Raw genomic sequence first — 57,671 nt, forward strand, 5'->3', positions numbered from 1 at the left:
AAATAATAATTGGCAATCATCTGTGCGCTGACAACCGCTTGCGTTAGCCCTAAATGCTGATGGCCAAAATTTAAAAATATTCGATCAACCTTATCGATGACAGGTAAAGAGTCCGCTGTTGAGGGGCGAAAACCCATCCACGACATATTATTGCTGGCATCTAATGAAGTCTTTAGCATGGGCTGCGCTTGTTGCAGAAGCATTTGCGCCCGCTGCATATTGGCGGGTGCTTCTAATCCTGCATACTCTACAGTGCCTGCCAAGCGCAGACCTGCTCGCATCGGCGTCATGATAAATCGTCTGTCCATACTTGATACAGGAATCCGTAAGCGCGCGCTTTCTTGCGGTAGCATGAGGTGATAACCACGCTCGGTATCTAGTGGTACGTTGACGCCTGTTAGCTGTTTGGCAAGGAGTTTTGAATGGGCCCCTGCTGCTAGCATGACTTTGGTAACGCTCATGTCACCTTGACTGGTGGTTAGATGAATACCAGTGTCACTAACGATTGCATCAAGTACGCGGCAGTGTTCAATTACTCGGCCGCCCAACTGTCTAAAGGTGTGACTCAGCTGATTGATGACCGCGGTCAAATCGGTAATATGGCCTGTATCTGGAAAAAATAATGCCGCCAATTGATTGTCTTGCAAGGCAGGCTCATGTTCTTGTAGTGCATCTTTACTCAATAATTCGTTAGCCACGCCTATATCGTTTAGGCGCTGACCATGTTTGGTTAATAGCTCTATGCTATTCGGATTTTCTACAGTTAGTAATGAGCCGTTTACTTGTACCCATTCATTGAGCTGCCATTCTGTAGCAAAGTCTTGCCACGCTTGAAGACTGTTTTTATTCAAGCTCAATAATGCTTGATGAATACGCTCAAATGGCTCAGGACGCATATTCAGTAACAGCTGTGTAGCCCAAGGTAGAAGGCGTGGTAAATAATGCCAATCTAAGCGCAGCGGCCCTGTTGGATTCAATAACATGGCTGGAATATGGCGAAGCATACTAGCATCAGCAATAGGAAAGACTTGTTCGGTTGCGATATGTCCTGCATTACCGATGGAGGCGCCTTGACCAATCTCATTGGCTTCCAGCAATACTACTTTTACCCCTCGGGCTTGCAAGGTGACTGCCGTGACAAGCCCGATGATGCCGCCACCGATAATATGCAAGTCGAATTGTGAGGTAGTCATAGGTGCTCTCTATAGTGCTTAAATCAACGCGGCTCGAATGTTTATTTGCCCAAAAACGGTTTGCCTAGAAACTGCTGTACTTAAATTTTGATATGCTTAAATGCGATACGTTGATAAATAAATGTGGACATAGACCTATTAAGACGAAATGCCCCATTTAAAAGGGTCGTCTGCTTGGATTATCAAGGTGGTTTCCGCGCAGACATACGCATGACCACAAATGGTTGGGATAATGGCCTTTTCGGGGTAGATGCTATCGTCAGCCTCAGCCTCATTATCTTGCTCAGAGGCATATCGATAACTGCCTGTGAATACGCTATCGACCACGCCTTGCTGCTGCCATAGCTGCTCAGGTGCTAAGCGGTTATCTGCGGCGAGGCAAGCAAGTTTGGCGCTGGTGCCAGTGCCACAAGGCGAGCGGTCATACGCTGCACCGGGACATAACACAAAGTTTTTGCTATCGATGTGAGCATCCATGCTGTCTGCAAACAATTCAATATGGTCAATTTCGCTACCGTTTTCGCCAGTGATATTGGCCGCGATTAAGGCCTGTTTTATTTGCATGCAGACATCGGTCAACTTTTTAACATTGCTCGCCTGAATGTCTTGTCCGTGATCACTCACCAAAAAGAACCAATTACCACCCCATGCGATATCACCATGGACAACACCCAACTCAGGCACTTCTACGGCAACTTGTTTTTTATAACGATAAGAAGGCACGTTTTGTACACTACAACTGCCATCATCATGCAAGGTTGTTTGAACCAAACCCACTGGAGTCTCAAGCCAATGCGTGCCTGCTGAGATTTTTTGTTGATACGCAAGCGATGCGATGACACCGATAGTGCCATGTCCGCACATTCCCAAATAGCCTGCATTATTAAAGAAAATAACGCCTGCTGTGGCTTTAGGATTGGTAGCAGGTAATAGTAGGGCACCGACCAATACATCATTACCGCGGGGCTCTAAAATGATGCTTTGACGTAAATGGTCAAAACTCTGTTTGAAGTCATACAGTTTTTCTTGAATGGTTTCACCGACGAGCGTAGGAAACCCAGCGTAGACTAGGCGAGTAGGCTCACCACCCGTATGCGAGTCAATAATTTTGAAATTAAATAGGGGCGCATCCATGACCGACATCCTCATTCATCCGTGAAAAATCACATTGCATTGTTGTGTACTGTTGCGTAATAAACCTTATCGCTCATACTCTATTAGCGTGGTCTGTTTATAGATTGAACTTTTTTGATGGGTGCGTCTTGCTGTTTTTTGATGAAAAAATGCGCATTCCTGCATAGTTGGTCGGTGTACACTAGAAGATATTGTGCAGAGCAATAATGAGAGAAAAATGCAGCCTGATCATCAAAGAGTGAGTAATCGATGAGAAAAATGAGGATGCGCTCTAGATAAAATCAACATGAAATTGATGTGACAAGGAGGACATGGAATGACAGATGTATTGGAAGAGACAGGACTTGCCACGTTGACAACGTCATTGCGCCATCGCATGGCCTCTTATTATCCAGAGAGTAGAGAGGCGTTTATTGGTAATGTCTCATTATTGCTACCTTTGCTTGATATGCTAAAAAACGTGGTGTTTTTTGTGAAAGATGAACAGGCACAGTATCAGCTGGCAAATAAGACGCTATTAAAGCGCTGTCAGTTAAATCAGCATAAAGATATTGTGGGGTTTACGACTGAGCAGGTGTTTTCTCACCAACAGAGTAAGGATTACATCTTGCAAGATATGAAGGTGTTACGAGAAGGACGCTCAATTATTGATAATTTAGAGCTGCACAGTTATGCCTCAGGTACATTAGGCTGGTGTATTACCAATAAGCTACCTATTTATAATAGTCAGCATCAGATCATCGCCATGGTCGGTATTTCTGTAGATATTGATGAAGACAACGAACGTATTTTACGTAAACACGCACGTTTGGCTGAAGTGGCGCAATTTGTACGCCTTAATCTTGATAAGAAAATCAATATAGCAGAATTGGCGGAGCTGGCACATCTGAGCTTGTCGCAGTTAGAGCGAACCTTTAAAGCAGTATTAAATATGTCACCATTACAGTTTGTACAAAAGCTGCGATTGGAGTATGCCGTTAAACTATTGGCTATGCCTGAGATGTCAGTCACGCAAATCTCGTTAAATTGCGGCTATAGCGATCACAGTGCCTTTAGCCGCCAATTTAAACAATTTACAGGTATGTCACCCAGCCAGTTCCGCCAAATGCATTTATTATTAAAGAATTAAATCAATAGCCAACCACTGCTGCATCGACGATACGCGGATCAGAAGAGCCATAGACGCCATCTGGGGTAATCATAATCGACTGGGTTGAACCCATCGTGGCTTGCGGGCTAACCTTATGTCCCATTGACTCTAACTTTTTAATGGTATCTACGTTGAGTGCTTTTTCGATTCGAATCTCATCGGGCAACCATTGGTCATGGATACGCGGCGCATGAGTTGCTTCAGCGATATTCATATCATGGTCGATAACGTTAGAGATGACTTGCAGAACCGTCGTGATGATGCGGCTGCCACCTGGGCTACCAGTGACGATGTAAGGCTTGCTGTCTTTGAATACGAGCGTCGGACTCATAGAGGATAGCGGGCGTTTATTGGCTTCAACGGCATTTGCTTCACCGCCCAATAATCCATAACCATTTGGCACGCCGGGCTTGGCAGAAAAATCATCCATCTCGTTATTGAGTAAAATACCTGTGCCTTCAGCGACCAGACCCGTACCGTAAGTGAAGTTGAGCGTATAAGTATTGGATATCGCATTGCCGTCTTTATCAACGACAGAGAAATGCGTGGTTTGATCACTCTCATATGGTAGGGGATTATTGGCTTTAATAGTAGACGCTGGTGTGGCTTTATTTGGGTCAATCAACGTGCGTAGCTTATCGGCATACGCTTGTGACGTTAAGCCACTTGACGGTACATCGATAAAATCAGAATCGCCTAAGTATTCAGCTCGGTCAGCATACGCCAATTGCATAGCCTCGGCCATTAAATGAATGGTTTGCGCGCTGTTTTGTCCGTATTCTTTTAGCGGATAACCTTCCAAAATATTCAAGATTTGAATAATGTGAATACCACCAGAAGACGGTGGTGGCATAGAGACGATCTCATAACCACGATATTCACCTTTCACAGGTTCGCGGGCGATGGCTTCATAGTCAGCCAAATCCTCTAAGCTCATACGACCACCCGCATCATTCACGGCTTTCACCAATTTCTTGGCCGTTTCGCCTTTATAAAATCCATCTGCGCCTTGCGCGGCAATCAGTTTCAGCGAGCGAGCAAGTTCCGGTTGTTTTAAGCGTTCGCCCGGTTGATAGGTACTGCCGTCAGGTTTAAAAAATATCTTTTTGGTACTTGGCCATTTTTGCATGCGATCGCTCAACGCTTCTAGCGATTCTGATAACCCTGCGGTGACTTCAATACCATCTTCTGCCAAAGCAATCGCTGGTGCCATGACCTGTCCACGGCTCATCGTGCCATGCTCCTCTAGCGCTTTGAGTAATCCTGCTACTGTCCCCGGTACACCAACCGCTAATCCGTGGTAGCGAGATAAATCACTGACGGCATTACCTTCGCTATCAAGATACATATCACGAGTGGCAGCACTTGGCGCTTTTTCACGATAATCGAGTGCCACGGTCTTGCCTTGTTTAGCATCATAAATCATCATAAAACCGCCGCCGCCGATGTTGCCTGCGCGCGGTAAGGTAACGGCAAGCGCAAAACCAACCGCGACTCCAGCATCCACGGCATTACCGCCGTCTTTTAAAATCTTAAGGCCGATATCAGAAGCGAGGGCTTCTTGGCTTGCGACCATGCCATTTTTTGCCCAAACTGGATGTTCGATAGCATCTGCAGAATAGATGGCTTGATCGGTTTTGGCCGTGTTTGTCGTAGGTTTAAGGCTAAGGCTGCTGGTTTTGGCTCTTGTAATACGCTGGTTTTCAGTCAATACGGTAGGTGCATTAGTCGTGATTGCACTGGTATTGATGGCAGTTTTGCTCATCGCCTCACTGTTTGCTGAATTAGTGGTTTCAAGCGCATGGGCGGATACGGATAGAAATAACGTACAACTGATAAATAAAGCGGTCATTTTGAATGACGTTTTGAGGATTGTTTTACTCTGTTGAGTGGTGTGATTAGGAGGGCAAGAAAATAATGGTGACATTGCAAAGTCCTTTTTACGTGAGTAGAAAATTAGGTTTGTAAGTTTTAGGAAACAATCAAGACACATGAATAGTAACGAAAATATCTAGTGGTAGAAAGTTGTTTATTGAATTTAATATTTTTCACTATTGTTTGTTATTATAAAAAATCTAGTGCTTGTATGATTATTATCATAGCTACTTAAATATTTTTATTAATAATTATTTAAAGATAAGTAAAAAATAGCGTTAAAATGAGACGTAAATCTTACTAAATTGTAATGTTACGTGTTATAAATATACATAATAACAGGTGTTTATTATCGACTGTTTATCTGAATAAAGAGGCTTTTATGTCATCGAACCATATTAATAATTACAATCGACAGTGTTGTTCTAAAAGGGCGCTGAGTGATTCACCCATTCACAACGAAAACAGTCATGCTTATCAGCCGCATAAATTGACCTCTATCGCCCGCTATGCACTGCTGCTCGGCAGTGCTTCTTTGATACTTGCAGGTTGTCAATCAAGTCCGGCCAACTCATCGTCTACCGCTGCATCAAATAAGATGATTGATTTTAATACCGCAGATTCTGCGCAAAACCAAGCACAGGGCCGCGCATTTAATGCCAATTTAACCGCCAAATCTGCCCATTATGATCAGCTATTTGACCAAGAAAAATATCCCAATACTGAGAATCAAGCCAAATTGCATTTAATGGCGGCTATTCGTCAACATCTCGCAACGGAGCATGTGGCAGTTGCGCAGGCCAATTATCAATCGGTGCCTTTTATTGATCCAGATAGTATTGACGCCGGTTCTAATAGCTTACTGAGAACGATTATAGAAGCCTATGCCTATGAGCCTGGTCTAGACAGCGATGATAGTGAAGAAAGTTATAATGACGATGCAGATGTCGACGATGCAGATGAGGCGGTCATCTTTGAAGAAAGCGCCTCTATCGAAAGCGTCTATGATGACAGTAGCTATGGCGACAGCAATGATGATTCATATAACAATGATTATGATGACGTCACAGAGATGGCCGCATACGATGATTCTAAAGAATATGAAGCAGCAGAAAACGCAGTTGCAGTTGCGGCTGCGGCGGAAGATGCGGCAGCTGTGTTAGATGAAGCTGGTGAAAATGAAGAATCTAACTATGACGAATATGAAGAAGAGGGTAGCGACAATGAATATGGGAGAAAGGGTATTCTCTCAGGCATGTCAGGGTCAAATTTAAAAGGTCTGGCAAGAAACTATGAAGCCATGCAAATAGCAAAACAACAGCCAAAGTCGGCTGACGAATCAGATGACACTGCGCCGCCTACAGGTGTGATTGGTCAGATGCTGAGTATGTTCCATCGCACGCCTGAACAGATAGCTGCCACAAACGCTTATCAATATAAGTACTTAACTTTCAACAGTGTGAGCCAATACAAACCGGCAAAAAGACAACTGCAAAGCGTCTATAGCTACGACTATATGACGCCGACGATTGGCTCATCAGTACAAATACCATTGGCATTTGATTTTAATAATAGTAGCGTCACCTTAGATCCATCGGCAATTATGCCTATCGTGGCACTTATTAATCCTAAGAATACCCCGTTACCTAACCAGATGGCGTCGCATACCGTGAGTTTTGGTTTGCCTGAGAGCATTACATCGCAACTACCACCAGCAATACTCTATGATGCGCTGATTGCTGCTATACAGAGTAGTATGGCCGAGCTGGCACCTGAGCACTTTAGTGCTGTAGATATTCGTCAGGACAGGTTTGCCAAAGAAGTCGGTGCCAGTCGAGCGGTAAAATTATATTTTGGCAGTCAACAAAGCGGCGAGATGGTTGGTAAAGTACTCAAATATATGACGCGGTCACTACAGAGTTATGTAGATACCAATCCAGATAAGTATCCTGATGGTGCCGTGCTAAAAGCGGCGCTCGATAAGATGGCGCTGTACAATAAAGGCTATCAAAGTGCCGATGTGGGTGCGCTATTGCAGATTATCGAGGCCATCGGTCCAGTCTCTTTTAATCAGATTAACTACTATTATTTAGATAACTCAGATCGCTTGCTTGCCAAGCAGCAACGTATGAATATTGGTGGTGACTTATTAGGCGCTACAACCACCGTACTAAACCAAGTACGCTACGATAAAGCCAGCTTTAATAATCACGTATTAACGCCTTTATTGGTTGAATCTTTTGGAGAAAAAGCCAAACCTGCGATTGATGGCAATGCATGGATTGCAAACCAACGCCAACAAAAAGACAGAATGCAAATGGCACGTTATGCGCGCTATGATTATAGCGATGGTGGCTTAGATTATGATAGTGAAGACGATAGCGATAGAGATCGCATCACCGAGGCTGACTATGCCAGTACGGATGCTGACTCTGATATTGAGACTGACAACATCATAGAGATTCAATAGCGCGATCTTGTCAGGTTTAAGCGAATACTTATTAAGGATAAAAAATGAAAACAGTACATCAAGTCATCGCAGGTTGTCTTTCGTCATCTATCAATAGCAACGTTTTATTTACCAGTGCATTTTTGACAGGGGTATTATTATTAACAGGCTGCCAATCTACCAGCCTTGGCCAGTCTAATGCTATGGCTGCAAAGCAAACGCCTGCTGCCGCCAAAACGGAATTGGCAATCGCGTTACAAAAACAGCGTCGCCAGTCATTTAGCTACCATAGCAACATTGAGATAAATAACGATCAGCAATTCAGTAATACGAATAGAGCCGCGAAAGAGCTTGTCACCTCAGGCTCTATCGATGAATACTGCGAAGACACGCACGACCAAGCGTATGCCGCCTTAATCACTCAAGCAGAGACGCAAAATAAAGACATTTTGGATACTGATTATGATGCTCAGCGTACAGCGCTTAAAGGCAACTACCTTGAATGCAGCAATGCTTATGAGGCGTGGATAAGCCATAAAGACGACAGTGACAGTGACATTGATAGTGATAGTGAAATTGTCGTGACACCAGCTTATCAGCAATTATTTGACAATTATGACGATAAACCAAACTCGTTAGATATCAAAAAATCAAAGCTGCTAGATGCTTATTTGCTAAAGCCATTATCAATCAACGCACAAGGTATTTATCAGCCGATGGCTGGCAAGGCCACGATACTCGCCAGCGCCCAGTACGACGCACGCAATCATCACAGTAGTATCAATCAGCCTATTTATATGGATTTTAAAAACGGTGATATTTATCTATGGGCAGATAACGTGGCGATGTTTAATTCAGAAATGTTAGACGATAAGCTTGGCACGAAATGGCGAAATAAGTGGTTAAAAATAGGCATTGACGATGGCACTTTGCCCAAAGGCTTTGGTCGTGAAGTGATAAAAAGTCATTTTGCAGCGTTAGATCTGACCTTTGAAGCTGCTCCTATCAGCCAGTTTACTTATGTCGCGCCTAATAAGCTAGCGTCACTCTCTCCAAAGCTACCAGCTCATCAGCTACCAGTTATGCTAGCAAGTGATCAAATCATTCGCCGTGTACAAAGCGCTGAAAGCTATGAGCAATTTTATCAAGATTATATGCGTACCTTCTACGATCGCATCAGTAAGCAATATCCTGAACTGGTCAAAGAAAACGCGTCTGACCAAGTAGCTGACACAGAAGCTGACAGACTTACTAGCAAGGCATTAGTGCAGCAAGTATTGGGAATGATAAAAGAGCGACTAGACAGTGGGGTTCAGTCAACAGAGGCGAAAACACTTGTAAATACAGAGGTGCAAGAGCTTTACGGATTTGATAAACGTGGTCAGCTCAAATGGCAGCATCTACGCAATGATTTTTCAAACCAAGCCAAGTCTGCTTCTGATAAGTCAAGCAAGGGTACAGTCGTCGACGTATTGCAGCAGTATTCTACTATCAGTAATAAAGATATGGCATTCCCAAATTTGCCAAGCGATGTACAAGTGCCAAACTCCAGTAACAGTATTGATATGAGACAATATAGTAGTGAGCTTATGCAGTATTATCGCGATGGCAAGGGCACCGCGATGGGTAAGATGATTTTCAATAGATTACCAATGTCTCAATAGTGGTTTGAGGTTATTGATTGAGCAGAAGTGACTAAATATATGACAGAAAAATCTTATCGGTATAAAGGGTGAATCATGAACTTTGTGACCATTGACGTTGAAACTGCTAATAGTGATGTAGGGTCTATTTGTCAAATAGGATTGGCTAAATATATCAATGGTAAACTCATTGATACCTACTGTACGTTAGTGTGTCCTCAGACATCATTCAGTCGTCAAAATATAGAGGTGCACGGTATCAGCAGTAGCATGGTAAAAGATGCACCGTCTATGTATGATATTTACGGACAGATATTGAAGTTTATCGGCGACAATGTTGTAGTTAGTTATACCGACTTTGATCAAAGAGCATTGACAAAAAGTCTAGAACACCACAAGTTACCAATACCAGAGTTAAGCTGGGTAGACGCGACTATATTGGTGCGTAAGACTTGTCAGCGTTTTGCCATTAAAGGTTATAATTTGGCAAATGTATGCAAAGAATGGAATTATCAGTTTGACCATCACGACGCGCTAGAAGATGCCAAAGCATGTGGCTTTATAACCGTCACCATTCTTAGAGAAAATGGTTTATCAATTCATGACTGGATAAAAGATCGTGGACACAGTCGTACTTATCAGCAACAACGCGCAAATAACAAGAGCTATCCTAGTAGTATCGTTAAAGTAGGAGATGAGTTAGGGCGATATGCAGGACTCAATATTTGCTTTACGGGCAACCTCAGTATTAGTAGATCGGATATTGCCAAGATAGCCGCTAAAAATGGTTTTAACGTCAAAGCGGGTGCTTCGAAGAAATTAGATTACCTCGTGGTTGGCACTCAGGATTTAACGCTGCTTGCGGGTCATGAAAAAAGTAGTAAGCATCGCAAAGTAGAAGAGCTGGTACAGGATGGTTTAGATATCAAAATTCTTGAAGAAAAAGCATTCTTAAAGTTGCTAAAAATATCAAACTGACTTTAATGTTAATTTAAAATATAAAAAAGTGCACCGCTTATACGATGCACTTTTTTATATTTTATACTTAGGACGCACACTAGTCTTATAAGACAGTGCAAATTAACGCAAATTTGTCTTAATGGCGACCTACATGCCTGGGCGCTGTTTGCCATTCATTTTGTGATGGCCTGAACCTTTATGACCTTTAGCCATTTTCTCAGCTTCTAATGTGGCCATTTTTTCACGCTGCTCAGGCGTCAAAACTTGAGCGATAGCATGCTGAGTTTGTACTCGTTCGATAAAACGCTGCTTTGTTTTAGCGGCTTGCTGATCGGCCAAACGGTTTATTGCAGCATTGTTCAAAGTAGGTGCATTGGTCAAGGCTTGCATCTGTTGATACATTTGCGCACGTTCTGCTTTGTTTTTTGTACGGTCAGCTTTATAGTCACCATGTTTTGCTTCCATGATGGCTTTAATTTGGGCTTGTTGCGTCGCTGTCAAATTAAGCTGTGACATTGGGCCTCTCATACCGCCTTTTTTCATGGCTTTTTTCATGCCATCTTTATGCTGCATTTTGCTAGTCGTTGGGGTTGTGTCTGTGGTTGCGTTGACGCTGCTACAGGCCGTCACGGTAAATATGCTAGACATTGCCAATACTGAGCCGAGTAATAATTTTTTCATGATGCAATCCTTTAAGTCGTTTGGTTTGGTTAAATATAGAGTGATGAACAGCAAGACTTTATTTTATGCAGGCTACCCTCGAAGTATTGCAAAGACGTGCAATACTTGCTGCTGATAACGGCTATCTTACGACAGTTAAAGGTTACGAACATTTATGAAACATTAAGAAAGGTAACGTTTATGGTGTATCGATCAGTACTTGCTTGATAATGTAACTCATAAAGCTATTCAACATTTAGGGAGATAGACGTGCCAAATATATTGCTAGGCGATGATGACGAAGAGTTGGCTCAGTTATTACAAGAGTATTTGCACAATCATGGTGTGACATGCGATTGCGTTCATGATGGTGAAGCCGTGATTCAAACACTTAAAACGGCGAATAATAATGCTTTTGCTTATGATTTGCTGGTACTTGATATTATGATGCCAAAAATGGATGGACTCAGTGTGCTCCGTCAATTGCCAAATATCAGTGATATTCCCGTTATTATGCTGACGGCAAAGGGTGAAGAGATTGATCGTATCATTGGCTTAGAGCTTGGCGCTGATGATTATATTACCAAACCTTGCAATCCTCGAGAATTACTAGCGCGCATCAATGCGGTGATTAAACGCACCAATGCGGCGGTATCAGAGCACACGGCATTACCAGAGAGTCGTTTGCATCTCGATCAAAATCGGCGGGTTTGTCAGATAGATGGCACTGAGTTACAAGTGACTGGTACAGAGTTTGATCTATTGATCGCATTGCTTAAGCAAAAGGGCGAGGTGGTGAGTAAAACGTGGCTGTCAGAGCATGTTTTGCAGCGTGAGTTGCAGCCATTTGATCGTAGTTTGGATGTCCATGTTTCGCGCTTGCGTAAAAAACTTCAACCCTTTCACGATGAACCGATCAAAGCGGTTCGTGGTAAAGGGTATCAGTTAGTAATTTAATGATGGACTCAACGATGAAAACGCCTATATTTAAGGTGCGAGTCACTATTTTTTGGCGACTATTTTTAAGTTTGCTATTGACGATTTTGATGACCTCTATTCTATCTATTGTAGTGGAGCGTTGGCTGGTTGAAAAGGAGCTGACGGCTCGCATGGATGTGCAAATTGACAGCTTGCTGATGAAACGTCAGGAGATGATTGATGCGCTACAAATAGGAGATTTGACAGCCGTTAGGCAGATGTATCGTCAAGACCGATGGCTCATGAATCAGATCAGAGTCTACGACGAGCAAGGTGCCATCATGTTTCCGCGTTATCGAGATAGGGGTGAGCAGCGTCGGCAAGAGCGTATAAAAGATGGCAAGCAGAAAACGGGCCCGTCATTTACACAAAAAATGCCGCCACTGCCAGACGCGCCTAAATTGGATACCAACAAAACGTTTAACGATAATAGCGTCTCGCATGATAAGCCGTCCATCTTAAATCGTATCCTGCATCCGATGTCACCGCGTAGCGCTACGATAGTTGATCCTGATAATCGTCCTGAGTTGGCTGATGTGACGGTTGTCTTACCAGATGAGCAAATGATCATTATACAATTGCGCCCGCATTTGCGTTTTTCAGATGTTGTAGAGCTGCAACGTGGTAATTTTCCCATACGTTTACTATTGATCATTATTTTTAGCGTCTTAGTATGTATTTGGCTCAGTCGCACGCTAACACAGCGAATTCGCCGTGTAAAAAATACGGTACACCGTATGATTGATGGTGATTATCAAGCCAAGCCAAATCTATCCAAAATGGGAGATGATGAGTTGGGCTTATTAGCAAAAGATGTCGCCAAGCTGTCAGCACGATTGGCTGAAAGTGAGCTGGCGCGTAAGCAGATGTTGAGCGATATCTCGCATGAACTACGCTCGCCACTGGCGCGTCTAGAAGTTGCTACTGAGCTGACTCGCGATTTTGCTCCCAATACCAGTCGTTATCTCGACCGAATTGATAAAGAGTCTGCGCGAATGAATGAGTTGATTGAGCAAATCATTCATATTCAGTCTTTGCAAATGCAGCAATACACTATCGATAATTTAGAAAATGATGCGGTCGATATCGCTGAGATTATCAGCGAGATTGAACAAGATGTTTGCTTTGAGTTTCAACATAAAAACGTGCGCTGGCAATGGCAGCCGTCCCATTTTTTATCAAAAGGCTCTATATCTTCTTTGATAGTAATAGGCAATCAAGAACAACTACACAGTGCGCTTGAAAATGTCATTCGTAACGCTTTTATGCATACAGCTTCTGACTCGACAGTGATTGCTGAGATGAAAGAAGTGGATATGGACAATAAGATACCAGCGATTCAAATCAGCATAACAGATGAAGGTGGCGGCGTAGCAGATAAGGATTTAGAGCGTATTTTTCAGCCGTTTGTACGCCTTGATTCTGCTCGCCATCGCGAAACGGGTGGGTATGGGTTAGGGCTTGCAATCGTTCATGCTGTGATAATCGCGCACAAAGGGCATATCAATGCTTACAATCGACAGGACGGTATACAAGGGTTGGTGGTGCAAATAACGTTGCCGACCAAATAATATAAATTATCAAAATGTATTTTAGATAATTGGCATACTTTTTTGCTTATTGACCGCATATGTTTAGTGAAAATTAAGACAATGACTTTCAAAAATATTGGAAGTTAATAACAGTACCAAAGAATAATATATTCGTTTTATAGAATTTATATATTCAATATTATGAATATATTAGATGAAAGGTATTAAATGGCAGGTTAACGGTATTGTTACTCTCTATATATTCGGTAATACTAATATATAGAGAGTAATACATAACTTACAAAACAAAACGTCTTATTTCTTGAAAACTAATATCAGTAACACTGTGAAAAGAATTCATCATTATCAGCTTATAACCTGTTTTATTTTATGATATCGACTCTCTGAAACATAGATTGTATCTCTGATTTTTTTAAATCTTACAAGTCTACAAGGGAGTGAATATCATGAACCGCATCTATAAAGTAATATGGAATGAAGCCTTAAATTGTTTTACCGCAGTCGGTGAATACGCAAAAGGGCGTGGCAAGTCTTCCAAATCTAGTGTCAACTCTAACAACACCACATCTAATCTATCTTCTATCAATACCTTTGGTTTGAGTGCCATAGGACTTGGATTATTGGCTGCTGGTTTTGGTATGCAAGCGAATGCGACGGGTATTTATTTTACTGGAGATAATCCAACACCTAAGGTTTATATCAATCCATATGAAACTTTAAAAGTACAGGGTGGTGAAACGGTCGCTGGAGATGATCACACTAAGAATATAAATGTCACAGCGAATAGCCGGGACAACTCATTAACGATAAAACTCGACAAAACGGTCGATTTAGGTGCCGATGGTAGTCTTAAAACTGGTGATACCTTGGTCGATAGTTCGGGTATTAAAATCACAGCAAATAATGTAGTCAATGACGTAAAACTTACCAGCCATGGTTTAAATAATGGAAATAACAAAATAATAAACGTAGACGATGGTGCTATTACAGCAACGAGTAAAGAGGCAGTTAATGGTTCTCAGCTAAACAGCTTAACCAATACAGTCGCCGCCAATAAAACCAAATACTACAGTGTAAATTCGACCGCTAGCGGTAATGCCAACAATGATGGTGCAACAGGGCCAAATGCGATGGCTATGGGTGGCAATGCGACTGCTGCTGGTGAACAAGCTATTGCGATTGGTAGCGGAGAAAGTGGTCAGCACACCACAGCAAGTGGACAGCAATCCATCGCAATTGGTGCAAATGTGGTATCAAAAGGTCACTCATCTATTGCGCTTGGCGGTGATGATTTAAATTATGCGTCAAAAGCCAATATTGGAGGTAACTCTGCAAGCACGGTGTTAAACAGTGGCACTGTTAATACGGTATTTAAGGGTTATGCTGGTAAAGATATGGTAGAAGCCAATCAGTTCGATGTAAATACAGAGTCAGGCGGTGCAGCATCGATTGCCATTGGTGTTAAGTCACGATCTAGAGGGGATTTATCTACCGCTGTTGGTGTACATGCTAACTCGACTGGTACTGCCTCATCAGCCTTTGGAATGGCCGCTTCTGCTACCCAAAAAGGAGCACTGGCAATGGGTGCAGGTGCCCAGTCTAGCACTCAGGATGGCGTGGCTTTAGGGTCAAAATCTGTTGCTAATGTCGTAGGCGGCGCAACAGGTTTTGTCCCAATGGGTGCTTTATTAGTCGATAAAAACGCGATTATCGCAACAAACAGTGTGGCACTCGGTGCGGTATCAGTTGGTACAGGCGCACAAGGTGGCAATCGTCAAATTGTCAATGTCGCTGCCGGTACAAATAGCAGTGATGCAGTCAACGTGGCTCAGCTAACGGGCCTACAAAATGGTATCAATAGTACGCTTAATCAGGGTATAGATTTTGGCGGTGACAGTGGCAACAAGGTCAATCGTAAGCTTGGCGAAGAGCTGTCGATAAAAGGTGGCGAGACAGATGGTACAAAATTAGCTAGCGGTAACAACATCGGTGTGGTTGCTGACGGAGCTGATACTCTAGCCATTAAGTTGGCTAAAAATTTAACAGGCCTTACCAGTGTCACCACAGGCGATACCGTGATGAACATGGGCGGCATCAGCTTCCTCGGTGGTAGTACCGTTAGTCTAAGCAGCACCGGTCTGGACAATGGTGGCAAGCAAATCACCAACATGGCGAGTGGTGGTACAACCGCAACGAATGCTGCCAATATTGGTGATATAAGCAGCGCAGTCGCCGCCAATAAAACTCAGTATTACAGCGTGAACTCAACAGGTGGTAGCAATGACGACAATCTTGGTGCGACTGGTCAAAACGCGATGGCCATGGGTCGAAACGCTAGTGCGACTGGTGGACAAGCCATTGCCATTGGTAGCGGAGCGAGCGGTCAGCATACTACAGCAAGTGGACAGCAATCCATTGCCATTGGTGCAAACGTCGTCTCTAAAGGCGCATCGTCTATCGCTATTGGTGGTGATGACCTAGACGCTGCCTCTAAAGCCAATATCGATGGCACCTCAGCATCTGCTATCAATGGTGGTGATGTCAACACCACTTTCAAAGCTTATACGGGTCGTGATCTGGTTGAGACACCTCCTTATATGGTCAATACAGAATCAGGTGGCGCCGCCTCTATAGCAATGGGTGCAAAAGCGCTATCTAAAGGGGCGCTATCTACCGCCATTGGTATACAGTCTTCTTCGGCTGGTGTCGCATCTTCTGCCTTTGGTATGGGATCTTCAGCAAGCTTAGAGGGTTCAGTGGCGCTAGGTGCAGGTTCAACAACTGCTACGAATGCCACCAGCGAGTCTACCGTGACAGTGGGTGGAACCACTTACACCATCGCAGGTCCTGCGACGAGAGCAGGTGATCAAGTCTCTGTCGGTTCAGCAGGTGCTGAGCGTCAGATCAAACATGTCGCTGGTGGTGCCATCAACTCAAGCAGTACGGATGCAGTGAATGGTAGTCAGTTGCATGCTACAAACACAGCGGTCAATAAAAACACCACGACTATTGGCTCAGGACTTAACTTTGAGGGTGACACGGGTGACACTGTTAATCGTCAACTTGGTCAGACACTCGCCATAAAAGGTGGGGCAACCAACCTATCGGACAACAACATCGGCGTGGTTGCTGATGGTACTAATACGTTGAATGTGAAACTGGCAAAAGACTTAACTGGTTTAGACAGTGTCTCCACAGGTAATAGTCTGCTAAATACAAACGGCTTGACCATTGCTAACGGTCCAAAATTCACTACAGCTGGTATTAATGCCAATAACCAACAAATTCAAGGTGTGATGAGCGGTGGTACAACAGAAACCAACGCTGCCAATATTGGTGACTTAAACACGGCAATTACTGGGGTATCTACTTTAGGTTTTGGCCTAAAAGCTGCCGATGGTCATACAGTACAAAAACCACTTGGACAAGCAGTTGAAGTGGTCGGCTCTAACAATAATATCGACACACGAGTAAAAAACGGCAAAATTGAAGTTGAACTCAGCGACAATCTCGACCTTGGCAATAACGGTAGCGTCAGCACAGGCAACTTTGTAAATGGTACTAACGTCAATCGCTTGGGCATTGTCACAGGTGGTCTACTCACAGGCGGCGTTACCACCGTCAGTGGATCGGGTGTCACCGCAGCAGGTCTCAATCCGTTTAACCCTACCAGCGCAACGCTAACCAGTGATGGCCTAACCATTCTAAATGGACCAAGCATAACTAAATCCGGCGGTATCAATGCTGGTAATAAAAAGATCACAAACGTCAAAGCGGGTACAACCACTCTTGACGCGGTGAACTTTGGTCAACTAGCAGTCGTATCAAACGTGGCAGATAGCGCCATGCAGACTGTCATCACTCAAATCGATGGCACCGAAGTTAAGACCCTTAATAAGGCAGATAATACGGCCAATTTCCTCAAAGGTAACAATATCGTTCTCACTGCTGAGGACGGCGGCATCAAAGTCGCAACCGCAGAGGACGTGATGTTCATCAGTGTCACTACAGGCGATACCTTTTTGAACAATGACGGCGTCAGCTTCCTTGGAGGCAGTAGTGTCAGACTGAGTCAAAGTGGTCTGAACAATGGTGGCAATCGAATCACTGAGGTGGGGAATGCGACTGAATTAGATGACGCCGTTAACCTCAGTCAGCTAAACGGTGTCACAGAAACAGCCAATAAAGGCTGGGATATCAGTGCCCAAGGTAACAGTGCCACCGCAAGCAATGTAGGACCTGGTGAATCGGTTGATTTCAATAGTAAAAACAGTAACATCATCGTCTCTAAAGACACCACCAGCAATGACGTCTCATTTAAACTCAACGACAATCTCGACCTCGGCCATAACGGTAGTGTCAAAATGGGTTCAGGTTCTCCTTTCGGTCTTGGTAACATCTCTACGCTTGATCGTTCTGGTTTCACAACAGGTAATGTACTACTTAATACCACCGTTAATGGCTTAGGTGTTAGAACAGGTAATGGCGTGATCAACACGACCGTTAGCAGTTTGGGTGTGGCTGTATCAAACCCATTCTCTACTACCACTCTATCTAGTACCGGCCTTAACATTATCGGTGGTCCAAGCGTGACGACTGCGGGTATCAATGCGGGTAATAAAAAGATTATTAACGTTGATGATGGTGTATTAGCAAAAGATGCCGTCAATGTTAGCCAGCTTACTAGTGCTTCTGCCACTGCTAAAACAGAGGTTGCCGCAGGTACTAACATTGCTGGTGTTGTGAAGTCTACGGGTGGTAACGGTCAAGATATATATACTATTAATGCTAATGGTTCTAAGACCTCAGTAGGTTCTCCTGCATTAGAAGTAAGCTCTAACACCGATACCAATAACTTGACCGACTACACCGTTGACCTAAGTGAAACTAGCAAAGCAAGTTTGATTAAAGCAGATAGTGCCATGCAGAGTGTCATCACTCAAATCGATGGCACCGAAGTTAAGACCCTTAATAAAACGAATAATACAGCCAATTTCCTCACAGGCGACAACATCGTTCTCACCGCTGAGGAGGGTGGCATTAAAGTCGCAACCGCAGATGATGTGTCCTTCACCAGCGTCACCACAGGCGATACCTTGCTCAACAATGATGGTGTCAGCTTCCTTGGTGGTAGCAGTGTCAGATTGAGCCAAAGTGGTCTTAATAACGGCGGCAATCGAATCACCAACGTCGCAGATGGTAATGCCGATACGGATGCCGTCAATGTCAGGCAGTTGAATGCAACCAACAGCACAGTCGATTTGGGACTGGACTTTACAGGAGATGATACCGCCGTCGTTGTCAATCGCAAGTTAGGTCAAACCTTAACGATTCAAGGAGGCGCGACAGATTTAACTGAGAACAATATCGGTGTCGTTGCCGATGAAGAGGGCAATCTAAACGTTAGACTGGCTGAAGATATCGTGCTTGGTAGAAATGGTAGTGTAAGAATGGAAAACACAGTGCTAAACAATGCAGGCATTACTATTACCGATGGCCCTAATCAGACTATTACCTTAAGCAACGAGGGACTTGATAATGGGAACAATAGGATCATCAAAGTTGCTGAAGGGATTGCGCCAAGTGACGCTGTCAACTTTGCACAGCTCACAACGACCAATAATGAAATTGCCAAAGGTATCAAAATTGGTGATGGCAACAGTGACAATGATCAGCAATTTGTGTTAGGCGATACGATCAATATCACTGGTGACAGTAATCTTACCACGGTTGCTTCTACCACTGGTGTCCAAGTGAAGCTCAACAATCAGTTGAATTTGGGAGATGATGGTAGTATGCAAATAGGCAATAGCATCATGAACAACACGGGTTTTACCTTTGTTGATAATGGCGTAGATAGAACGGTCAGACTAAGCAGCACTGGTCTAGACAATGGTGGCAATCCTATCCGCAATGTTGGTAGAGGCGAGCTAAACTCCGATGCCGTCAATGTTGGGCAATTAAAAGACGTGGCTATTGCATTGGATCAAGGTTGGGGAATTACGGCTCAAGGTGATATTGCTACCATGGTAAAACAAGGTAGTACTGTTGATCTCAGCAGTAGAGACGGCAATATCAAAGTATCTAGAAAATCAGTGAATGATGCAGCTACACGTGGCGGCAATCCATCACTGCAAGCTGCAGCAATACCTACCAATGCCAATGATATTAACTTTGATTTGAATCCTGATATTACTTTGGACAGTGTGACCACTGGTGATACGACCATTAATGATAATGGCCTGACGATTGCGGGTGGCCCAAGCATCACTAAAAATGGCATTAATGCGGCTAATAACAAGATAACCAATGTCCAAAATGGTGAAGTTACTGCAAACAGTCAAGAGGCTATCAACGGCAGTCAGCTTTATGCACAAGGCAGTGGTGTCAGTAATATTATCGGTGGTGCTACCGTCTATAATCCAGTAGATGGGACTTTTACCAACAGTAACATCGGTGGAACCGGTCAGAGCAATATTGATGGCGCGATTGCTTCTATTAGACAAGGTACGGTTGCAATTAATGCAAATGTGCAAACCAATACCACCAAAATCGCAACGAACACCACCAATATTGCAACCAATGTAACCAATATCAAAGCCAATAAGGATCGGCTAGATTCAGGACTTAATTTTGGTGCAGATAGTGGTGCTAACATCAACAAGTCAATTGGGGATAATAGCGTTCTCAGCTTTACAGGTGGTAACAACATAACAACCAGCGCAGAGGGCAGTAGTATCAAGTTTGATCTGAACGGTAACATCAATGTCGATAGTGTTACGACTGGCAAAACTACCATCAATAATAATGGTGTTACGATTGCCGATGGTCCTAGTATGACGGTAAGTGGTATTAATGCTGCTAGCAACAAGATTACGAATGTTGCTGATGGCGTGGCACCTCGAGATGCCGTGAACTTTGGCCAATTAGATGCAGTTAGTAGAAGGCTTGGTGACAACATGAATCAGTTAGGATATAAGATTAATGAAGTCGAAGACGATGCAAATGCTGGTATCTCAGCTGCCATGGCAATGTCTTCACTACCGCAAGCTTATATCGCTGGTAAATCCTTAATCGGTGGCGGTATAGGAACGTATAATGGAGAGAGCGCAGTGGCTATCGGTTTCTCTAAATTATCCAATGACGGTCGTTGGGTTATGAAGCTAAATGGTACTGCAGATACCCAAGGTAATGCGGGCGCTTCGATTGGTGCAGGCTTCCACTTTGATTAATTCAAAAAGCCAAGCCCAGTTTTAAGACTATCAATAAAATATAAAAAAGTAAGGCATTAGTTGTCTTGCTTTTTTTATGGACTAAAATAATTACTCATCAAAATAATTCTGTTAGGTCTAGATATAGTCGATCCACTATAAAAAACACAGTGCTATGGGGATAAAGTTTTTATCGACTCTGTCTGCGCGGGCATAGCAAACAAGAAAAATTTATCCCAGTAGCGCGTAATAATATTTGACCTTATTTTATTTAGGACAGACTATATGAATGGTCATATTGTCAGTTTTTTACTCAATTTATCAAGTATAAAAAAACCAAATGTACAGTAGAGTATAGGTTGCAATATCCTTCGGTTTTTATTTACTAAATAGCCAAATAAACTCATATATAGATTTGTTTTTAAGAGTATTCTAATAGTCATTATGATACCAAATCTCTCTACTCGTCCTGTCACTGCTTGGGTAACCATTTTAGTCGTTGCATTGCATGGCGCTATTGCGTGGGCGATGGTATCTATCGAGAGTCCAACACCCGTTTTGCCCGAAAATAAACCTAAGGTCATTCATTTAGAGTTGGTCTCATTAGCATCAACGCCTGAAAAAACATCACCTGCGACAAAAAATATCCCTACTGAGCCGCAAACCAAACCTTTGGTCGAAAATCCTTCACCGTCCAGCACAAAATCAACTGATTCAGCAGAAGAAGCCGAAACCACTGAGGTATTACCGGTATCAAAAGTGGTTGAACGTCTCAAAACCAAAACAGAACAGACACGAAAAACCCCGAAAAAAAGTAAGAAGCCGATTAAAAAAGACTCGAAGTTGAAGGATAAGCCTGAAAGCACTTCATCGGAGCAAACTCTGACAATCGTAGAATCAAGAAGAATAGCTAATAAATCTGACAAAGAAGAAGAGACAGAAGATGATCTGTCCGCCATGATTCGTGCTGTGACAGCGCAGTACAACCGCGAGCAAGCGATACAGCAAAATGCCGTAAAAAATCAAGCCAATAAAAAGCTAATGGAGCAAGAACAGTGGCGGATACAAGCCGCTAATGAAGCGATTAGCAAGATGCTGGCATTAGCCGCAGAGCAAGCCGAAAACCAAAACAATGATAAAATCGATTCAGAGGACAACGTTGATAAAAAGGACGAAGATACCGCTTTCTTGGCAAATGACGGTAGCTGGATGGCTGAGCATGAACCCATCACTAGTTTCCCAGCGCTTTTCTGGCGCAGTATTAACACGCGTTTGGGTGACGTATTCATTGTCGTATTAGAGCTGCATGTCAACAAAGAAGGATATGTGACCGAGGTACAATTACTTGAATCGTCAACCAGTCCCATTATCGATGCAATAGCAACCACTCAAGTAAGGGGCGGACAACTCAATCCGTTTATACAAAACGGCGTCGCAGTAGATGCCATTGTACCGATGTCGCTGGTTTATGAAAGACCTTAACGTTAGATATCTTTAATGTGACCAAACAAAAAGGTGGTGATAGCTGAAAAGCCGTCACCACCTTTTTATAGCCCTTTCAATATAAAAAAGATACGGTAGAAGTGAATCGACCATATTTATAGCCAGTTCAATTAAATTCAGAAAGCTCGTTCAAAAAACCACCATAGTGCCACTAAAACGCTAATCAGCGATCCTAAATAAAATATGATGTATTTATAAAATTTCGTATGGCGTAATAATAATGCAATCGGGAATACCACAGCGATAAATACCAATTGTCCCAATTCAATGCCGACATTGAAACTCAATAATGCTAATACGCGCGCGCTGGTGTCGAGCGGTAAATCGACCAGCACATTTGCAAAGCCAAAACCGTGAATGAGTCCAAAAAAGAAGGCCAGATAAATCGCTCGTACTCGTAGCATGGGCATTAAGTTATTGAGCGCGGCAAAGGCGATAGACAGCGCAATGACAGATTCAATAAAGCGGGCAGGTATACTGACGATTTGTAGTGCGGCCAAGCTTAGCGTAATTGAATGGGCGAGCGTGAACGATGTCGCAATCCAAAAAACTTCGAGCAGTGCCGCTTTCGGTTTGGAGACGGCAACCAGTTGTTTTTGTTTGCGCATGTATACCGCAGGAATGAGCAATACAAACAAGAACAGTAAATGATCCCAACCAATCAACAAATGGTGTATACCGCTTTTGAGAAAGTTTGTCGCTGTAGCTAGCAAGCCAGAGGGCGCTTCTGAACCCAACGTATTTTTACCAACAGCCAGTACTTGTAGCGGTGTGCCTTCATCGGCTTGCGTTAGAATTAAGCGGTGGTTGGCATCAATACCTGCCAATATCTGATAATCAAGACTGTCGATTGGTTGCTCGCAGCTTAACTTAAAAGCGGTATGTAAATAATTAAAGCCGCCGCGTGTGTTGATTGCCAGCGGCTCAAAATTCGCTATTTGGCAAGTTTGTGCCGCATTGTCTAATTTTACCTTAGAGGTTACCAGTTGCTCTATCAGAGGCGTTTGTGATTTTACTTCCGCCCAGCTGACCTGCTGATCTCGGTTTGGGTCTATATCTATCAGCAATGCCAAGTCACGAAGGGATAACTCGTATTCAGCGTTGTAGCTAATATCTGCTGCACCTTCGGAGTTATCTTTAGTTAGGTTTAAGTAAGCAGTACTGGCTTCATGCGCTTGTACTAAGGTGCAAGTCAGCAGTAATAATACTAGCGTCAAGTAACGATAAGTATGACGGGAAATAACTCTAATAAGCGCGCTCATAAAGCCTTATCCTTGTTTTGAACTTGCGTACCTGAAGGCCCAGTTGTGCTACTGGCGGTCTGCGCATCTTGGCAGTTTAGACAGTCACTGATTTTGCCCAAGCGTAGATCACGCTCCAATGCTGGATACTCAAACTTAGTGTCTGTTATAAATTGACGTACAATTTCGATATCTTTTTGGCTATTGGCTTTGAGAGCTGCTGTCGCATAGAGCACTATGTCAGCGGTTTCGCGCTGTTGCTGCCAATTTTCTTGAGCCAATTTCAGGGCTGAGTCAATCTGATTAGCAAGTAACGCATAAGTGGCCTGTTCGCGCATATGGGCGTTTTCTTTGCGTATCTGCCACACCTCAATACGCTCCTTCATCAAGGCCAAGTTTTGATTGGCTTTGGGATCATCCAGTTTCATTTGAGCGGTAATAAGACGGAGCAGTAGTGCGTCTTTATCCGTGTGATCTTGGAGCAGGTCACGGACTTTTTCATATTGACCGATACTCAATAACCAATCCGCACGCGCCATGAGTGCAGGCACCGTCTGATCGTCCATTAGAGTAAAGACTTGATCGGCAAGGGTAGCGTCTTGGCTACGCAGTGCTGCATCTGCTTGAATCAGATAAATCCAGCGTGCTGTCGAGGTATCTAGCCCAGGAGCAATGGCTGCCAGCCCGCTGAGTGTTTGTTTTACGGGTGCAAGTTTGCCAGTCATGCTCTGTATTTGAGCTTCGCAAGCCAAGACATACACGCGCAATGCAGGATCTTCGAGCTTTTTACAATAGCTCATGGCGTCTGAAAATTGTCCTTGAGTGACTAACAAGGAGGAAAGGGTCAATAGCGCATCTGGATTGGCTGCATCTTGGCTTAGTATTTTTTTTAATAACTCTTTTGCTTCAGAGAATTTGTGATAGGATTGAAGCGCTCGTGCTTGTAGCATCAGGGTTTCTATACTCTGATCAGTTGTTTGATCCAACTGCGCGCGCGCTTGTCCTAACGCACGGGGGTCACCTTGCAAATAAGCACGCTCTAATAATTGACTGGTTTCTTCTAGAGTGATTTTGCCTGTGTCGGACACAAAATCAGCTGAGGTTAGATAGCGCGGTGGTGGAGAATCGTTGGGCAGGGTTTCAAGAATTTGTTGATCGTCTGTCGGAATGAAAGAGGCCGCATGAACAAGCTGGCTGCTGATGAGTAACAGTAACAAGAATTCGATGGGGAACTTAATCCAGTGCATAAGATATCTCACTCATAATATAAAGAAGCACCCAATCAGTGAACTGACTAGGTGCTGGATTTATCTCACGTCATACTAGAGTGAGGCATTGGCATTTGCTACTACAACTGGCTCTGCCAGATTTGCTTCAGGAAGTATAATCCGATCGATATCTTGAGGCTCATCGGTGTTGACATTGTTGCTAGCGTCAATCACATCAGAGGTTCTGCTAGCGGCCAACTTGGCTTTTGCTTGGTCAAATGCAACATCATCATTGACTGGATTTGATGAGGCGGAATTATCATTGTCATTGAAACAACCAGAAAGTGCAGCTGATCCAGTGATCAATACGGCTAACATTATATAGCGCATAGTATTTCTCCTTGGGTGAAATTCAGCTTATCGGCTACCTGGTGTAGGCGTCGTTAGATAAGGAAATACTGAGTCAAACTCAGTCGCAGGTTTAAGGGCACCATCTGTGAACAGTGCTTTTCCAGCTTTAGCATCCGCAGGTACACAAGTCACGGCAGCTGGTAGACCTGCATGACACAAGGCACCCATAGAGACTCTCAATGCAATGTCAGTCACGTCATCACCAGGGCGTCTACCATTTGGAAATCCTGCAACGTCTTTGGCAGTTGCATTGGGACGACCGTCATTCTGACCAGGAATAATACTAATCACACCCAGATCATTCTGATTGGCAGCGGCAACCGCAGGCGTAGTCGTGTTGAGTCGTAACATATCTGCCGGCACTTGATTGGTATTGGCAGGTTTATTGATCGTCGGAACACCTGTTAAGAATGCGGTCACTAAATCTTGACGTGGGAAATTGGTTGGTGCTGGAGCTTGTGGATACAAGGTCTGAATCAATGCTGGGAGCGTAGGATAAAAGACATAAGGGGCAAATTTTGCGACATCGTCTTTTGGCTCTGACGCATTGAATTTATCTTTATCCTTTAGACCAATGACGACTTCGTTAACCAATGGCATGCCCAGTCTGGAAACCTGAGTCCATGCGCCACCTTTTTTAGCGGTGGTGCTGATGCCAGACGCAGGTGAAGGATTCACCAAAGTTGCCTGACGGACACTAGCTGTCGTCCAAGCACCAATCACAGGGTCTTTGCTACTTGCATTGACGAGACAAGCTTTTGGCACTTCCATCGCAATTGATGTGACGTTTTTATCTGCCAATATATTGGTACCACCATCACGTGCACCCAATGGGTTTAGGTTGACCAAGTCAAACACTCTACCCAAATCGATAGCAAAGCCTTCAGCACGCTGACCGACGAAAACCTTACCTTGACCACAGTTGCCTAAATTTAGCGTTTTGATAAAGCTTCGCGCGTATGTCGGATAGTCTGCAAAGGATTTAGTACCGATATAATCGAATGGCTTGTTAAATTTACCTAAGGAGGACCGCGAGCCACTACGTCGATCGCCTTTGACCATCGTTACATCATAGCTTTCATTCGTTTGTACATTAGCCGAATTTGATGCATCACCAGCATTAGACAAAGGTATGGCGACATTTGGCGTCGATGGATTGCCATCTGAATCAATTTCAATACTGTTTAGATTTTGAGTAAAATCAAATTGGAAAGTAATGTCTTCAACAGCGTCACCGTTATTGTCGATGTGAATCTCATACAGCGCATCTGGGTCTAGGGCGAAATAATTGGGTCCACCGTAGGCATCTTGCAGCGGCAAATAGTTAGCAATAATCGTGACGTAATCTGCCCGATTATTTTCATAGCTGTTGAACATATAAAAGTCAGAGGCATCGACTTTTGGGGTTTTGGTGATAGAAGGGGCTTCGCGGTGACTTGACGCTACTGCACTTGCACTCACGCACAAGGTCATGGCTGCGATTAGAGCTTTGGTGGTATGTTTCATACGAATCCTTGTAAAGAAACTTTAAGCGATAAAGAAGGTGAATAAATATTTTGTAATGTCTTAACGTTGATAAACTAAAATTAAACAAACTAAATAATATAGTTATCAAGGTAACTTAAACTATACACCTAATTATAATCTAGTAGTATAGTTTTCATCGGTTACATTGTACCTTTTGTCTGTTTTTTTTGGATGGAAGTGATTGAAAAATAATAAGAAAATAGAGGGTCAAATTGAATAGACCATGCACTTATTTTAAAAATAGACATAAAAATAGGCATAGAAATGAGATAAATGAAGTCAAAAAAATAGCTGGCTAATATCGAAATATTAACCAGCTATACTTATTTTTGACTGATTGAAATTTTTGGCCGATTGAAGCGCCTTAATGTTTTGGCGCGTCAGGTTGCATCATGGGATCAGCCTCTGCAAATGCTTTTAGCGTGCGGCAATGCGTGTCAATCTCCAAGATATTGGGATAAAGACTAAGATCTACTTTGAAGCGGCGAGCAGAAGAAACCTGCGGAATTAAATAGCAATCTGCAAAAGTAGGGCGGTCACCATAGCAGAATTTTGCGCGATTTTTATCTGCTGCTAAGCGTTTTTCTAACGCAGCAAAACCCTCGCTCATCCAGCGGTTGCACCATGCCATGACTTTATCTTCGTCTACTGCCAACTCGTTGCGTAAATACTGTAAGATACGGCGGTTATTGATCGGATGCATATCGCAACCAATCAAAGCACTAAGCGCGCGTACATGCATGCGACCAGTCGCGTCTTTGGGTAATAAGGGCTGGTCAGGATAGGCTTCCTCTAGCCACTCTAAGATAGCAGGACTTTGGTAACACGATAAATCATCAACTTGTAGGACAGGCACCAATCCTTGAGGATTGATAGATTGAAAGTCATCTTTTAGCTGCTCATCTTGCGCCAGATTGACTGCGATATAGTCATAATCCAATTCTTTTAAGTTCAATGCGATACGAGTGCGATAAGAGGTGCTGCTACGAAAATAGCCATGAAGTTTCATCATCATTTATTCCTTTTATTGTGGTATGTTGTCAGTGAAATAAGCAGTTATAATGGTTAATAACATGCCTATTTAACATAGATAAAGAGAGTATTATTAGTCATATCTTTATTTGACTGATACTTAACAGAGCAAACCATTCATTGAGTAAACCATGCCAGCAGCTGATAACTTTGTAGATAACAACCTTGTAAATAATCCTGCCGCAACCAGTAAAAACCAGAGTGGTGTTCAATCACTTGAAATTGGGCTGTCGATATTGGATGTCCTTATCGATTATAACGAACCGATGATGTTAAAGGATATCGCCCAAGTGATGCAAATGCACCCAGCAAAGTGCCATCGTTATTTGGTCAGTCTCATTCGTAAAAACTACGCACGTAAACTTGGTGATGGTCGCTATGGACTGGGCGATAGGGTTAATGCGCTAGGACACACCGGATACAATCAAAACAATATCTTAGAGCGGCTAACGCATATCGCTAATGAGATTAAAGATACTTTAAACTGCGCGGTACAAATCGCCAAATGGTTCAATGAAGGCCCTATCATCATTCAATCGGTTGAGCCTGACAGTGCTATTAGTATCATTACGCGTATTGGTTCACGGATGCCGCTGACGACGTCGGCCACAGGGCAGCTGTTTGCCAGTTATCAGCCCGACGCCATGATTGAGCCATTGGTCGTGACGGAATGGCAGACAAAGGATGATGTGGTAGCAGCAGAGAAATGGCAGCACTTCACCCAATTACAGACCAAAATCCGTACCCAAGGCTATGCGGCAGTCACGGGTGATATGTTGATGGGTATTAACGCCATTACGATTCCTGTTATCTTGCCACAGCCTACAAACGCCGTCGCCACTTCCTCTACTATCAATGACAAGCCCTCGGTTGAAAGCTTGCCATTAGAATATGCCATTACGATTATCGGAACCACCGCGCAGTTACCGATAAGTGAGCAGCATAAGGTGGTTGAGCAAATATTGGTCATAGCACAGCGCTATCAAATAGTGTAGCTATTTAATAGCATAAAAATTAACTGCGCTGTGGCTTCAATGTGGCTTCAGTCATTTAAACGGCACAAGCAGCGCTGGCTGCTTTAGCTTGTTCATAGACGGTTTCTCCGTCCAAACCAAGTGCTGCCAATTCATCAAGATATTTTTGAGTACCTTCTAAAAGTGGGCCTTTCCAGTCAGGATTGTTTAAGGGGTCTGGAATATCAATCATAGTATCGCCTTTGGCACGCGCTGCAGCCATGGCTGCCTCATTACTTTCATCAAATATCTTGGCGATACGCTCTGACATTAACATCCCTGAATTGTCATCAATGACTTTTTTCAGATCGTCAGGCAGGCTGTTGTATTTGTCCTTATTCATTGTGACGACAAAGGTAGAATTGTAGAAAGGAATGTTTGTATGATGACTAAGTAGTTCATCGAGACGGAATGCTTGAATCGGTTGCCAAGTAAACGCTAAACCATCAATAACGCCGCGTTGCAATGAAGTGTAAGTATCACTGGCCGGCATACCAACAGGTGCAGCACCAGCAGCCTCTATGATGTCAGCCGCTACCACAGAGGGTTGACGTATTCGCATGCCTTTCATGTCTGCGGGCGTGCGAATGGGTTTGTCGACGGTATGTAGCGCCCCTTGCCCTGACCCCATCAAAGAAAGTAGGTGAGTGTCTTCATATTCGCTGGAAATGGCACCATCTTTATAAAGTTTATACAGTATGCAAGTCTGCTGCTCGGCTGTATTGGAGATACCTGGTAACTCGAGCACCTGAGTCAAAGGAAAGCGTCCAGCAGTGTAGCCCTGTACCTGCATACCGATATCCACAATACCTTTGGCGGTAGCGTCATAAGTGGCGCCTGGTTTGCTGAGAGTGGCAGAAGGATAGATCTCAACCTTTAAGCGTCCCTTCGAGTCGGCTTCAATCTTTCGAGCCCAAGGTTCAAAGCCTTCAGTATTTATATTGTCAGTGGCAGTCATAAAATGAGAAAACCTCAAGGTAGTGACTTTTTCTGTATTGCCTGTGCTGGTATCAGCCCCAGCGTTTACGGTTTGGTCACTATTATTACAACCCGCCACAGCAACCAAAGCCGTTAACAGCAGTCCTAAGCGCATTTTTGTTTTCATCATAGAATCCTTTCTTGATGGTTAAATATCGTTAGCTATCGAAGTTGAGCTTGGCGAAAACTTGCCATGAACTATCATTTAGTTACTCGCCAACAGGAGCCACTTCTTTGGCTTGTGTCAATTCTTCAGCGTGCAAAAACTGGGTATGTGCTGGGGCGCGTTTGGTACGTGACCATTCTTCTAGCATATCTTTTTTGATGGCGTCTGTAATCATCGAAACTTTGTCATGTGAAGTCGCATCATCATAAGTCAGCTCTAAGCGATGACCGTTCGGATCAAAGAAGTAAATAGAATGGAAAATCCCATGATTGGTGACCCCAATCACATCGATACCTGCGTTTTCTAAATGTTCTTTAGCCAACAACAATTCGTCGCGGTCTTTTACCTTGAGTGCTAAATGCTGTACCCAGCTTGGCGTATTGGGGTCAAAGCCCATTTCAGGTTGATTGGGTACTTCAAAAAATGCCAACACATTGCCATTACCCGCATCCAAAAAAACGTGCATATAAGGGTCGAAAGCTTTGGTTGAAGGAACATGATCTTCGGCAAACGCCAAAATAAAATCCATGTTGAGGTGTTTTTGATACCATTCAACGGTTTCTTTGGCGTCTTTGCAGCGATAAGCCACATGATGAATTTTTTCAATGTTAAAGCTCATATCAAACTCCTTTTGATAAGGCGCTTATAGTCAAATCCCTATAAATCCGCTACATCGTCACCCACGCTTGATGTACTACTTGTACTATCTGTGCGTGGCTTCCTTGTATCGAAATTATTTGGCTTCGACTATAGCAAGTTGGTAGTAAATATTTACTACCAGTAGTAGTTATTTAACTGTGCTACTCAACTGCTTTTACGCCTATTTTGCTATGTTTATATTAGGGCGTGTCCTCAATCTGAACAAAAGCGACTAAATGGGCTAAAAATAGCTAAATCTTGCCAAACGTCGTCAAATAGCTAGTCAATATCTCGATATTATCTGCACTATTTTCCTTGTTTGGCTGCCATTTATCTTATTTTTATCACCATTTTCAGATTGAGGACACGCCCTATTGCTATTTGTTGACTGTTATTTGTCAAAATCAAAGTTGATAGCGGGCAAGACTTTGCCGCGTACTTCGCCAAAACCGACACGGATGCCATCTTTTTCGCTATAGCCTTTCATAATGACCGTATCACCATCTTCAATAAAGCTACGTGTCGCGCCACCTGTTAGCGTGACGGGCTTTGTGGCATTCCAAGCAATCTCTAGCATCGAGCCATAAGAATCAGGCGTTGACCCTGAAATAGTGCCTGAACCCATCATGTCACCGACTTCTACTTTACAACCAGTGATGGTGTGATGGGTTAGCTGCTGTGCCATTGACCAGTACATATATTTGAAATTGGTCTCACAAACCACGGTGGCGCTTTCAGCGTTTTTGGGCAGTAGTTCGACCGATAAATTGATATCAAAGCTGTTCTCTGTCTCTTTTTCATTCAAGTAAGCAAGCGGCTTTGGCTCTTGAGTCGGGCACGACGTTTTAAAAGGGGCGAGCGCATCCATGGTCACGATCCACGGCGAGACTTCAGAGGCAAACGTTTTGGCATTAAATGGCCCTAAAGGCACATATTCCCATTTTTGTATGTCACGAGCTGACCAATCATTGAGTAAGACCATGCCAAAGATGTGATCAAAGGCATTATTTACGGCAATCGGTTGACCGATATTATTGCCTTTACCGACGACAAAAGCGGTTTCAAGTTCAAAATCGAGACGCTGACAAGCAGAAAAAATAGGACGATCGTCCGCATTTGGTTTTAGCTGACCGGATGGGCGCACGACATCCGTGCCGCTCACGATAACGGTGCTGGCACGTCCATTGTAGCCAACTGGCATCTCAGTCCAGTTAGGCAGCAGCGCATTGCTCGGATCACGGAACATCGTGCCGACATTGGTGGCGTGTTCTTTAGAAGAATAAAAATCGGTAAAACCCGGCACTTGGACAGGCAGGTGCATGGTGACGTCTGCTTGCTTAAAAAGGACTTTTTTCTGCAATTCTTGATTGTCGCGCAAAGTATCGCTTTCATTAGACAGCAGCGTTTGAATAATTGTGCGGGCGTGCGTCCAGTTGTCTCGACCAGAATCAATAAAAGCGTTTAGCGTGGATTGATCAAAGTATGAACCGCCATCCAAGCTTAATAAACCTTCTGCTTCGAGTACGGACAAATCCAGTACGTGCTCGCCAATTGCTACACCAGCGCGGCGCTTGCCGTCAGTAGCGTCACTAAAGATGCCATAAGGCAGATTGTGGATTGAGAAGTCAGAATCTTGAGCGATATCGATAAACGAGGTAAGGGTCTTGTCAGTCGTTGACATGGGTTGCTCCTTGCTAAAAATGAATAATAAATTACGTTATAATTAACTACTTATGAATAATGTAATTTATAGAGGAGCAGATTGCAAGTTTTTTATATAGTGACTGCGTATTTCGCTGCTACAGTCAGTGTAAAACAGAGGAGGTGAAATTAATTAGCGTGGCGTTTTGCTGGTATTAATTTTCCTCGCTTGCTATGAGCTTTGCCGAGCAGAGGCTTCGCAAAATTTATCTCATTAGCACTTTTTTTTAAAATAAATCGACTGTATGAGCATTAGCATTATTATTAGCAACATCGACTTTTTTTATGTGAACTGTACAAACGCGGCGCATAAAAAAAGGCTAAGCAATCGCTCAACCTTTTTTATCACAATTATTTTTCAAACTACGTTTCTAACGCTATGGATTAATCAGTCTTTTAAGACATCTGCCATAGCATTGGCGACATAGTCGATGTTACCCGTGTTTAATCCAGCAACACACATACGTGAGTTAGATATCATGTAAATACCAAACTCGCTTTGTAGACGCGCGACTTGCTCAGGCGTCAATCCGGTAAAGCTAAACATACCATTTTGATGGGTAATATAGTCAAAGTTGCGGTTAGGAACTTTGGCTTCTAATACAGATTTGAGCTTGAGTCGCATCGCTTTGATACGATCACGCATCGCATAAACTTCGCCAACCCATTGATCATGCAGAGCTTCGTCATTCATGACGATATCGACGACACGTCCGCCATGTGATGGTGGGCTTGAATAGATACGACGTACCAAAGAATTCAGCTGACCAAAGACACGCTCAGTCTCGTCTACGGTTGGACACACAACGGATAGACCACCAACACGCTCACCATATAGCGATAGATTCTTAGAAAATGAGTTGCTGACAAACAGTGGCAGACCCATATCGACGGCTTTACGAATCGCATAAGCATCGCTGTCCATGTCTTCGCCAAAGCCTTGGTAGGCAATATCCATAAACGGAATCAATGCGCGTGCTTGAATCACATTGAGCAACGTATCCCATTGCTCACGAGTCAAATCCATACCCGTTGGGTTATGGCAGCAAGGATGCAACAAAACCACATCGTCTTTATTCAAAGTTTCAAAAAACGCAATCATCTCATCGAACTTAACGCTGTTGTTGGCTTTGTCATAGTACGGATATTTACCGACTTCGACATCAGCGCCTTCAAAGATGGCAATGTGGTTGGCCCACGTCGGATCGCTGACATAGCATTTAGCATGCGGGAACCATTCATTGATAAACTCGGCACCAATCTTTAGCGCACCAGAACCACCGATAGTAGCGATGGTCGCAACCAAACCGTCTTTTAAGATTTGGGCGTCTTTACCAAAGAGCAGTTCCTGACAGCCTTTGCGGTGTCCTGGTAGACCTGCCATAGGTAGATACGGACGCGGCGAGATAGGATCGGCAATGCGCTGCTCGGCAGTTTTTACACACTCGAGTACAGGCAATACGCCATCTTCATCATAATAAATACCAATGCCTAAATTTACTTTATCAGGATTGTTATCCGCCAAAAATTTTTCCATTAATCCTAAAATTGGATCACCAGCGTAATAGTCGATACGTTCAAACATAGTGCTTCCTTATAAAAATATAAATCGAACCGCCAAAAATCATAGAGCAAATTGGCGCTTAACTCAATATGAGATTGAGATATCTTGAATAATTAACCAAATAGTTATACTCGATCCACTATAAAACAAACCCAGTGCTACTGGGATAGATTTTGCGCCGCCTTTGTCTGCGCAGGCACAATAAGCAAGGAGAATTTATTGCAGTAGCGCGTGATCATATTTGTAATTATTTTATTTAAGGCTGACTATAGCCAAATTCGTTTTTTATTAAATATTTTAAGTGCTGTCGCTGCTTTCGAGTGGCTTGACTATAGTTTTATTTCCTGCTGAATAAACAATATTTACGTACGCGGTAAATCACTAAAATGACTAGAAAAATACGACTGCAAAAATTCTTTGAAGGCGATGGTAGCCGGAGACAACGCGCGCGAGGAACGTTGATATATAAAGAATTGACGCGTCTTAACGGGCTGGGTCAATGGTCGCATTTGCAAGCGGTTAGCGCTGACCCAATCAATGACTTCAGGCATATAAGGCAGACACAAGGTAATGCCAAAACCTTGACGGGTCATCTCAAGCGCGGTGGACATAAAATTTACTTTATAGCGAGCCTGCTGAATATGAGTCACGATGCGGTCATCCAGCTCTACCGTTACTTGCTCGATAAAGGGGCCTTGCAACGTAATGAGCGGAATGTCTAATAAGTCCTGCCAAGTGATTTCAAGTTTTTGCGCCAATTCATGGCTTTCAGGCATGACCACACAAAACGGCAGCTGGTACAACAAATCAGCACTGATATCATCCTCAGCTTCCATTAAACCAAGCTCAGTGCCAACCCCCAAATCTACTTCGATATCTTGAATATGTCTGAGCAAGTTCTCTGCTGAACAATCCAATAACGACACGCTAATCTCAGGATATTGTTTGGCAAATTGGGCAATCACTGCTGGCATGGAGGACGCCGCGAACTGCGAAACAGCCAGTCTGACATTGCCTTGTGCCAAGTTGGTCAAACTGCTTGCCTCATTCTCGAACAGCTGCATCTCATTTAAAATGCGCCGAGCTTGAGGCAGCAAATGATGTCCCACTGCCGACAAAGACAGCTGGCGTGTGGTGCGGTCAAACAACACAATACCAAGGCTAGATTCTAGCTCTTTTATTAAGCCACTAACGGCAGATTGAGTCAAATGCATCTGGTCGCTGGCACGAGTAAAGCTGCCATTGTCGGCAACTTTGATAAAGGCGGTCAATTGGCGAATGCTAATATTCATAAGTAAACCTGATAAATAAATCATAAAAAACAATTAGTCTTATAAATAAAGCTAATCTAATATAAATACAACGTCAATAAGAATTATTGATTGCAGCTATTTTTATACCATTTTACTGTTTTTATAGTCGGTTCAATATAATTTGGATACAAGGAAGGCGAGCGAAAGTACTACAAATAGTAGACTGAGCGAGTCTGACACCGTATCCGACTTATATAGGATTGGCTATATACCACCAATTAAAATTAAGGATGATTACAATGGCCGATTTATTTGACAACCCAATGGGACTACAAGGGTTTGACTTTGTCGAATTCGCTTCTCCTCAACCTGATGCTGTCGACGCGTTGTTTAAACAGCTTGGCTTTGCACATGTGGCCAACCATCGTTCAAAAGATGTGGCTTTGTACCGTCAAGGTGACATCAATCTTATCCTAAACCGTGAGCCAAAAAGCCAAGCCAGCTATTTCGTTGAAGAGCATGGCGCTGGTGCTTGTAGCATGGGCTTTCGTGTGCAAGATTCCAAAAAAGCCTACGAGCATGCTATTGAAATGGGCGGGCAGCCAGTAGACGTGCCAACAGGCGTGATGGAGCTAAGACTCCCTGCTATCAAAGGCATCGGTGGCTCATTGATTTATCTCATCGACCGCTACAAAGATGGCGAATCTATCTATGATGTCGACTTTGAGTTTTTTGCTGATGTGGATAGAAATCCTATCGGTTATCGCTTTAAAGTCATCGATCATCTAACCCATAACGTTTACCGTGGTCGTATGGCGTATTGGGCAAATTTTTATGAGCGCATTTTCAACTTCCGTGAAATCCGCTATTTCGATATCAAAGGCGAGTACACGGGTCTTGCCAGTAAAGCCATGACCGCGCCTGATGGTAAAATTCGTATTCCGCTTAATGAAGAATCCAAGCAGGGCGGCGGACAAATCGAAGAGTATTTGATGCACTTCAATGGCGAGGGTATTCAACACATTGCGTTGGCCAGTGATGACTTACTTGCCAGTATTGACATGCTTAAAGCTGCTGGTATTCCGCTTATGACCGCACCAACGGCTGCTTATTATGAAATGCTCAGCGAGCGTTTGCCAAACCATGGCGAAAACGTTGATGATCTGCAAGTCCGTGGCATCTTATTGGACGGTACGACAGAAGGCGATACGCCGCGTCTACTGCTACAGATTTTCTCTGAAACCATTTTAGGTAGCCCTGTATTCTTCGAGTTTATTCAACGCAAAGGCGATTATGCAGATGGCTTTGGCGAAGGTAACTTCAAAGCATTGTTTGAGTCTATAGAACGTGACCAAGTACGCCGCGGCACGGTTGGTCAGCCAAAGACTGAAACGCCATAATTCTCGTGAAAAATTTAAACGAGTAAAGCAGCAGATGGGCAAGATAAAAGGAGCTTGTCTTGCTCATTTAATGCTTATCCTCGCTAACTCAATAATTGTTATGGCAGTGGTGGTCAGGGTTTAATTTTATCAAGGTGAATTACCCAGATAAAGAGACTGATGCCAAGCTAATGTACTAACTGCAATAAAAGGAATACTGGCATGGAACGCCTCCAACATACAACGTCTAATAACAACTCTGTCAATGCTAATGCTAGTGCTAACAATACAGCTCCGAAAGTAATGGGCGCTGATGGTTCTGGTCACGATGATTTTGCTCATAAAGATTCTGCTGATAAAAAACAACCTTACCTCTCGAATCAGCCTGATGCCGATGGCCATATCCACTATAGCGATGATGACAATGCTATGTGGCAAGCGCTGCTCGAACGTCAAGCCGATCAAATACCCAATCGTGCCTGCTCAGCGTACATAGATGGTTTAACCAAGTTAAATCTACCCACCACGCATATTCCGCAGCTCAGTGATATTGATGACGTATTACAAGCCACCACTGGCTGGAAAACGGCGGCGGTCCCTGCGTTAATCAGCTTTGGCAAATTCTTTAAGCTCTTGGCCAATAAATCCTTCCCTGTCGCGACTTTTATCCGTCGATTTGAGGACATGGATTATATCGAAGAGCCTGATATCTTTCACGAAATTGTCGGACATTGCCCGCTGCTCACGCATCCTGCGTTTGCAACGTTTAACGAAACTTATGGCAAGCTTGGACTCAATGCGACCAAAGAAGAGAGATGGTTTTTGGCGCGGCTCTATTGGTTTACCATCGAGTTTGGCTTGGTTGGGAGCAACCCCGAAAATCGTAGAATCTACGGCGGCGGTATTTTAAGCTCACCTTCTGAAACTGTCTACGCGCTTAGTGATCAGCCACAAAACTCATCACAAAAGCAGCCACAGTATAGAGATTTTGAATTATTGGATGTGCTACGGACGTCTTATCGCATCGATCATATTCAGCCTGTTTATTATGTCATTGACGATTTAAATACATTGTTTGATATCGTCGATAGCGACATCATGGGTATGGTTAAGCAGGCCATGTCGTTGGGATTGTTTGAGCCGAGTTATTCTGTATAAACCAGCTAATGACTTTATCAAAATTATGGGCTTTATCAAGATTATTGGCTTTATCAAGATGATTTTAGGATTAAATGTTTGACTGGTCGTAGAGCCACCTCAACATGGATGTACACAAATTAAAAAATACTCGTTAAATAAAAGGATATTATCATGACTACATTATCACAAAACAGCTGCGAAGCCTGCCGTATCGGCGCACCGACAGTCGACGACGCTGAGGCAAACGAGCTCTTGCAACAAATTCCTGACTGGTCACTGATCGAAGTGGAGGGCATCAAGCAATTACAGCGCCAGTATAAATTCAAAAATTTCGTCAAAGCAATGGCGTTCGCCAATCAACTTGCAGACATTGCCGAAGCAGAAGGGCATCATCCGGGCATCTTGGTAGAGTGGGGCAAAGCAACCGTCACATGGTGGTCTCACAGCATCAAAGGTTTGCATCACAACGATTTTGTTATGGCGGCTAAGACCGATGAGTTGATTAATATCTAATCAGATTGGTAATCGCCAAGCAAACTCATTAAACTTGCTCCCATTTATATTCAATACTTAAATTCAATCTGACGCCAGTTTTTACTGGCGCTTTAAGGATGTGTGATGCCTCCAAAAATATTAACCCAAATTTCACCACAACTGGCGTTTATGATTTCTGCCATTGTCATTGCCATCATGGGCGTTACTATGATTGGTTTTGGCTGGGTACCGCATTTGTCATTGATACTGGCGATCTGTTTTCTATTGGGCATTGGTTTATTCAAAGGCTTGAGCTTTGATGACATGCAAATGCAAATGGCGTCAGGCGTGATGCGGGGCATTGGTGCGATATATTTATTCTTCTTTATCGGTTTGATGGTCTCCGCCTTAATGATGTCAGGTGCCATTCCAACGTTGATGTATTTCGGCTTTCAGCTGATATCGCCTGAGTATTATTATATCTCCGCTTTTGTATTGACCTCTATTATTGGTATTGCTTTGGGCAGTAGTTTGACGACAGCGGCAACGTTGGGCGTGGCATTTATTGGTATGAGTGATGCTTTTGATGCCAATGTGGCGATTGCGGCCGGCGCTGTGGTATCAGGGGCATTTTTTGGTGATAAGATGTCGCCATTGTCTGACACTTGTACCATCGCTTCCTCTGTGGTGGGCATTGATTTGTTTGAACATATCCGCAATATGATGTACACCACGGTGCCTGCGTGGATATTGACAGTTATCTTGTTTTGGTTTTTTTCAGGGCAGACAGCGGGTTCTGATCTCAGTCAAGTGACCGTATTGCAAGGACAACTGATAGAGAGTGGCTTGGTACACGGCTATGCAGTGTTGCCTTTTGTAGTGCTGGTTGGGTTAGCTGTTTTTCGCGTCAATGCAATCTACACCATTATTTGTACCATCGCCGTAGCCTTAATTATTACTTACTTGCATAGCTCGCCAAGCTTTGGTCAGTTGGGAGGTTATTTATTTGCAGGCTATGCACCTGCTGAATCGTTAGAGCTGGGTGACATTGGCGGTATGTTGTCACGCGGCGGTGTACAAAGTATGTTCTTTACTCAGGCGATCGTCATACTGGCATTGAGCCTCGGCGGACTGCTGACGGCATTGGGGATTTTGCCCGCATTACTATCAGGTATCAAAGACAATTTAACGACAGCGGGGCGTGCCATTTTTGCGGCTGCCATGTCAGCTTTGAGTATTAACGTGCTCATTGGCGAGCAGTATTTGAGTATTTTATTGTCTGGTACGGCCTTTCGTCCGACGTTTGAGCGCCTACATTTACACCCTAAAAATCTGTCTCGTACCATTGAAGATGCGGGTACAGTCATTAATCCGCTGGTACCTTGGAGTGTGTGCGGTGTTTTTATTAGCCAAGCGTTAGGCGTGCCTGTACTTGATTATCTGCCTTATGCATTTTTCTGTTATTTATCACTATTGCTGACGATACTTTTTGGCTTTACGGGTATTACCATTAGTCGTATAAAAAGTCATGAGCCGACCAAAAAGCTACTGGCTGAATAAAAAAACCATTAGGCAAACAAAGTACATTAAACAAAGTACGCTACACAAAGCACTTTTAAATGACTAAGGCTTTTATATCAAAAAAACAGGGCGCATCTTTAATGAGGATGCGCCCTGTTTTTACCAGCCTTGCAGCATGATATTGTTATTATTTAAGGTAACTTGATAAGCGGCCAGTGTCACATTCCCATCATCTAAGCACTGCCCAGTGACAAGGTTGAAGCGTTGTTTATAAATTGGCGAGGCGACATAAAGCACCTCTTCATCCGCGCCAGCATCATTTACAATCATCGTGCCGCCAATCAACCCCCGAGACAGGACATTGGCTTGACTGAATGGATCGTAATTATCGAGGGCGAAGAGGTCGTCTTTTTTGGTGCGAAAGATTGCAATTTGTTTGCCGTCTATCAGCGCACAAACGCCCGTTTCAGGAATGATGTCATTAAGATGACAAATAGTGTGCTGTTTCATAGCGTAGTATCCTCGAAGGTTATAACGTTAATAGCGATGAGTGACGATGGTGCGTTTTTCTAAAAAGCGCACCACAAAAGTAATTATTAGGCCAATTCCACCACTCTAATGGCTGTTTTTTCAGAATCAGTTGCTGGTCTGATTTGATCACGTTCGCTCACAAACACGACGTTGTCATCGCCTTTCTCACTGTTCACAAAGTGACGAAAGCGTTTGAGTTTTTCGCTATCATTAATTGTCTCTGCCCACTCACATACATAATTTTCGATGAGAAGTTGCATCTGAGCTTCGAGTTCTTCTGCGATGCCTAAGCTGTCTTCGATGATGACCGCTTGTAAGTACTCAAGTCCGCCATCTAAGCTTTCACGCCATTTTGAGGTACGTTGCAGTTTGTCGGCTGTTTTGATATAAAACATGATAATACGGTCGATGTATTTGACCATCGTCTCGGTATCAAGATCCGTTGCGAACAGCTCACCATGACGCGGGGTGATACCGCCATTGCCACAGACAAATAGATTCCAACCGTTTTCGGTCGCGATCATGCCAAAGTCTTTACTCTGCGCTTCAGCACACTCTCTCATGCAACCTGACACGCCCATCTTGATTTTATGCGGTGAGCGCACGCCTTTGTAGCGATCCTCTAACCTAATCGCAAGACCCATGCTGTCGTCCACTCCATATCGACACCAGTCATTACCCACACAAGATTTGACGGTACGTAGCGATTTGCCATAAGCATGACCCGTCTCAAACCCTGCCTGCACCAATTGTGTCCAGATATCAGGCAGTTGCTCCATACGTGCACCAAATAAATCCACGCGTTGTCCACCAGTGATTTTGGTGTATAAATTAAATTCTTTGGCAACTTGCCCGAGTACGATGAGCTTGTCAGCAGTAATCTCACCACCCGGTACGCGCGGCACAACTGAATACGTGCCATCTTTTTGAATATTGCCTAAATAGTAATCGTTGCTGTCCTGTAACGGCGTCAGCTCAGGTTTGAGCACATAATCATTCCAGCACGATGCCAAGATAGAGGCGATGGTTGGTTTGCAAATTTCACAACCATGACCACGTCCATGTTCTATCAATAGCTCGTCAAAGGTTTTGATACCATGCACCCGAATCAAGCTGTATAAATCCTGACGAGAATAAGCAAAATGCTCGCACAAATCATTATTGACCTCAAAACCAAGTGTTTTTAGCTGATAACTCATGGCGTCTTTCACCATTGGCGCACAACCGCCGCAGCCCGTACCTGCTTTGGTTACGGCTTTCACATCAGAAATAGAATACGCGCCGTTTTCGACCGCTGAACAAATAGCCCCTTTGGTCACGTTGTAGCATGAGCAAATCGTGGCAGTATCGGGCAAATTTTCGATGCCCATCATGGGTTTTTCGACATTGGGTAGTATCAGGCTTTCAGGATGGGCTGGCAGGTCAATGTCATTTAAATATAATTGCAATAAATTATTATAATCTTCGGTGTCACCAACCAATACAGCACCAAGCAAACGTTTGTTGTCCGCTGTAGTGACAAGTTTTTTGTAAATACCTTGAGCAGGATTTTGATACAAATAGCTCAGGCCGCCCTCAGTCGCGCCATGCGCATCGCCAATACTGCCGACATCCACGCCCATCAATTTTAATTTGGTGCTCATGTCAGCACCTGTAAACGTTTGCTCGCTATCGCCTGCAATTTGTGCAGCACAAATGCTTGCCATGCTATAACCAGGTGCTACTAAGCCAAATACTTGATTGTCCCACACGGCGCATTCGCCAACCGCATACACATGATTGGCATTGGTTCGGCACTGCGCATCGATCAAAATACCCCCACGCGCACCCATTTTAATGCCGCACTCAGGATTATTCTTAATGATATTATCTTGTGGTCTAATGCCTGCACTAAACACAATCATATCGGTGTTTAATGAGCTACCATCGGTAAACTGCATGGTTAGGTAACCGTCATCACTGTCTGCACTATTCGTGTTAGAGACATTATTAGCGTTAGAGACGCTGTCAGCATTAGAAAAAATCTCTTGGGTATTTTTGCCTGTCAGGACTTTGACACCCAGTGCCTCGATTTTGCGCTTCAAAATCTCACCACCAGCCGCATCAAGCTGAACGCTCATCAACTGCGGGGCAAACTCAACCACATAAGTATCAAGACCTAATGTGACCAATGCTTTTGCCGCTTCCAATCCGAGTAGACCGCCACCAACCACCACGCCTTTTTTAACTTTGGGCAATTCAGCAATCGCCAAAATCTCATCTAAATCCGCAATCGTACGATACACATGACAGTGTGCATGCTCACGACCGGGAATCGGTGGCACAAAGGGATATGAGCCTGTCGCTAATATTAGCTCACTGTACTCAATCCGCTCGCCAGCTTCCGTAGTGATAGATTGGTTGGTTGAATCGATATCCACAATGCGCTGGTTTAAATGCAGCTGTACCTGCGATGACTCATAGGTAGTCAGATCCACGAGATTTAGTTTGCTGGCATCTTTGTGTTCAAAATAACTGGATAAATACACACGGTCATAAGCAGGACGGTCTTCTTCTGCAAATACATGAATTTCAAATTGTTCGTGTAACCCTTTTTCAATGGCTCTCTCGACGAAATGGTGACCGACCATACCATTGCCAATCACGACCAATTTGCCTTTGGTTTTTGCGCTCATTTTTTTTATGCCCATTGTAGTGCGACTCATACGTCCGTCCTCTATATAGCTGATAAATGACATTTAGATGCCTACTAATACAGAGCATTCAATAATTGTGCCAAGCGACTTTGTTTTAGTGTATTTATTCAGGCGTGATCCTACGAGCGCTTGGGTAAAATATGAGGATAAGAAGTAGGTCTCTTAACGTTCAGCAAGGATTACAGAGCCGCTGAACAGCCATTGAATAAAAGCTAAGATCAAGGTCAATATTGATTGTGAGAGTGTCGGTTATCCATACTTTGTAAATATCGAGATAAAATATTTATGCACCAAAATAGAAACAATGATGCCCCAATTTGGGGTCTTTTATAGTTTATAAGAAATATTAAAGATTTTACTTTTTTCTCCTATTTCTTGTCTTTATCCAACTATTCAATTGATTTTAGTACCACCATATAAGCCTCAATATAAAAGCGTTGTAGCATTGATTTAAGTTCAATTCCTATTTTAAAAATATGGCTTATCAACTTAACTGGCATAGCCATTGCACCGTCTCAAATGTCTCAATAGATCGTTTCTTGAACACTTGATACGTTGCAATAACCTAGAAGTTAACCATTTAAGGAAGCCGCTGCCTATGTCATCGTCATCATCGACCCCCGTTGCGTCTACGACAGACAAGCTAAATATATTGTCTTTTTCGGGCAAAAATAAAATTCTTCATTTAGGCTGGATGGCATTTTTTCTGACTTTTTTTGTATGGTTTAACCATGCACCGTTTTTATCGGCGATTGGTGAGTCGCTAAATCTCAGTAAAGACCAAGTCAAAACACTGCTGATTTTAAACGTGGCATTGACCATTCCAGCCCGTGTCATCATTGGTATGTTGACGGATCGTTTCGGTCCGCGTCTCGTTTACACAGTGATTTTGGCTATTGGAGCGATTCCCTGCTTTACCTTTGCGTTCGCGCAAGATTACAACACCTTGGCGCTGTCTCGCTTCCTACTGGGTTTTGTCGGCGCAGGCTTCGTGGTTGGCATTCGCTTGATGAGTGATTGGTTTCCGACCAACGAGCTGGGAACTGCTGAGGGCATTTATGGTGGTTGGGGCAATTTTGGCTCAGCAGCAGCGGCACTATTATTGCCAACCGTGGCGATTGGCGCGGCGGCTATTTTTGGCGGCGATGAAGGGTGGCGCTATGCCACTGCTATGTCAGGTGTCGTTATGGCGCTTTATAGTGTGGTTTTTTATAAAATGGCGCGAAACACGCCCAAAGGAGCCACTTACTTTAAACCCAAAAAATCAGGCGCTATGATGGTGACCTCATCCAGTGACTTTTGGCTCATGATGGTTTTTAAATTACCGATGTATTTGGCATTGGCTTTATTAGCATGGAAGTTATCACCTGCTGGCGTGAGTTTGCTCAGCCAATCTACTGTCACTTTGATCTATATTTGCCTTGCCGTACTATATATCTACGAGTTCATCAGCAGCTATCGCTTCAATAAGGAAGTCTTTACCACGCCTGTCCCTGAAGCGCATCGTTATGATTTTAAGCAGGTCGGTATTCTCAATGTTTTATACTTTGCGACGTTTGGTTCAGAGCTGGCGGTTGTCTCGATGTTGCCGCTGTTTTATCAAGAGACTTTTAATCTATCGATCGTTATGGCAGGTGTATTGGCATCGAGTTATGCCTTTATGAATCTGATGTCACGTCCTGGTGGCGGTTGGCTCAGTGATAAATTTGGTCGTAAAATTACTTTGTTGATTTTAACCGCAGGTTTGGCCGTCGGGTATCTATTAATGGGCTTTCTTGACTCAACATGGCCACTTGCTCTCGCTTTGTTAATCACCATGTTTTGCTCATTTTTTGTACAGGCAGGAGAAGGGGCTGTCTTTGCCGTCATTCCATTGATCAAGCGTAGTATGACGGGGCAGTTCGCTGGCATGACGGGCGCCTATGGTAACGTCGGCTCGGTGGTCTATCTAACGGTACTCAGTCTGGTGTCTTATCAAATATTTTTCTTTGTGATCGCCGCGACGGCAGTGGTAGGCTTCTTTGCGCTGTTTTTATTAAAAGAGCCGTCAGGCGTCATTATAGAAGAGATGCCAGATGGGTCGTTTGCCGAAATCCAAGTCAGTCATAGATAATATAGTCAGTGAAAAGTAATATCGATACAGCAAGCAAGAAAAATTGATAATAGCAGTACCGCAGCGTTTTTACGGCATTTTGACTATACGAGAAAAACCAATAAGGATGACTGTGAATACTATGCCAACAACAGCCAAACAAAAAAGTAGTCAGCAAATCGCTGATTTGAGTGTCGATGCAAGTACTGATGCGATTAATGACGCTAATGCCAGTATAAGTGCCGACATGACTGAGAACGCTACTGTCGACCCAAACATCGAAAGTAAAACTCACCGTCAGTCATCTACCATTGAATCAAGTGACCCTAGTGCAGATAGCGCCTTGTGGGAGCTTGATTTTTTTACGATGAAAGGTCGCAAAGCGGAAAACCAAGACAGTCTACTGATAACGACTTGTCTACTGCCGCATTCTTTGAGCATAACATCGACAGAACCTAATCCCTCAAACAAAAGTAACTCACTTAAAAAGACAGAAACGTTTCCAGCGCCGTTGTTGGTGCTGATGGCAGATGGGGTGAGTGCTTGCCAGTTTCCGAAGCAGGCGAGCCAGCTAGTCATTAGTACGGTTGCAGAGAAAATAACATTCGCATTATCAAAACTGGCGCGCATACAACAGAAGTCGCAAGATCAATCTCAAACTATGGTTGTCGGTTTGGATGATGATGACATTGCGAAAATTATTAGGCTAGCGATAAATAAAGCCAATGATGTGTTGTATTTTCCGCAGGCGTACCAGCGGGTGCCGCCTTTACTGTCCACGCTGTCAGGCTTATTGTGCATTGGTGATCGTATTCATCTGTTTCATACCGGAGATTCACGCATTTACCGTGTTGGAGTAGACAGTCTGACCGTACTTAGTGAGGATCATCGCATTCGTCGAGGGGAGGACAAAGGAGCGCTTTCGGCCGCTATCGGTGCCGATAGTCAGGTGGATTTGCAACAATCAGTGTTTACGCTACACCAAAACGAATGTTTGGCAATAATGACGGATGGAATTTATGAGCATATCGATGAGGTCGAGCTAGCATTTGAGCTGTGTACGGCGGCGACAAATATGTGTCAGGCGCTGGCTACAACGCACAAACTACCCATAGGGTTTCATGCCAGTCAGACGGTGTGTGAGCAAGCTTTTGCAGACGGCAGTCATGATAATTTAAGTATGATTATGCTGGGTATGAATGCGATGCCAAAATTATCAAACTCAATAAAGAATCCAAATGCTCATTCGGAGAACGGTGGCGACTCGACTCATGATATTCATCGCTATCAGTTGCCCACAGATTTAGAGGTGGGGGATTGCATTGATGGTTTTACCGTCATGAGTATCATTGCGCGTACTGCCCGCAGTCATGTGTATCGGGTGCAAGATGAAGACCATAATGACTTTGTGTTGAAGTCGCCAAGCCTTGATACCATTGCCGATGGTCATTATCTGCGTGATTTTTTACAAGAGCGCAAAATTGGCTTGAGTCTTTCAAAGCATCGCCGCGCTGGCGAGTCTGCTTATAATCAATCTGATCCAAATCGCTTACCAGTCACTGATTCAAACAAAAATAGTGATCGCAATATGGGGTCTGGATTGAACGCCTCAGGACTGCTACGTTACTACCCAGTACCCGCCAGCACCACGTATCTATATCACTTAACAGAGTATATCGAAGGCGAGAGTTTACGAGACTTTATAGAGCGTCATGCGCCATGTGATGTATGGCAGACTTATGATTTACTCACCAAAATCGGTATGGCAACTCGAGTCATGCACCGCAATTATCTCTTGCATCAAGATATCAAACCTGAAAACGTACTTTTGACCAAATCAGGCGCGGTTAAGCTCATCGATTTTGGCTCTGCCAGCTCATCAATACTGAAAGACAGTACGCGGCCACCCAATGGCGATCTGCATTACGCTGCACCAGAGTATTACACTGATGCACCAAAAGGGGTACATTCCGATTTATTTTCAATCGCTGTGATTGGTTATGAGCTTTTGACAGGACAATTGCCATTTGGCTCGCAAGATTTGATGAATTCTCAGCATACGCTCGTCATGCCAGCGCAGCCGCTGCGACAACAAAATATACCGCCTGTGAGCCAGCAAGCGCTTATGCGGGCGTTACATCCCAATATCAATGTTCGCTATCAAGCCATTGGTGAGTTTTTACAAGATTTCAATCCTGATAATAGCGCACGCAGTCGCGACCCTGAGCCGCTCATCAAAAGTAATCCTTTACTGGTATGGCATGGCATTTGCTTTATACAGACTGTCATCATCGTTTTATTGTTGTGGGTTTATCTATCATAGATTTCCCGCTTTCAATGACACACCCTCACTTGTTTAACGCTGCACTATGCTGCTAAGGAACTTCGCTTTATGTTGCTCCATACATCAAAAACTGCCGCCAAATCTGGTACGTATACGACAGAATCTACCAAAAGACCAGTCCAGCAAGTCACCAGCGCAGGTGTTGTTATTATCGGTGCTGGTATGGCGGGCAGCCGTTTCGCCATTGAGCTTGCGCGGGCACAGCAGCAAGGCATAATTTCAAAACATGAGCACTCAAAAAACGAAGACTTGGACAGCCTGCATCTAGAAAGCAATGCTATACCACTACCCATTACTCTGATTAGCAAAGAGTCACAGGTGGGCTACAACCGCATTATGTTGTCGCCAGTTTTATCCGGAGAAACAGCGTTTGAGGACACGTATTTATATGATAAAGCAGATTACGAAGCGTTAGGAATCACGGTATTGGCAGGGTTAAGCGTGGATACGATTGATACCGAGCAGCAGCATATCGAGATTGACAATGGACAAGTACTCCATTATGCCAAACTGGTCATTGCTACGGGTTCAACGGCTCGCGTGATCCCATTTCCCAATCATACCGCGAAAGGCGTTCATGTGTTTCGAGACGTGGCTGATGTCAAGTCCTTGACTGAGTATGCCCGCCAAGGCAAAACAGGTTTGGTGATTGGTGGCGGCGTGCTGGGGTTGGAAGCGGCTTGTGCTTTGTCAGCGCAAGGGGCGAGGATGACGGTGATTCATGTGGACGATTATGTGCTCAATCGCCAGCTTGATTGGCCAGCCGCCCAGTTGTTACAAGCAGAGTTAAGCCGCCGCGGCGTTGGTCTAGAAGTGTCTGCAAATACAGAATCCATCGCCATAAATGACGCAGACGAGGTATGCGGACTAGTTTTAAAAGACGGTCGTACCTTACCCGCTGACTTTATCGTGATGGCAGTAGGCGTAACGCCCAATACCTCCTTGGCTAAAGACAGCGGGATGAATGTCAATCGCGGTATTATCGTAGATGACTGTATGCACACCAGTTGCCCGCATATATATGCCATTGGAGAATGTATCGAGCTAAATGGAGAGCTGTTCGGCATGGTCGCACCCGTGAATCAGCAAGTCGATACGCTCGTGACGGTATTAAAAAAGGTCGTGATATCAAAGCCCATAGCACCACACGATACAAGGCTAAACAATACGATGTCAAACGATACAACATCCAAAGAGCACTGGATACCCTTTGTCAGCAAACCCTTGTCATTAAAGTTAAAAGTATCTGGCGTGGCAGCATTTTCAGCGGGTCAAATTGCCTTTAATGATGGCAATGCTGAGATTATTGAAACGCTCGTTTATCGCCAGCCCACCTTAAATCATTATCACTGCCTTTATCTTAAAGACAATAGAGTCGTTGGTGCGGTCCTTTATGGTGACGTTACTGATGGCAGTTTTTACAGTCAGCTCATTACCGATAACGTCGATATATCGCCCATAAAAGGGGATTTAATCTTTGGCAGCGCCTACTGTGATTTAGAGGAGCTGACTATCAATGATACAACCACTGAAAATGATACAACCACTGACAGGACAAATAACGAAGTAGACGTGACTGAGTTGGTAGAGGAGGTGTCATGAGCCAGACAATTGCCACGCGCACCATCAGCAGTGCTGAAAATATCGGTCAAGCGTCGCTAAACACGCCTAGTGATTTGACCAAAACGATTCGCACGACCTGTCCTTATTGCGGCGTCGGTTGCGGTGTCCTAGCCCATATCGATGAGCTAGGAAAAATCAGTGTCAAAGGAGATCCTGAGCATCCTGCTAACTTTGGCAAATTATGCTCAAAAGGCAGCGCGCTTGCTCAAACATTGGGCAGCAAGCGCCGGTTAATTCAGCCTTATTATCAAAACAAGCGGGCGTCTATGCAACAGCAGCAACCTATGCCGCTAGTGCTGTCTTCTCGCCCTCATTCTCAAGCCACGTCTGATGTGCAGCCACTTATCGAAAATACCGATTGGGACACGGTATTAGGAGATATTGCTGAGCGTTTAAATGACACTATCGCAAAACATGGACGAGACAGCATTATGTTTTATGTCTCAGGTCAGCTATTGACTGAAGACTATTACGTTGCTAATAAGTTTATTAAAGGCTTCATAGGCAACAATAATATCGATTCTAATTCTCGGCTGTGTATGTCATCAGCGGTGGCAGGACACAAACGGGCGTTTGGCGCAGATCTTGTACCGGGCAATTATGAGGATTTGGAATATTGTGATTTATTGGTGCTGGTCGGCTCAAATATGGCATGGTGTCATCCCATCCTTTTTGGGCGTTTTTTGACCGCTAAAAAATTGAACCCGAATAAAAAGCTAATCGTGATTGATCCGCGCCGTACGGACTCTTGTGAGTTTGCTGATTTGCACTTGCCCATTGCGGCTGGCACCGACACGCATTTATACAATGGATTATTACAGTATCTTGACCAACAAGGGTGCCAAGATACTGATTATATCAGCCAAAGTGTGGGTATTGATGAGGCGTTGAATGCGGCTAAAGAGTGGACGATTGATAAGGTGGCGCGCGCTTGTCAAGTAACCACCGATAGTATTCGACAGTTTTATGAATGGGTTGCTAACAATGATAAAACAGTGACCGCGTTCAGCATGGGTGTCAATCAATCCAAAAGTGGCACGGACAAGGTCAATGCTATTATCAATACGCATCTGTATACGGGGCGTGTGGGTAAAGTGGGTGCGAGTCCGTTTTCACTGACAGGTCAGCCCAATGCGATGGGCGGGCGAGAAGTGGGTGCGCTTGCCAATTTGCTGGCCGCTCATTTGGACTTAGAAAATAGAGATCATCGTCAGCTGGTGGCAGATTTTTGGGCGTCACCTCAATCTATCGCTTCAGACGTTGGTGTCAAAGCTTGTGATGCGGCGGACGCTATTTTGGATGGGCGCATCAAGGCCATTTGGATTATGGCGACCAATCCTGTTGTGAGTTTGCCAGAGGCGGATAAATTCCGCCAAGCGCTGGCCGAATGCGATTTGGTAATTGTGTCTGACTGCTCTGTAGACAGTGATACGGTAAAATGCGCTGACATTGTGCTCCCTGCACAAGGATGGGGCGAAAAATCAGGAACAGTGACCAATTCTGAACGGCGTATCTCTCGTCAGCGATCTTTAATGCCTGCAGTAGGTGTGGCAAAACCAGACTGGTGGATATTGTCGCAAGTCGCCAAGCGTATGGGGTTTTCAGGATTTGATTATCAACATCCTAGCGAGATATTCAATGAGCATGTGGCATTGACGGCCTATGGCAATGATAAAAATCAAACCGTATCAATCAAAAACCAGCCTCGTTATCTCAATCTTGCCAAAGACCTATTTGTTTTTATGGCAGCGGCAGAGCATAGTAGTCATTCTCTCCATCATAGGCGTATGCCAAATGCGCTGAGCAATGAAGATTATGACATGATGCGACCATTTCAATGGGGTGGCACGCGTATTCCAATGATTGAGACGACAACTGAGTATTTAAATAAATCAGTCAATGACGCCACTCGCCAAACGCTCTCTTGTACCAAAGTGCAGTTGATCGCCATCACGCCTGATAATGAGGCTAGCGTGCCCAATCGGCACCAGCAAAAGCGACGATACAAGCGCCAGTATACAGATATATTGCCAAGACTAAATGAGTCAACCATTGACCTGAGACTCATTACTGGTAGGCTGCGCGATCAGTGGCATACTATGACGCGCACGGGTCTAGCCCCGCAGTTAAATCAACATCAATCATCGCCAGTAGTGACGCTACATCCTGATGATGCCAGTCAGCTTGGTGTGGAGACGGATGATTTTGTCCAACTTCATCGTCAGTATGAAATAGGCGTGACAGCTGATAAAGAGGCGAGTCACGTACTGGTACAAGTGGCGATAAGCGATGCGATGCGAGTTGGTGATGCATTTATGCCGATGCACTGGAGCAATGCGTTTGCTAGCTTCGCCCGTATGGGCACCCTGATTCCAACGGTCGTTGATCCCCACTCAGGACAGCCCGAGCTCAAAAACTCAGCCATCAGCATCACAGCAGTGCCAATGCACACGTTCGGCAAGATTTTGGTGCATCCTGACTGGCAAGACACCGTTATAGGGCAACTGCGTACTATTTTGGACAATTTTGAGGCAAAAACAGAGCAGATAGAGTCGTCGAAAAAGAGAAACAGCGCAAGTGTAAATACCGTTTATTCAAGTACCATTTCTAAAAATACTGATTCTATAAACAACGCTTCTACAAGCAGCGCTTCTACAAATAAAAATTCGGCAAGACAATTACCAGTAATTACTTGGAACTTAAGCCATCAAGTGAATAGCGTATTGATTAATTTTGCCAGTCCGAGCAAGAGTCTCAGTGATAGGCTGAATACTTCTGAGTTTTGGCAGCACCTTGCACAATCTGTGCAATCATTAGGGCAATTAACATCACAGGCGAATACGATTAATACGGCATTTACCGTCGACAAGCAACACGATCAATTGCGCTTAATCATGACTCAATCTACCCATGAAACGGTGTCAAACAGTGATGTGGCAAACGATTTAACAAGCGACTTAACAGAGGACAATCAAAGGGCTAATGAGCAGCTTGTCATGGCCATTTATCTTGCGCCAACGCTAGCGGCGTTACCCAGTATTCATTGGCTCGACAGCTGCTTTGCTGACACCAGTCAGATTCCTCTCAGCCAGCGTTATAAATGGTTATTGGCTGGGCGTCCTGCCAGTGGTTATATTGATCCGGGTGCATTGGTTTGTTCGTGCATGTCAGTAGGAGAAAATATCATCATCGAGGCCATTACTAAGCATGGTTGTAACAGTGCGATGGCAGTCGGGGCACAGTGCCGAGCAGGTACTAATTGTGGGTCGTGTGTGAGCCAGATTAATGAATTGATCACAGCGTATGTTCAATTAGAACAAGCTTAATCAACCAGCTGGCACGTCGCTTGCAGCTGCTAATGTATTACTGAAAACTAGCCAAGTTTGGATTTTTTTATCAATGGCTTTATTTTTAGTGACCTACTTTGCAGCATTCACATCGCCATCAGGAGCTATTACCATGAGTCATTTATCTGCTTTTATTTCAGAAAGTGCATCGTACGTTTTAACGGGTCAAAATTGTGCAGAAAGCACAAGCATACCTAATAAAAAAGGCGTGGTATATTTGGTGGGTGCTGGATCTGGCGATCCTGAATTATTGACTTTAAAAGCATTGAAAGTAATGCAGCGCGCTGATGTGGTGCTGTATGATAGTTTGGTTTCGGAAGATATTTTGGATATGTGTGCATGCACTGCCGAAAAAATATTCGTCGGCAAACGCCGTGCCAATCATGCGCTACCACAAGAAGATATCAACGAGCTACTCGTCAAACATGCGCTGGCCAATAAAATAGTGGTGAGACTAAAAGGCGGTGATCCTTTTATTTTTGGACGTGGGGGTGAGGAGATCCAAGAAGTGGTGCGTCATGGTATTTGTTTTGAGTCTATTCCGGGTATCACCGCTGCAAGTGCTGCCGCAAGTCGAGCGGGTATACCGCTGACACACCGCGATCATGCCCAATCTGTTCAGTTTGTCACAGCCTGCAAAAAACTGGGCGCACCCAACGAGGACTATAGCGAGCTGCTAGACAGCACTCAGACAGTCGTTTTTTATATGGGACTGCATCGGTTGGATGAGATGACAAAAGGTCTGATAGCAGCAGGTCGAGACAGTGAAACACCCTTTGCGATCATCAGTCACGCCAGCCTACCCACCCAGCAAGTGCTTATCGGAACGTTAAAAGATATCGCCGAACAGCAAGCATTTGCCAATCTGCCCACACCAGCATTACTGATTATGGGCGATGTGGTCACTTTGCATGGAGAGTTTGCAGATTATAATTTGGCGACACTGTCTGAGGCTTTGGATGTCAGCTATGTGTAAGGAATACATCAGTCATTCACAAGAGACGCTAATAAGTTATTAATCCTTACGCCAATAGACCTTAATAACCGAATCGGTACGCTCTAATGCTAGCCTTTGTTGGATCAGCCCCCGAAGTGCTTTAGCCGTACCCGCTTCTAAGCCGCCCCACACTTTGTCAATTTTCAGAGGATGAGTGGTCAGATATTCGGCCAATACATTATCAATTAACACGGCTAAATCTTGTCCTGAATTGACCTGACCTGTTACTAATGGCAACACTGTAAAGTTAGTGCTTATCCGATGTTCAGTATTTTCGTTCGTCTTATCACTGCCTATTTTAACCGCATCAAAATACGCTTGATCGGCTGCATCTTGTGTGGCACAAAGCACCAAAGGCGGCGTAGGATTGTCCCAAAGCTCCAGTAAACGGGCGACGGTGGGCATCGAGGTTTCATCAGCAATCAATAAGGCTTGACCGTCACGCAAATGCGCAATCTTTTCAGGGAACTCGCGTTTACTCACGACCGTATCACCTACTTGCAGCGCGCTCGCCCAATTACCGCCCAGCGTATCCCCATGCAAAAAAACATCGACCCATGCTTGTATATTATCTGAGGTTTGCCACGCTTTTCTTAACGTGTAATAGCGATGGGCACGCGCGCGCGAGGCGATATCGTCATCAGTTTTTGAAGCAGCGATATTATGCGCTAAATCAAACAAATAGGCATAGCCCGCCTCATCAACAGGGATTACATTTTTGCCATCGGCATTTAGCGTAGGCCCAATCAGTTCTAGACGCAGCATGTTTTCACTGACTTTATAACTGTCCTGTACTGTAAAAGTCTGCTTGGTCAGTTTGATGGTTTTTTTGCCAAGTTTTTTATCTGATTTTTGTTTGAGCAAAATATACTGGGTGTTTAAGTCGTTGTAATGTGTGATAGGTGAGGCGAAAGGTATAAAAAACGTCTGGTCGTAAAACTGATTAGATGCTTTTTTTGCGTCTTCAAACTGTACCTGTAAGGCAATTGCCTCAGTATAAACATCGGTCAATTGTACGTTTGCATCAATCAGATCCTCTGACGTCATAGAGGTAAAGGCTGTCAAAAATTCAAGCAGCTCGTCGTAATGCTCCTCATTAATATGATCGATGGTACTCGCAAGCTCAGGAGAGTTTAAAGGGGTGTATGCGTTTTTTTGAGTATCAAAGAGGTTGTTAGTAGTGGCAATAGAATGCGTCATAGTTATACTCACGAGCAATAATAAATGATAGAGAAAATTAATATTAAGTAAATGATAATTGTTTTAATTATCATTTACTAGTAAAATCACTTTTTATTGGGTTTTCAATACAAATCTATAAGCCGTCCGAAATAAAACCGATACGTCAATCGCTTTATACAGCGGCACAAGATTTATGCCAGTCGCAAAGTATCTTGCCCAGAGTGAAGCGACTACAACGACTTTAATTAATGACGAGTATCTATATGTTACGTGCAAACCAACTGACCATCAGTCGTCAAGGTAATACCTTATTAGACAATGTGAGCTGTGAGTTAGATACCAATGAATTGATCGCCTTAGTGGGACACAATGGCTCAGGAAAATCGACATTAATCAAAGCGTTAGCAGGGGAGATGACAAGCAATGGCGGTAGTGTCAGCTTAGATGATCGCCATATTAACGATTACAGTAGTAAAGAGCTGGCTAAGCAAATGGCCTATTTGCCGCAGCAACTGCCGGATGCAGCTGGATTCACCGTGCACGAGCTGGTTATGTTAGGGCGTTACCCTCATCAAAAGTGGCTACAAAAACCAAATCAAATTGACAAAGACAAAGTCGCACAAGCGATGCGTATCACCCAAGTAGAGGCGTTCGCTGACCGTACAACGACCACGCTCTCAGGCGGAGAGCGCGCCCGAGTGTGGCTTGCCATGTGTTTGGCACAAGACACCCGATATCTATTGCTCGATGAGCCATTAGCAGCGCTTGATATGCATTATCAGCTCGAGGTGATTCAGCTTATTCGTCGTTTGGTCGATGAGCAGGGTTTGAGTGTGGTCATTATCGTGCATGATATTAATCTGGCAGCACAGTATGCAGATCGAATCATCGCCCTAAAAAATGGTCGTGTTTGCCACAATGGTGATATCAAAAGCACCATGCAACCCGACATATTGCGTAATATCTTTAACGTAGACATGCAGCTGCTCAGTCATCCGATCACAGGACAGCCTGTCGCCGTCGCTTAATATCTGATTTTTCTGCTTGTTTTTCACTTGCTGCCTTCATATTCGCCTAAAAAGATAGACTGTTATGTTTTCTGTCCTGCACAAAGTTAAGTCCTCTCGACTGCTAGAAAAACCTTCTATAACTGATCGCTTAAGTGCTGCTAAGGTTAAAAAAAAGTACTTATCTATCATAGCAACGTTGGCACTAGCCACCGCACTCACTGCTTGTCAGCAACCCATCACTGAGCAAAAAGCCACTCAAAAAGATATGTTCCCCAACGTTAAAATTAATATTGCCTCTCCTGATTGGGGTAATGCGGCGACGTTAACGGCGATGGGCTATCCGCCGATTGCAACAGGCGATGTCAGAGTGTGGGACAGATGGGTGGGCACGCCCAAACTGCCGACTTCAACGGTCGATGTCGGCATTCGCTATCAGCCCAACGCCGAATTAATCGCTCAGTTGCCTGTTGACATGGTCGTGGATAACTTTTTTTATGAACACGCCCGAAATCTGTATGGCGACGTGCCCGCAGAGTCTATTGTGTTCGCGGCTCAAGGCGAGACGGCGACTTGGGCGGACTATAGCCGACCGACTCAAAAACTGGGCAAGCTGATTAATGAGCCTAAATTGGCAGAAGACTATATTGTCAAAAGTCATAAAGACATAGACCTTGCTGGCAAGCGCCTGCAACAGCGCTACCCAAAAATCAAGAAATTCGCTGTTGTGCAGTTTGCTGATGCCAATAATATGCGCATGTATGTCGCCAATAGTTTGTTTCAACCTGCACTGACCCAAATGCAAAAAGAGCTTGTGGTACTGGGCAAAGGTAATAGCTATGGCTTCGTTCCTATACGAATGGGCGATTTGGCGCAGTTAGAAGATGATGTTTGCTTATTAATTATAGACCCACTTAGTCCCATAACGAGGGCGGAGATTAAAGACAGTCTGATTTGGCAACGCTTAAGCTACGGCAGTAATCGCTGTGTGGGTGAGCTACCGCCAGTATGGATTTATGGTGGCATGTCATCACTGGTAGGCTTGGCAAACAATTTATCAACGATTGAATTAAAAGGGGGAGCTGCGTTATGACCATAAATACCGCCAATCATCCTAGTCACCCTCATAACCCTCATAACAGCAATACTAATACCAACAGCGCTCATACCAATAGTACCAGTGCTGATAGCCCTAATCTCGATAATACTATTAATAATAATGCCAAATCTATGACGTCACTTTCTGATTCTCAGTCGCTTGATTCATCCAAGCCATTATCCAAGCCATCATCTAAGTCACTGTCAAAATCAAATCAAAAATTACCCAGCACGCCACCAAACTCGCCGCAGCAAAAAAACGCTCTATTGGCGGCTACTTCATGGCGACTGTGGGCAACGCTTATCATACTCATGGTGCTGTCAGTATGGAGCAGTTGGGCTTTAATTAATCAAGAATGGGCGCGACCGTTTGGCGAGTTATTTACCCCAAGCTCGCAGTTGGATATTGCCAGTATGGCGACACAGCTACATCTCGTGGCGACCAGTGTCGTGGCGGTATTGGCAGGCGGGCTGCTGGGCGTGGTTAGTATCTTGCTACAGCAATTGGTCAAAAACCCGCTTGCGTCAGACACCACATTGGGTGTGGGCGTGGGCGCACAATTGGCGATGCTGATTGTGACGCTGTTTTTGCCAAGCTTAGCGATTTATGGCGGTATTTATGTCGCCTTTGTCGGTGCAATCATCAGTATGGGACTGGTCTTTGCTTTGTCCGCACCCAGTCGATTTAATCCTTTAATTTTAATATTGGCGGGTTTGGTAGTAAATATTTTGCTCGCTGCTGTCGCTAACGTTTTGGTGTTATTTTTCGCTGAGCGTAGCAATGGCATGTTGTCATGGGCAGCAGGTTTTTTGGCACAAAACAGCTGGCATACCAGTGTGATGCTGGCGATTACCGCAGTCGTGATGATGGTCGTGTGCTTGCCTTTATTAAAGCCATTGACTTTGATGAGTTTGGATGATTCGCAAGCCAAGCGTTTGGGTGTGCCTATCAACGGTATACGCGCCATAGTGGTGCTCATCGTGGCGATCGTAACGGCTTTGGTGGTCAGTGAAGTTGGTCTGATTGGTTTTATCGGTCTTGGCGCTGCTAGCTTAGTCAATGCACTCGGCATCTCCTCCATTAGCAAACGTTTGGCTGCTGCCTTTGGTTTAGGCGCGCTGCTTTTATGGCTCACCAGTAATGTGGCTTTATTACTTGAGCCGATATTGAGTATGCAAATTCCAGCAGGAGCGATGA

General features: G+C 44.1%; 38 protein-coding genes (2 of these 38 running past the window's edge). 21 read left to right on the forward strand and 17 right to left on the reverse strand.

All coding sequences use genetic code 11. The features are described from left to right. On the reverse strand, positions 1–1,193 hold the 5' portion of the coding sequence (locus JMX48_RS05695) for an NAD(P)/FAD-dependent oxidoreductase (protein ID WP_201535380.1). Its footprint begins 64 nt before the window's first position; 1,193 of the gene's 1,257 nt are visible here — the first part of the coding sequence; the start codon lies at positions 1,191–1,193; the stop codon falls past the left edge of the window. Between the two features lie 138 nt (positions 1,194–1,331). After that, complete coding sequence (locus tag JMX48_RS05700) at positions 1,332–2,327, reverse strand: proline racemase family protein (protein WP_201535382.1); 996 nt, start codon at positions 2,325–2,327, stop codon at positions 1,332–1,334. Between the two features lie 316 nt (positions 2,328–2,643). Between JMX48_RS05700 and JMX48_RS05705 the strand changes: the two genes are divergently transcribed. Continuing rightward, positions 2,644–3,456, forward strand: coding sequence for a helix-turn-helix domain-containing protein (locus JMX48_RS05705; protein WP_201535385.1), 813 nt, complete (start codon positions 2,644–2,646; stop codon positions 3,454–3,456). Position 3,457: 1 nt separating this feature from the next. Here the strand turns inward: JMX48_RS05705 and ggt are convergent, their stop codons facing one another. Then, entirely contained in the window at positions 3,458–5,329 is a 1,872-nt protein-coding gene (gene ggt, locus JMX48_RS05710; RefSeq protein WP_201535563.1) for a gamma-glutamyltransferase, read from the reverse strand. Positions 5,330–5,734: 405 nt separating this feature from the next. Between ggt and JMX48_RS05715 the strand changes: the two genes are divergently transcribed. From JMX48_RS05715 to JMX48_RS05725, 3 genes are all read left to right on the forward strand, one after another. Continuing rightward, a complete protein-coding gene (locus JMX48_RS05715; protein WP_201535388.1) occupies positions 5,735–7,822 on the forward strand; it encodes a hypothetical protein in 2,088 nt (695 codons plus the stop codon). Between the two features lie 44 nt (positions 7,823–7,866). Beyond that, positions 7,867–9,465, forward strand: coding sequence for a hypothetical protein (locus JMX48_RS05720; protein WP_201535390.1), 1,599 nt, complete (start codon positions 7,867–7,869; stop codon positions 9,463–9,465). Between the two features lie 75 nt (positions 9,466–9,540). Further along, positions 9,541–10,422, forward strand: a complete 882-nt coding sequence (locus JMX48_RS05725; protein WP_201535392.1) for an exonuclease domain-containing protein — start codon at positions 9,541–9,543, stop codon at positions 10,420–10,422. Between the two features lie 129 nt (positions 10,423–10,551). On the opposite strand, the gene JMX48_RS05730 is transcribed toward JMX48_RS05725, so the two are convergent. After that, positions 10,552–11,085, reverse strand: a complete 534-nt coding sequence (locus JMX48_RS05730; RefSeq protein ID WP_201535394.1) for a Spy/CpxP family protein refolding chaperone — start codon at positions 11,083–11,085, stop codon at positions 10,552–10,554. 249 nt (positions 11,086–11,334) lie between these two features. Between JMX48_RS05730 and JMX48_RS05735 the strand changes: the two genes are divergently transcribed. The 4 genes from JMX48_RS05735 (at position 11,335) to JMX48_RS05750 (ending at position 22,288) form a co-directional block, all read left to right on the forward strand. Further along, positions 11,335–12,021 carry a response regulator transcription factor gene (locus JMX48_RS05735; protein WP_201535396.1) on the forward strand — a complete coding sequence of 229 codons (687 nt, stop codon included), beginning with the start codon at positions 11,335–11,337 and terminating at the stop codon, positions 12,019–12,021. A gap of 14 nt (positions 12,022–12,035) precedes the next feature. After that, the gene (locus tag JMX48_RS05740; protein WP_201535398.1) at positions 12,036–13,613 is read left to right on the forward strand and encodes a sensor histidine kinase; all 1,578 of its coding nucleotides are present in this window, start codon (positions 12,036–12,038) and stop codon (positions 13,611–13,613) included. Between the two features lie 428 nt (positions 13,614–14,041). Next, complete coding sequence (locus JMX48_RS05745; protein ID WP_201535400.1) at positions 14,042–20,827, forward strand: YadA-like family protein; 6,786 nt, start codon at positions 14,042–14,044, stop codon at positions 20,825–20,827. A gap of 423 nt (positions 20,828–21,250) precedes the next feature. Further along, positions 21,251–22,288 (forward strand): energy transducer TonB, encoded by a 1,038-nt coding sequence (locus JMX48_RS05750; protein ID WP_201535403.1) that lies wholly within the window; start codon positions 21,251–21,253, stop codon positions 22,286–22,288. A 137-nt stretch (positions 22,289–22,425) separates the two neighbouring features. Here JMX48_RS05750 and JMX48_RS05755 read toward each other — a convergent pair whose 3' ends face one another. From JMX48_RS05755 to maiA, 5 genes are all read right to left on the reverse strand, one after another. Beyond that, complete coding sequence (locus JMX48_RS05755) at positions 22,426–23,571, reverse strand: HupE/UreJ family protein (RefSeq protein ID WP_201535406.1); 1,146 nt, start codon at positions 23,569–23,571, stop codon at positions 22,426–22,428. Beyond that, positions 23,568–24,797, reverse strand: a complete 1,230-nt coding sequence (locus JMX48_RS05760; protein ID WP_201535409.1) for a tetratricopeptide repeat protein — start codon at positions 24,795–24,797, stop codon at positions 23,568–23,570. Before JMX48_RS05760 ends, JMX48_RS05755 begins: the two co-directional genes overlap by 4 nt. Before the next feature lie 75 nt (positions 24,798–24,872). After that, the gene (locus JMX48_RS05765) at positions 24,873–25,148 is read right to left on the reverse strand and encodes a hypothetical protein (protein WP_201535412.1); all 276 of its coding nucleotides are present in this window, start codon (positions 25,146–25,148) and stop codon (positions 24,873–24,875) included. Between the two features lie 27 nt (positions 25,149–25,175). Next, positions 25,176–26,675, reverse strand: a complete 1,500-nt coding sequence (locus JMX48_RS05770; protein ID WP_201535415.1) for a DUF4331 domain-containing protein — start codon at positions 26,673–26,675, stop codon at positions 25,176–25,178. 385 nt (positions 26,676–27,060) lie between these two features. Then, positions 27,061–27,705 carry a maleylacetoacetate isomerase gene (maiA, locus tag JMX48_RS05775; RefSeq protein ID WP_201535565.1) on the reverse strand — a complete coding sequence of 215 codons (645 nt, stop codon included), beginning with the start codon at positions 27,703–27,705 and terminating at the stop codon, positions 27,061–27,063. A 154-nt stretch (positions 27,706–27,859) separates the two neighbouring features. On the opposite strand from maiA, the gene JMX48_RS05780 reads away from it, so the two are divergent. Further along, on the forward strand, positions 27,860–28,723 hold the full coding sequence (locus JMX48_RS05780; protein ID WP_201535418.1) for an IclR family transcriptional regulator: 864 nt from the start codon (positions 27,860–27,862) through the stop codon (positions 28,721–28,723). A gap of 55 nt (positions 28,724–28,778) precedes the next feature. On the opposite strand, the gene JMX48_RS05785 is transcribed toward JMX48_RS05780, so the two are convergent. The 5 genes from JMX48_RS05785 to JMX48_RS05805 all read right to left on the reverse strand — a co-directional run bounded on the left by JMX48_RS05785 (position 28,779) and on the right by JMX48_RS05805 (position 35,081). Further along, a complete protein-coding gene (locus JMX48_RS05785; RefSeq protein ID WP_201535421.1) occupies positions 28,779–29,846 on the reverse strand; it encodes a TRAP transporter substrate-binding protein in 1,068 nt (355 codons plus the stop codon). Between the two features lie 82 nt (positions 29,847–29,928). Continuing rightward, positions 29,929–30,504 carry a VOC family protein gene (locus JMX48_RS05790; RefSeq protein WP_201535422.1) on the reverse strand — a complete coding sequence of 192 codons (576 nt, stop codon included), beginning with the start codon at positions 30,502–30,504 and terminating at the stop codon, positions 29,929–29,931. 411 nt (positions 30,505–30,915) lie between these two features. Then, positions 30,916–32,205: a fumarylacetoacetase gene (gene fahA / locus JMX48_RS05795; RefSeq protein ID WP_201535423.1), complete on the reverse strand. Its 1,290-nt coding sequence runs from the start codon at positions 32,203–32,205 to the stop codon at positions 30,916–30,918. Positions 32,206–32,613: 408 nt separating this feature from the next. Beyond that, positions 32,614–33,810, reverse strand: coding sequence for an aromatic amino acid transaminase (locus JMX48_RS05800; RefSeq protein WP_201535424.1), 1,197 nt, complete (start codon positions 33,808–33,810; stop codon positions 32,614–32,616). A 341-nt stretch (positions 33,811–34,151) separates the two neighbouring features. Further along, on the reverse strand, positions 34,152–35,081 hold the full coding sequence (locus tag JMX48_RS05805) for a LysR family transcriptional regulator (RefSeq protein WP_201535425.1): 930 nt from the start codon (positions 35,079–35,081) through the stop codon (positions 34,152–34,154). Positions 35,082–35,341: 260 nt separating this feature from the next. Between JMX48_RS05805 and hppD the strand changes: the two genes are divergently transcribed. The 4 genes from hppD (at position 35,342) to nhaC (ending at position 39,595) form a co-directional block, all read left to right on the forward strand. After that, positions 35,342–36,442, forward strand: coding sequence for a 4-hydroxyphenylpyruvate dioxygenase (hppD, locus tag JMX48_RS05810; RefSeq protein ID WP_201535426.1), 1,101 nt, complete (start codon positions 35,342–35,344; stop codon positions 36,440–36,442). Between the two features lie 201 nt (positions 36,443–36,643). Next, positions 36,644–37,579, forward strand: a complete 936-nt coding sequence (gene phhA / locus JMX48_RS05815) for a phenylalanine 4-monooxygenase (protein ID WP_265088765.1) — start codon at positions 36,644–36,646, stop codon at positions 37,577–37,579. Positions 37,580–37,732: 153 nt separating this feature from the next. Further along, a complete protein-coding gene (locus JMX48_RS05820) occupies positions 37,733–38,074 on the forward strand; it encodes a 4a-hydroxytetrahydrobiopterin dehydratase (RefSeq protein ID WP_201535427.1) in 342 nt (113 codons plus the stop codon). Between the two features lie 105 nt (positions 38,075–38,179). Further along, positions 38,180–39,595, forward strand: a complete 1,416-nt coding sequence (gene nhaC / locus JMX48_RS05825) for a Na+/H+ antiporter NhaC (protein ID WP_201535428.1) — start codon at positions 38,180–38,182, stop codon at positions 39,593–39,595. Between the two features lie 120 nt (positions 39,596–39,715). On the opposite strand, the gene nirD is transcribed toward nhaC, so the two are convergent. Together nirD and nirB are read right to left on the reverse strand one after the other, a co-directional pair. Then, the gene (gene nirD, locus JMX48_RS05830; RefSeq protein WP_201535431.1) at positions 39,716–40,066 is read right to left on the reverse strand and encodes a nitrite reductase small subunit NirD; all 351 of its coding nucleotides are present in this window, start codon (positions 40,064–40,066) and stop codon (positions 39,716–39,718) included. Positions 40,067–40,152: 86 nt separating this feature from the next. Then, positions 40,153–42,762: a nitrite reductase large subunit NirB gene (gene nirB, locus JMX48_RS05835; RefSeq protein WP_201535569.1), complete on the reverse strand. Its 2,610-nt coding sequence runs from the start codon at positions 42,760–42,762 to the stop codon at positions 40,153–40,155. A gap of 619 nt (positions 42,763–43,381) precedes the next feature. Between nirB and JMX48_RS05840 the strand changes: the two genes are divergently transcribed. From JMX48_RS05840 to cobA, 5 genes are all read left to right on the forward strand, one after another. Further along, the gene (locus JMX48_RS05840) at positions 43,382–44,896 is read left to right on the forward strand and encodes a NarK family nitrate/nitrite MFS transporter (RefSeq protein WP_201535435.1); all 1,515 of its coding nucleotides are present in this window, start codon (positions 43,382–43,384) and stop codon (positions 44,894–44,896) included. Positions 44,897–45,017: 121 nt separating this feature from the next. Beyond that, positions 45,018–47,198: a bifunctional serine/threonine-protein phosphatase/kinase gene (locus tag JMX48_RS05845; protein ID WP_320158142.1), complete on the forward strand. Its 2,181-nt coding sequence runs from the start codon at positions 45,018–45,020 to the stop codon at positions 47,196–47,198. A gap of 69 nt (positions 47,199–47,267) precedes the next feature. Next, positions 47,268–48,821, forward strand: coding sequence for an NAD(P)/FAD-dependent oxidoreductase (locus JMX48_RS05850; RefSeq protein WP_201535438.1), 1,554 nt, complete (start codon positions 47,268–47,270; stop codon positions 48,819–48,821). Continuing rightward, positions 48,818–52,168, forward strand: a complete 3,351-nt coding sequence (locus JMX48_RS05855; RefSeq protein ID WP_201535441.1) for a nitrate reductase — start codon at positions 48,818–48,820, stop codon at positions 52,166–52,168. Before JMX48_RS05850 ends, JMX48_RS05855 begins: the two co-directional genes overlap by 4 nt. Positions 52,169–52,301: 133 nt before the next feature. After that, positions 52,302–53,165: a uroporphyrinogen-III C-methyltransferase gene (cobA, locus tag JMX48_RS05860; protein ID WP_201535444.1), complete on the forward strand. Its 864-nt coding sequence runs from the start codon at positions 52,302–52,304 to the stop codon at positions 53,163–53,165. Positions 53,166–53,204: 39 nt separating this feature from the next. Here cobA and JMX48_RS05865 read toward each other — a convergent pair whose 3' ends face one another. Further along, complete coding sequence (locus JMX48_RS05865) at positions 53,205–54,386, reverse strand: siderophore-interacting protein (RefSeq protein ID WP_201535447.1); 1,182 nt, start codon at positions 54,384–54,386, stop codon at positions 53,205–53,207. Between the two features lie 245 nt (positions 54,387–54,631). Here JMX48_RS05865 and JMX48_RS05870 point away from each other — a divergent pair, with 245 nt between their 5' ends. The 3 genes from JMX48_RS05870 to fhuB all read left to right on the forward strand — a co-directional run. Further along, the gene (locus tag JMX48_RS05870; RefSeq protein WP_201535449.1) at positions 54,632–55,396 is read left to right on the forward strand and encodes an ABC transporter ATP-binding protein; all 765 of its coding nucleotides are present in this window, start codon (positions 54,632–54,634) and stop codon (positions 55,394–55,396) included. 64 nt (positions 55,397–55,460) lie between these two features. Next, complete coding sequence (locus tag JMX48_RS05875; RefSeq protein ID WP_201535451.1) at positions 55,461–56,468, forward strand: ABC transporter substrate-binding protein; 1,008 nt, start codon at positions 55,461–55,463, stop codon at positions 56,466–56,468. Further along, positions 56,465–57,671: the 5' portion of a Fe(3+)-hydroxamate ABC transporter permease FhuB gene (fhuB, locus tag JMX48_RS05880; protein ID WP_227687918.1), read on the forward strand. It continues 1,052 nt past the right edge of the window; 1,207 of the gene's 2,259 nt are visible here — the first part of the coding sequence; it begins with the start codon at positions 56,465–56,467; its stop codon lies off the right edge, out of view. The genes JMX48_RS05875 and fhuB overlap by 4 nt, the downstream gene beginning before the upstream one ends.

The sequence above is a fragment of the Psychrobacter immobilis genome, from assembly GCF_904846225.1.
GTDB classification, from domain to species: domain Bacteria; phylum Pseudomonadota; class Gammaproteobacteria; order Pseudomonadales; family Moraxellaceae; genus Psychrobacter; species Psychrobacter immobilis_F.

Excerpts from the sequence above, each read along its gene's own strand:
- JMX48_RS05870 (WP_201535449.1), top strand. The coding sequence starts at position 54,632 with ATGTTACGTGCAAACCAACTGACCATCAGTCGTCAAGGTAATACCTTA.
- JMX48_RS05780 (WP_201535418.1), top strand. The coding sequence starts at position 27,860 with ATGCCAGCAGCTGATAACTTTGTAGATAACAACCTTGTAAATAATCCT.
- JMX48_RS05700 (WP_201535382.1), bottom strand. The coding sequence starts at position 2,327 with ATGGATGCGCCCCTATTTAATTTCAAAATTATTGACTCGCATACGGGT.
- JMX48_RS05750 (WP_201535403.1), top strand. The coding sequence starts at position 21,251 with ATGATACCAAATCTCTCTACTCGTCCTGTCACTGCTTGGGTAACCATT.
- JMX48_RS05855 (WP_201535441.1), top strand. The coding sequence starts at position 48,818 with ATGAGCCAGACAATTGCCACGCGCACCATCAGCAGTGCTGAAAATATC.
- JMX48_RS05805 (WP_201535425.1), bottom strand. The coding sequence starts at position 35,081 with ATGAATATTAGCATTCGCCAATTGACCGCCTTTATCAAAGTTGCCGAC.
- ggt (WP_201535563.1), bottom strand. The coding sequence starts at position 5,329 with ATGACCGCTTTATTTATCAGTTGTACGTTATTTCTATCCGTATCCGCC.
- maiA (WP_201535565.1), bottom strand. The coding sequence starts at position 27,705 with ATGAAACTTCATGGCTATTTTCGTAGCAGCACCTCTTATCGCACTCGT.
- JMX48_RS05705 (WP_201535385.1), top strand. The coding sequence starts at position 2,644 with ATGACAGATGTATTGGAAGAGACAGGACTTGCCACGTTGACAACGTCA.
- JMX48_RS05715 (WP_201535388.1), top strand. The coding sequence starts at position 5,735 with ATGTCATCGAACCATATTAATAATTACAATCGACAGTGTTGTTCTAAA.
- JMX48_RS05850 (WP_201535438.1), top strand. The coding sequence starts at position 47,268 with ATGTTGCTCCATACATCAAAAACTGCCGCCAAATCTGGTACGTATACG.
- JMX48_RS05865 (WP_201535447.1), bottom strand. The coding sequence starts at position 54,386 with ATGACGCATTCTATTGCCACTACTAACAACCTCTTTGATACTCAAAAA.
- JMX48_RS05740 (WP_201535398.1), top strand. The coding sequence starts at position 12,036 with ATGAAAACGCCTATATTTAAGGTGCGAGTCACTATTTTTTGGCGACTA.
- JMX48_RS05800 (WP_201535424.1), bottom strand. The coding sequence starts at position 33,810 with ATGTTTGAACGTATCGACTATTACGCTGGTGATCCAATTTTAGGATTA.
- hppD (WP_201535426.1), top strand. The coding sequence starts at position 35,342 with ATGGCCGATTTATTTGACAACCCAATGGGACTACAAGGGTTTGACTTT.
- JMX48_RS05845 (WP_320158142.1), top strand. The coding sequence starts at position 45,018 with ATGCCAACAACAGCCAAACAAAAAAGTAGTCAGCAAATCGCTGATTTG.
- JMX48_RS05760 (WP_201535409.1), bottom strand. The coding sequence starts at position 24,797 with ATGCACTGGATTAAGTTCCCCATCGAATTCTTGTTACTGTTACTCATC.
- JMX48_RS05785 (WP_201535421.1), bottom strand. The coding sequence starts at position 29,846 with ATGAAAACAAAAATGCGCTTAGGACTGCTGTTAACGGCTTTGGTTGCT.
- JMX48_RS05770 (WP_201535415.1), bottom strand. The coding sequence starts at position 26,675 with ATGAAACATACCACCAAAGCTCTAATCGCAGCCATGACCTTGTGCGTG.
- cobA (WP_201535444.1), top strand. The coding sequence starts at position 52,302 with ATGAGTCATTTATCTGCTTTTATTTCAGAAAGTGCATCGTACGTTTTA.
- JMX48_RS05730 (WP_201535394.1), bottom strand. The coding sequence starts at position 11,085 with ATGAAAAAATTATTACTCGGCTCAGTATTGGCAATGTCTAGCATATTT.
- phhA (WP_265088765.1), top strand. The coding sequence starts at position 36,644 with ATGGAACGCCTCCAACATACAACGTCTAATAACAACTCTGTCAATGCT.
- JMX48_RS05745 (WP_201535400.1), top strand. The coding sequence starts at position 14,042 with ATGAACCGCATCTATAAAGTAATATGGAATGAAGCCTTAAATTGTTTT.
- JMX48_RS05725 (WP_201535392.1), top strand. The coding sequence starts at position 9,541 with ATGAACTTTGTGACCATTGACGTTGAAACTGCTAATAGTGATGTAGGG.
- JMX48_RS05755 (WP_201535406.1), bottom strand. The coding sequence starts at position 23,571 with ATGAGCGCGCTTATTAGAGTTATTTCCCGTCATACTTATCGTTACTTG.
- JMX48_RS05840 (WP_201535435.1), top strand. The coding sequence starts at position 43,382 with ATGTCATCGTCATCATCGACCCCCGTTGCGTCTACGACAGACAAGCTA.
- JMX48_RS05720 (WP_201535390.1), top strand. The coding sequence starts at position 7,867 with ATGAAAACAGTACATCAAGTCATCGCAGGTTGTCTTTCGTCATCTATC.
- JMX48_RS05820 (WP_201535427.1), top strand. The coding sequence starts at position 37,733 with ATGACTACATTATCACAAAACAGCTGCGAAGCCTGCCGTATCGGCGCA.
- nirB (WP_201535569.1), bottom strand. The coding sequence starts at position 42,762 with ATGAGCGCAAAAACCAAAGGCAAATTGGTCGTGATTGGCAATGGTATG.
- nirD (WP_201535431.1), bottom strand. The coding sequence starts at position 40,066 with ATGAAACAGCACACTATTTGTCATCTTAATGACATCATTCCTGAAACG.
- nhaC (WP_201535428.1), top strand. The coding sequence starts at position 38,180 with ATGCCTCCAAAAATATTAACCCAAATTTCACCACAACTGGCGTTTATG.
- JMX48_RS05765 (WP_201535412.1), bottom strand. The coding sequence starts at position 25,148 with ATGCGCTATATAATGTTAGCCGTATTGATCACTGGATCAGCTGCACTT.
- fahA (WP_201535423.1), bottom strand. The coding sequence starts at position 32,205 with ATGTCAACGACTGACAAGACCCTTACCTCGTTTATCGATATCGCTCAA.
- JMX48_RS05875 (WP_201535451.1), top strand. The coding sequence starts at position 55,461 with ATGTTTTCTGTCCTGCACAAAGTTAAGTCCTCTCGACTGCTAGAAAAA.
- JMX48_RS05790 (WP_201535422.1), bottom strand. The coding sequence starts at position 30,504 with ATGAGCTTTAACATTGAAAAAATTCATCATGTGGCTTATCGCTGCAAA.